Raw genomic sequence first — 57,671 nt, forward strand, 5'->3', positions numbered from 1 at the left:
CCCGGGCAGGTACTTGCCCGTCAGGATGCCCTGCGCGAGCGGCGACCACACGATCTGCGAGATGCCGAGCTCCGCGCTCGTCGGTACGACCCTGCCCTCGATGACACGCCAGAGCGCGGAGTACTGCGGCTGGTTCGAGATGAGCTGGATGCCGAGCTGCGAGGCGAGGGCGTGCCCCTCGCGGAGCTGCTCGGCCGTCCACTCGCTGACGCCGATGTACAGGGCCTTGCCCTGCCGGACGATGTCGGCGAACGCCTGGAACGTCTCCTCGAGCGGGGTCTCGTGGTCGAATCGGTGCGCCTGGTACAGGTCGACGTGGTCGACGTCGAGTCGGCGCAGCGAGCCGTTGATGCTGTCCAGGATGTGCTTGCGCGACAGACCGGTGTCGTTCGTTCCCTTGGGGCCCGTCGGGAAGTAGACCTTCGTGAAGATCTCGAGCGACTCGCGACGCTGCCCCTTGAGCGCCTCCGCGAGCACCTCCTCGGCCGCCGTGTTGGCGTAGGTGTCGGCCGTGTCGAACGTCGTGATGCCGAGGTCGAGCGCCTTGTGCACCGTGGCGATCGCCGCATCGTTTGCCACCTGCGAGGCGTGGGTCAGCCAGTTGCCGTAGGTGATCTCCGAGATCTTGAAGCCGCTGTTGCCGAGATAGCGATAGTTGACCATTGCTTGAGGCTAGGCCCTCGGCATGGCCGGCCGTCGCCGTGTGAGCGCATGTGACGGCGCGGCCCCTCGATCGTGCTCAGGGCTTCCGGGTCCCGACGTCCGTCGGCACGACTCCGGCGTCCGGCACGGGCCTGCTCGGCGTCGCGAACCGCGCCCGGGCGAGCACGATCACGGCGGCGACCACGAGCGCGACGCCGAGCCAGTACGGTGCCGCGTGGGCGACGCCCGCGTAGAGCAGACCGGCGAGGACCGGCGCGATCATGCCGGTCCCGGAGCTGATCGACTGGCCGACGCCCGCGATCCACCCCTGCTCGTCGTCCGCGACCGAGTTGGACATGACGCCGTCCATCGAGGCCTGCGTCGCGCCCTGGCCGGCGGCGATGACAAGGGCCCCGACGACGAAGAGCCACGGCTGGGCGAGGAGCGATGCGACGATCGCGAGCGCCGCGAGCCCGGCGGCCTGCGCGATCGCACCGGCGATGACGACGCCGCGCTCCCCCAGGCGCCGGAGCAGCAGCGGCAGCAGGGCGCCCTGGATGACGATGTCGACGATGCCGACGGCCGCGACGACGAATCCCACGCGCGTCGCGTCCCACTGGACGGCATCGAGCGCGAGCACGCTGAAGTTGTTGACGAACATGCCGAACGGGAGCAGCAGGAGCGCGAAGCCGATCAGCAGGGGCCGAAGTTCCGCGCGGGCGAACGCCGTCCGGAAGACCGCGAACGGGTGCAGCGTGCGGAGCCGGACGGTCGTGACGCGTCGCTCGGGCGGGAGGCTCTCGGGCAGCACGAAGATCGCCAGGATCGCCGACACGAGGGCGATGCCCGCGGTGGCGAAGACGGGCAGATCGACGTCGATCGCGGCGAGCAGCCCACCGAGCGCGGGGGCGACCATCGTCGCGACGCCCGTGATCGCGCCGAGCAGGCCGAAACGCTTGGCGCGCTGTTCGGGCGGCGTGATGTCCGCGAGGTAGGCGAACAGGGCGGGCAGATCACCGGCCGTGAGGCCCTGGATGACGCGGCCGAGGAGGAGCACCCAGAGGGCGCCACCGAGGCCGAAGAGCGCGTAGCCGATGACGGCTCCGAAGGCGGCGACGATGATGACGGGGCGTCGGCCGTAGCGATCGGAGAGGCGCCCCAGGATCGGCGCGACGATGAAGGCGCACAGTGCGTTGACGGCCTCGAGGAGGCCGACCCAGAGCGCGAGGTCCGACTGGTTGGTGTAGCGGAGCACGACGAAGGGCAGGACGGGGAGGACGACGGTCATCCCGGAGGCGGCGAGCGCGGTCAGGACGACGAGCATGATCCAGGCGCGGCGAGCGGCACGCGCATCCATCTGGATCGGAACAGAAGGTGAATCCATACCAACACTGTAACCGTACCAGTTTTGGTGTCAATACAGTTTCTGGCCGTTCGTGCGTACGATGGAGCCATGACCGAGCCCGCACCGATCGGCCGCCGCGAGCGGAAGAAGGCGGCGACCCGCAAGCACATCTCGGACATCGCGACGATGATGTTCCTCGAGCGCGGCTTCGATCAGGTGAGCATCCGCGAGATCGCGGACGCCGCCGACGTCTCGCCGACGACGGTGTTCGCCCACTTCCCGCAGAAGGAGGCCCTCGTGTTCGACGAGGGCGATGCGCAGCGCGAACTCCTCGTCGCCGCGGTCCGTGACCGGCCGGCCGGAACCGACATCACGACGGCGCTCGAAGCCTGCTTCCGCAAGGAGTACGACGACATGATCGCCTTCGCCGGGAAGTTCCCCCACGAGGCGATCGCCCAGTTCGGCACCCTCGTGCGCGAGACGCCGGCGCTCGCAGAGTTCGAGGCGAAGATGTGGGTGCAGCACGAGGACGCGCTGGCCGCGACCATCGCGGCAGAACTCGGCGAGACCGAGCCGGACGATCAGACGCGCGCGTTCTGCCGCTTCGTCCTGCAGGTCTGGCAGCTCATGAACGCCTCACCCGACCCGGACGGCATGCTCCGCGCATCGTTCAGCATCCTCGAATCCGGTTGGGCTCCGGGCTCGGCACGATCCACCGCCGAGGACTGAGACGGTCACCGACCCTCGCCTCGTCGGGCGGACCGGCGGCCAGGGATCACGAGAACGACGAAGGCCCCTCTTTTGGAGGGGCCTTCGTCGACTGTCTCAACACAGAGCGCGCCCGGAGGGATTCGAACCCCCAACCTTCTGATCCGTAGTCAGATGCTCTATCCGTTGAGCTACGGGCGCACACCCACCGCGCTCTCGCGAAGCGGACTACGTAACCCTACACGCGAGCCGCTCGCCTCGGCAAATCCGGCGCGTCGCGGCGTCGGCCGGGCGCGTCGCACGGGCGGGACGTCACGGCGCGGTCGTCGAGTGACCGCCCGACGATCCGCCCTGCTCGCCCGTCCCCGATCCGGGCGCCTCGTTGTTGTTCCCCGTCCCGCTGGTTCCCGAGCCGTCCGTGCCGGTCGTGCTGCCCGTCCCGCCGCCGGTGCCCGTTCCGCCCGTGTTGACCGGCCCGGTTCCGGTGTTCGTCGGGTTCTGGTCCGTGCCGTCCTCGGTGCCCGTCGTCGGCTGCGTCGTCTCCTGCGGCACGCTCGTCTCGGTCGGCTGGGTCGCGGGCGCCGTCGGCTCCGGCGTGCCCGTCGCCGGGGTCTCCGTCTGCTCCACGGACGTCGACGCCGCCGGCTGCGCGCCGTACGCCGCTTCCGCCGCCGCCCGGTCGTCGAGCGCCGTGCCGAGCACCGAGCCCATCAACGCCACAGCGGCCGCGGCGGCCACCAGCCACCGCATGCCTGCCGAATCGGGGGTGGAAAGACGATCGTTTGACAAGCGCGCTCCGTTCATGCCGAAAGCCCCCGAGACACTGCGACCGGATTCGTCGCCGCGGGGGCCGATGTGCATCCATGATCGCCCACGCGGCTCAACGAACGGTCAACGCGCTCGACATCACCCCGCCCCGTTCACGAGCGGCGAACGCCGCGATACCCGAGAACGACGCGCGGCGCGTGGCCCCGAGGGCCGCGCGCCGCACATCACGAACGAACGAACCGCTACTCGACGGCCGTGTTGAGCCGCTGCTCCGACTCGACGTCGAACAGGTGCACGTGCTCGGGCGTCGGCACGATCGTGACCGACTCCCCCCGCCTCCGGGTGACGGCGACCGTCCACGCGCACGACGAGCGCGACGCGATCTTCCTCCGTGTCGCCCGAGTGGCCGTAGAGGTACGCGTCCGCGCCGAGTTCCTCGACGAGGTCGACGACGAGCGTGATGCCCGGCTGTCCCTCGACGACCTCGAGGTCCTCCGGCCGCACACCGAACACGACGGACGTCCGGTCGCCGAGCACGTCGCGCTCGACGGGAACACCGCCGAGCCGAACGCGACGCCGCCGTCGACGACGGGCAACTTCACGAGGTTCATCGCGGGCGATCCGACGAAACCGGCGACGAAGCGGTTCGCGGGCCGCGAGTACAGCTCGCCGGGCGTCCCGACCTGCTGCAGCACGCCGTCCTTGAGGACCGCGATGCGGTCAACCATCGTGAGCGCCTCGGTCTGGTCGTGCGTCACGTACACCGTCGTCGTCCCGAGCCGGCGCTGCATCGAGGCGATATGCGAGCGCGTCTGCACGCGAAGCTTGGCATCGAGGTTCGAGAGCGGCTCGTCCATGAGGAACACCTGCGGCTGCCGCACGATCGCGCGCCCCATCGCGACGCGCTGCCGCTGCCCGCCCGAGAGCGCCTTCGGCTTGCGGTCGAGGTACGGCTCGAGGTCGAGCATCTTCGCGGCCTCCGCGATGCGCTCGTCCTGCTCCGCCTTCGGGGTCTTCGCGTTGCTGAGCGCGAAACGCATGTTCTCCGACACGGTCATGTGCGGGTAGAGCGCGTAGCTCTGGAACACCATCGCGATGTCGCGATCCTTCGGCTTCACGTCGGTGACGTCCTTGTCGCCGATGCGGATCGCGCCCTGGTCGACGGGCTCGAGCCCCGCGAGCATGCGGAGCGTGGTCGACTTGCCGCACCCGGACGGGCCGACGAGCACGAGGAACTCGCCGTCGGCGATCTCCAGGTCGAACTCGTCGACGGCGGCACGCTCGGCGCCCGCGTAGATGCGGCTCGCTCGGTCGAACGTGACTGTGGCCATGAGTGGTGGTCTCCTTCGGCCCGCGCGTCGTCGCGCGAGTGGTTCGTGGGTTGCTGGGTGATGGGAGCGGCGGTCGGTGACGCGCGAGCGCAGCGCCACCGGAGGTGATGCCGGTCAGGGGGACGCGGGATCGGCGAGCGGCGGGTAGCGCACACCGTCGGCCCACACGTCGCGTACGCCGAGCGCGGCGTCGAGCAGCACGAGATCGGCGACGCGGCCCGGTGCGATGCGCCCGAACCGGTCGTCGACGCCGATCGCCCGTGCAGGGACCGCCGTGGCGGCGTCGACCGCCTCGACGAGCGGGACGCCGGCGCGCTCGACGGCCGTGCGCACCGCGCGGCCCATCGTGAGCGTCGAGCCCGCGATCGACCCCGTGTCGACGGTGCGGGGCACGCCGTCGCGCACCTCCACGTCGAGGGAGCCGAGCAGGTACCGGCCGTCGGCCATCCCGGTCGCGACCATCGCGTCGGTGATGAGCGCGACGCGCCCCGGGGCCTCGTCGAACACGAGCTTCACCATGCGCGGGTGCACGTGCACGCCGTCCGAGATGATCTCGAGCGTCACGCCCGAGCGGTCGAACGCCGCGGGGAGTGGCCCCGGCGCGCGGTGCTCGAGGCCGAACATGCCGTTGAACGCGTGCGTCACGATCGACGCGCCTCGATCGAACGTGTCCGCCGCCCCCTCGAGGACGGCGTCGGTGTGCCCCACCGCGACGCGCACGCCCGCCGCGAGCAGTAGCTCGATCGCCTCGTCGGCGCCGGGCCGTTCCGGGGCGAGAGTGATCTGCACGAGCCGTCCGTCCGCGGCGGCGATGAGTCGCCGCACGTCGTCCGGGCGCGCGTCGCGCAACAGGCCGGGATCGTGCGCCCCGCGGTGCGCGTGCGCGAGGAACGGGCCCTCGATGTGGATGCCGAGCAGCAGCGGATCGGCCGCGCATGCGGCGGCCGCCGCCGCGGTTCGCGCTTCGAGGTCGTCGATCGAGGCGGTCACGAGCGACACGAGCGACCGGGTCGTCCCGTGCGCGAGGTGACCGCGCCGGGCGGACGCGATGGCCGCCTCGCCGTCGTCGAACGCGAAGCCGAAGCCGCCGTGGCAGTGCAGGTCGATGTAGCCGGGCACGAGCACGCCGTCGGGTGCCTCCGCGAGCACCTCGACCTCGGGGCGAGGCCCGTCGCCGAGCTCGACGACGACGCCGTCCTCGAGGAGCACCCACGCGTCGCGCAGCTCGATGCCGTCCGAGACGAGACGTCCGGCCGCGACGAGCCCCGAGTCCACTCGCCCGTTCACGCGATCACAACCTCGTAGCCGAGTTCGCGGATCGCGTCGACCTGCTCGGCCGTCACGCCCTCGTCCGTCACGATGCCGTGGAAGATGCGCGGCGAACCGACCGTCGCGAACGAGCGCACACCGATCTTCGACGAGTCCGCGACGATCCACGCACGCGTCGCGCGCGTCGCCATGTGGGCATTCACGCGCGCTTCGCGCTCGTCGGTCACGGTCGGCCCCGCCGCGAGGTCGAAGCCGTTCACGCCGATCAGCGCGACGTCGAGCGTCACGCGCTCGAGGATGAGGTCGCTGAACGGCCCAGACGCCTCGTACGAGCCGCGATGCAGCGCGCCGCCCGTGACGACGACACGGATGTGCGGCCGGATCACGAGGTCCTGCGCGATGTTGATCGCGTTCGTGACGAGCGTCAGACCACGCTCCACGAACGATTCACGGCGCCCGAGTTCGACCGCGACCGCCGTCGCGGTCGACCCGCCCGAGAGGCCCACCGACTGCCCCGGCTGCACGAGGCGCTCGGCGACCACGGCGGCGATCCTGCCCTTCTGCACGGCCATCGCGTCGCGCCGGTAGCGGGCGGGCAACTCGAAGTCGACGGACAGGGCGCTCGCGCCACCGTGCGTGCGCGACACGAGCCGGCGTTCGGCGAGCACGTCGAGGTCGCGCCGCGCGGTCGCGATCGAGACGTCGAAGGTCTCGGCGATGTCGTTCACGGCGATCGAACCGTGCGCGGAGAGTTTCTCGAGAATGCCGGCGAGGCGTTCGTCACGTCGCATCAGGACTCCCCAGGGGTCGGGCGAACAGGCGGATGAGCCGGTCCGCCTCCGCGGTGAGCAACTCGCGTCCCTCGTGCAGGTACTTCCGCGAGTCGACGAGCGCCGCATCGCGCTCGAGCCGCGCGCGAACGCCGCTCGTGAAGGCCTTGTTGAGCTGGGTCGAGACGTTGATCTTGCGCAACCCGGCGGCGATCCCGAGCCTGATACCAGTATCGGGCACGCCGCTCGATCCGTGCAGGACGAGTGGCACCGGTACCGCGACGCGCAGGCGCTCGACGAGATCGAGGTCGAGCTGCGCCGTGCGGTCCACCATCTGGTGCGAGCTGCCGACGGCCACGGCGAGTGCATCGACGCCCGTCGCCTCGACGAACGCCCGCGCCTCATCCGGGTCGGTGCGCGTCGCGTGGTCGAGGTGCACGGCGAGCGGCACGTCGGTCGCTCCCGCGACGGTCTTCGTCGCCTCGGCGATCGGGGCGAGCGACCCGTGGTAGTCGACGCAGTTCTCGGAAATCTGCAGCACGATGCCGTGCCCGGCGCGCGTCGCGGCCTCGGCGAGCGCCTCGACGGTCTCGATGTGGAGCACGTTGAACGCGGCGAGGCCGCGTTCCTCGGCATCGGCGTGGCGCAACAGGTCGAGGGTGCGGGCGCGTGTCATGGATTCTCCGTCGTCGTCTGCAGCCGAAGTCGTTCGGCGAGGTCGGTCGTGTCGGCGAGCGCGCCAGCCACGGGGGCGAGCACGGCCGCGGCGGCCCAGGTGGCGGCGGTCCGCAGGGTGGTCTCGATCCGTTCGGCGTCGAACGGCAGGAACGGGTCGGAGCTCGGCGCGGCATCGATCACGGCGGCGATCGCGGCGACGACGGCGTCCCCCGCACCGGTCGTGTTGCCCGCGACGGGCGCACCGGGGGCGACCGCGACGATCGGACCGTCGGCCCGGACGGCCGCGAGGCCGCGCGCCCCGAGGGAAGCGAGCACGATGCCACCGCTGCGGCGGGCGAGCGCACGAGCCCCCGCGAGCGGGTCAGGGAGTCCCGTGACGGCCTCGATCTCGTGCTCGTTGGGTTTCACGAGGTCGGCGCCCGCATCGACCGCGGCATCGAGGTACGCCTTCGAGGTGTCGACGATCACGACGGCACCGACGCGACGACCGGCGTCGACGAGGTGCCCGACGAGTGAGGTCGGCGTCCCGGGCGGGAACGATCCCGCGACGACCAGGACGATCGGCTGGTCCGGCCCGGCGGCACGCGCGGCGACGAGTCGCGCGTCGACGGCCGCCACGAGCGCGGCGGTCTCGAACGGTGCGAGCGGGCCGCCCGTCTCGTTGAGGTTCGTCGTCTCGGCGGGCGTCACGATCGAGAGCGTCCGGCGCAGGGGCGTCGCCACGGGCACCGCGGTGAACGGCACACCGGCGGCGGCGAGGTCGTCGCGGAAGACGTCACCCGATGCGCCACCGAGCGGGGCGACCGCCTCGGCGCCGACGCCCGCTGAGGCGAGCACACGTGCGACGTTGATCCCCTTGCCGCCCGCCTGCTCGGCGACGTCAGCGACGCGCTGGCTCGCACCGAGCCGGACCTCGGGCACGGTGTACGTGACGTCGAGGGCGGGATTCGGCGTGACGGTGACGATCATGCGCCAGCTCCCGGGCCGTGGTCCGCGTCGAGATCGCGCGCGAGGAGCGCGGCGCCGACGAGGCCCGCGCGCGGGCCGAGCGCGGCGATCCGCAGCGACGGTCGACGCTGGATCGTGATGCGACGGTCGAGTGCGCGTTCGATCGGTTCGAGCAGTTCGTTCCCGGCGGACGCGAGCCCACCTCCGAGCACGACGACCTCGGGGCCCGTGATCGTCGACAGGTGGCGCAGGGTCGTCGCGATGCCCTCGACCGCGTCCTGCCACACGGCCGCCGCGTCCGCATCGCCCGCACGCATGGCCTCCAACACGTCGCGCGATCCCGCGGCGGCCCGCCCGGTGCGCGTCTCGTAGCGGAGCGCGATCGCGGCTGCACTCGCGACGGCCTCGAGGCAGCCGCGTCCACCGCACACGCACGCGGGCCCGTCGGCCACGACCAGGTGACCGATCTCACCGGCATAGCCACCCGCCCGCAGCGGCGCGCCGTCGACGACGAGCGCCGCGGCGACGCCCGTCCCGATCACCACGACGGCGACGTCGCGTTCACCGGCGGCCGCGCCGAGGCGCGTCTCGGCGACGCCGGCCGCGCGCACGTCGTGTCCGAGCGCGACCGGCAGTTCGAGGCGCGACCGCAGGAGTTCTCGGAGCGGGAAGTCCCGCCAACCGAGATTGTGGCTCGCGACGGCGACACCGGCCGGTTCGTCGACGATGCCGGGCACGACGACACCGAGCGCGTCGACGCGCCCGACGAGGGCCTCTGCCTCCGCGCGCCAGGCGGGCGCCTGCTCGACGACCCACTCCGCCGCCCCCAGGCGCGGTGTCGGAAGCGTCTCGAGCGGCACGAACGTACCGTCCGCGCCGACGGCGGCGCGCTTGGTGTCGGTGCCTCCCACGTCGATCGCGACGACGGCGACACCGGCCCCGAGCGAGAGGCCCGGAGGGTTCGAGGGGCCGGGGGTCATCAGTTCAGGATGACCGCACGCGAGAGGCCACGGGGCACGTCGGGGTCGAGGTCGCGCGCACGTGCACGAGCGAGCGCGATGCGGTGCGCGTAGACGAGCTGTGCGAGGGGATCCGTGTCGGGGTGCTCAACGAACGTCGCGCCGAGACCGCGCACCTCGTCACCGAGCCCCACCGGCGGGGCACCGAAGACCCACGTGGCACGTCCCGGGCGGGCGATCGAGATGGGGCCGTGGCGGTAGTCCATCGCGAGGTACGACTCGGTCCACGACTGCGACGCCTCGCGGTTCTTGAGCGCCGCCTCGTGCGCGAGGCCGAGGGTCCAGCCCGTCCCCAGGAACGCGATCTGCTCGGCCTGGACGAGGTCGGCGTCGATTTCGACGGCGAGCATGCGCTCCGCGTCGGCGATCGCGCCGTCGAGCGACTCGCCGAGGTGCGCGCGCAGGAGGGCGAGGACGCTCGTCGCGAATCGGGTCTGGACGACGGAGCGCTCGTCGGCGAACGAGAGGGGCACGAGGTGGTCGACGGCGGTCGCGAACGGTGACGACCCGTCACCGACGATGCCGTACACGGGCACGCGTCCGGCGTTCTCGTCGATGACGCGGAGCACCTCGCTCGTCGTGCCGGAGCGGGTGATCGCGACGACGGCGTCGTACCCCCGGCCGAGTTCGACCTCGGTCGCCTGGTAGGCGTCGGTGAGGCCGAGCCCCGCGGTGTTGCGGAGGCTCGCGTAGGCCTGCGCCGTGAACCACGAGGTGCCGCAGCCGATGACGGCGACGCGAGCGCCGTGCTCGGGGAGCGCCGCCGTCGTGGCGATGTCCGCGGCCGTGGCCCAGTTCTGTGGCTGGGTCGAGAGCTCGGCGGCCATGTGGGCCCCGAGGGACGAGGCGGCCTCGTCGTGTGCATCGTTCGGCATGCGCAACATGATTGAACATGTCCGGCTCGCTTGTCTAGTGATCAAAAACAATCATCTCATGTTCACGAACACGCACGAACGCTTCCATGCACGTGAATTGCCTGATCAACGTTCAAATATTCACCTCGTCACCGCGCGCTTCATCACGGAGCGAGATGGAACGGTGACCTGGCCGAGCTTGACGTGCGGCCCGAGCCCGGGAATGCCGTCGCCAACGCTTGATTGATCTTGGGACTTACTCCCGACTTTCAAGCACCATGCGTCAACGAAGACACGCAGGGATGACGCGACCATCAGCGGTCGGGACCACCCGACCACGAGAACAAGGAAGTACCAACATGCAGCGTTCACGACGGGTCGGGTCGGCGATCGCCGTCGCCACCGCGGGACTCCTCGCGCTCAGCGCGTGCGGTGGCGGGGGTGCCGGCGGCGGAGGTGGTGACTCGGTCACGCTCAACATGCTCGTTCCGGGCTACTCCGACAACACCAAGGGACTCTGGGAAGGCGTCATCAGCGACTTCCAGGCGGCCAACGCCGGCATCACGATCAACCTCGAAGTGGTCTCGTGGGACGACCTCGACTCGGTCGTGACGACGAAGATCCAGGGCGGCCAGGCGCCCGACATCTACAACGGCGGCGACTACTCGAGCTTCGTCGCCGACGAACTCCTCTACCCGATCGACCAGGTCGTCGGCCCCGACACCCTCGCCGACTTCCAGCCATCGTTCGTCCCGAACGCCTCGATCGACGGCGTCCAGTACGGTGCCCCGCTCATCGCGTCGGCCCGCGCACTCTTCGTCAACACCGAGCTGCTCCAGCAGGCGGGCATCTCGGCCGCACCCACGACGTGGGACGAGCTCAAGACCGCGGCAACCGCGATCTCGGGCCTCGGCGGCGGCGTCGCGGGCTACGGGCTCCCCCTCGGTTCGGAGGAGGCACAGGCCGAGGCGGCCGTCTGGTTCTACGGCGGTGGCGGCGGCTACGGCGACGAGACGACGCTCACGATCGACTCGCCCGAGAACATCGCGGCGGCACAGTTCGTGAAGGGTCTCATCGACGCCGGCGCGACCCAGGCCGACCCGGGTGCGACCGACCGCAGCCCCCTCATGGACGTCTTCGTCCAGGGCAAGATCGGCATGCAGATCGGCCTCCCGCCGACCGTCGGCCAGATCGCCGACAACAACCCCGAGCTGAAGTACGAGATCGTCCCGATCCCGACGAAGGACGGCTCGCCCGTGACGCTCGGTGTCGCCGACCACCTCGTCGCGTTCGACAACGGCGACGACGCCAAGCAGGCCGCCATCACGACCTTCTTCGACTACTTCTTCTCGGCCGACGTCTACACCAACTGGGTCACGACCGAGGGGTTCCTCCCCACGACCGTCTCCGGTGGTGAGGCGCTCGCCTCCGACGAGGCGCTCGCGCCGTTCCTCGAGCTCCTGCCCGACGCCAAGTTCTACCCCTCGGCGAACCCCAACTGGCAGGCCGCCGCGAACGCGATGAAGACGAACTTCGGCCTCATCGCGACCCAGGACCCGGCGACGGTGCTCCAGAAGATCCAGACCGAGGCCGAGGCCGGCTAAGGAGACCGAACGTGTCGACCGACACCGCACTGCTGACCGCCGTCCGCCCGAACTCGCGTCGGGCGGACGGCGGGTGGCGGGAGTTCCGGCGGGCCCTCCCGTGGATCGCCCCAGCCACCCTGCTCATCACCCTCGTGGTCTTCTTCCCCGCGGGCCTCATGATCTACAACTCGACGCGCGAGATCTCCCGCAGCGGCGTCGACCGCGGTTCCGCGGGCATCGAGAACTACACCGAGCTCTTCTCGCAGGCCGTCCTGCCCGGGATCCTGCTGCGCACCCTCGTGTGGGTCGTCGTCGTGCTCGCCGCGACCGTCATCATCTCGCTCGCGATCGCGCAACTGCTCGACAAGGCGTTCCCGGGCCGCCGCATCGTCCGCATGATCGTCATCATCCCGTGGGCGTCGTCGGTCGTCATGACGACGATGGTCGTGTTCTACGGGCTCGAGCCGTTCATCGGCATCTTCAACCAGTTCTTCGTCGACGTCGGCCTGCTCGATCAGCCGTACGGCTTCACGAAAAACCCCGTGAGCGCGTTCGTCTGGTCGATGGTCGTCGCCGTGTTCGTGTCGCTGCCCTTCACGACCTACACGATCCTCTCGGGCCTCCAGACCGTGCCGAGCGATGTGCTCGAAGCGGCCGCCATGGACGGCGCGGGGCCCGTCAAGACGTACTTCCGCATCGTGCTCCCGCAGCTGCGCAGCGCGATCGCGGTGTCCGTGCTCATCAACATCATCAACGTGTTCAACTCGCTGCCGATCCTCCGCGTCATGACCGGCGCGATGCCCGGCAACGACGCGGACACGATCATGACCTACATCTACAAGTTCCTCGACGCGGGCAAGTACGACGTCGCGAGCGCCCTGAGCGTCGTCGGCTTCGTCATCGTGCTCGCGATCGTCGCGATCTACCTCAAGGTCGTCAAGCCCCTGGGAGACCAGTCATGACCACCACGACGAGTGCCCCGCCCGAGACCGCGGGCGCCCGCGCGACGCCCGCACCCCGCAAGCGTCGCTTCACGGAGGACCAGGTGCCGATCGGCAGCGTCCTGCTGCGGATCGGCGGCGGCGTGCTGCTGGCCGTCGTCTTCCTGATCCCGTACGCCGTCATGTTCTTCGGCGCGTTCAAGTCGAAGGCCGAGATCCGCTCGGTCGACCCGACGTACTTCCCGGTCGAGTGGCACCCCGAGAACTTCGTCACGATGTGGTCGACACCCGAGACGCCGCTCGCGCAGAACCTGCTGTCGACGGTCGTGATCTCGCTCGGTGCGACGGTCCTCGTGTTGCTCGTCGCACTGCCCGCCGCGTACTACACGGCGCGCGTCACGTTCCCGATGCGGCTCGCGTTCCTCTTCCTCGTGATCACGACGCAGATGCTGCAGCCGGCGGTCCTGACGGCGGGCATCTTCCGCGAGTTCACGCTCGTGGGTCTCAACGACACGTGGCTGTCGATGATCCTCGTGAACGCCGCGTTCAACCTGTCGTTCGCGACGTGGATCATGCACTCCTTCTTCTCGTCCATCCCGAAGGAGATCGACGAGGCCGCGCAGCTCGACGGCTCGGGCATGTGGAAGACGCTGTTCCGCATCAACCTGCCGCTCGTCTGGCCGGGCATCGTCACCGCGACGATCTTCACGTTCGTCGCGTGCTGGAACGAGTTCGCGGCGTCACTCGTGCTGCTGACCTCGGCCGGCAACCAGCCGCTCTCGGTCGCGCTCACGAAGTTCGTCGGCCAGTACGAGACGAGCTGGCAGTACGTGTTCTCGGTCTCGGTCGTCTCGATCGTGCCCGTCGTCATCCTCTTCATGCTCATCGAGAAGCGCCTCATCGGGGGGCTCACCGCGGGAGCCGTGAAGTAACGAACGTTCCCGACGAGGACAGACGTCGGGAACCATCGGCGGGGCGGGGATCGCGCGGAGCGGTCCCCGCCCCGTTCGTGCGCGCGCCGCTCGGACGAACGCCGCCGGGCGCACGCCGCGCCGTCGTGGACACGCCCCGTCGGAGTGCCCGGACGTGCCGCCGGTTCGAGGACGACACGACGGTCGGAGTAGCGTGGACGGGTGCCAGCCGTCCCAGCCGCCCCGAACGACGCGTCGGGCGGCGACTCCTGGAAGGGCCACGAACGCGGCTCGCGGGAGTTCGGCCGGGTGCGACTCGCGCTCTTCTTCGCGGGCGTCGTGACGTTCGCACAGCTCTACGCGCCACAGGCCGTCCTGCCCGAGATCGCGACGGAGTTCGGGATCGACGCGAGCCGGGCGTCGCTCATGGTCTCGACGGGCACGTTCGGCGTCGCCGCCTCGGTGCTGCCGTGGTCGCTCGTCGCGGATCGCGTCGGGCGCGTGCGCGTCATGTCGATCTCGGTGATCTCCGCGACCGTCCTCGGACTCGTCACGGCCGCGATGCCGCTCTTCGAGCTCGCCGTCGCGCTCCGACTGCTCGAGGGCATCGCGCTCGGCGGCATCCCGGCCGTCGCGCTCGCCTACCTCAACGAGGAGGTCACGCGCCGGGCCGCCCCGCTCGTCGCGGGTATGTTCGTCGCGGGCAACACGATGGGTGGCCTCATCGGCCGGATCGTCTCGGCGCCGATCGGGGAGCTGCTCGGCTGGCGGCTCGGCCTGCTCGCCGTCTCGGTCGTCGCGATCGTCGCGACGCTCGGCTACCTGTGGGCGGTGCCCGAGCCGCGCGGCTTCACACCACCGCCGCGCGGCACGAACACGCTGCGCGACGACGCGATCGAGACGCTGCGGCACGTCGGCCTCCACCTGCGCACACCGGCGCTCATCGGCACCTACGCGCAGGCGCTCCTGCTCATGGGCGGCTTCGTCGCGATCTACAACTTCCTCGGGTTCCGGCTCGTGGGCGCCCCCTACGACCTGCCGACGTGGCTCGCGAGCCTCACGTTCCTCGCCTACCTCACGGGATCGATCGCCTCGCCGATCGCGGGCAATCTCGCGACCCGCTTCCCGCGCAAGGGCGTCCTGCTGGGGTGCATCGCCGTCACCGCGTTCGGGCTCGTGCTCACGGTGTTCGAGCCGCTGTGGCTCGTGATCGGCGGGCTCGTGATCTTCACGGGAGCATTCTTCGCGGCGCACTCGGTCGCGGCGGGCACCGCGGGGAGCATCCCGACGCACGGCCGGGCGCAGTCCTCCGCGCTCTACAACCTCTGCTACTACCTCGGCTCGAGCGTGTTCGGCTACCTCGGTGGCCTCCTCTACGAGTCGTTCGGCTGGACGGGCACGGCCGGCATGGTGCTCGGGCTCGTCCTCGTCTCGGCGGCCGCGGCGATCGCCCTCATCCCCTGGCGGCCACCAACCGGGCTCATCGCGACGGGCGCGATCCCGACCACGGGGCCCCGCGGCTGACCCGCTCGCGACGGCACGCCCTGGCGAGCCGCGGGCCCCGCTCCCTAGGATGCGGGGAGGGAGCGGGGGTTCCCTGGACCGGGGGGCCACGCATGGACGACACGACGACGCGCGTCCTTTCGACGAAGGAGGCGGCCGCGTTCCTCGGCGTCTCGCGCACCGAGGTGCAGCGCGCGATCGCGCGCGGCATCCTGCCGTTCGTCGACCGGGCACCGGCGCAGCCCCGGCTCGGGGTGACGCTCGACGCACTCGTCGCGTTCGCCGATCGCCCCGTCGAGCTGGCCGCCTCACCCACCGTGCCCGCTCGCGACACCGCCTCGCCACTGCACGCCGGCTGATCCACGGGGGATCCGCGGGGAGCCACTGCGGCGACCGCGTGGCACCGCCCCACGTCGACCGTGCTCGCTACGTTGAGCGCATGGCCACCGATCCCACCGTGCCGGGCGACGCCGACGAGCGCACCCCGCACGACGCAGCACACGTCCACGACGACGCGGCCCACCCGGCCGCGAACGCCCCCGTCCCCCAGCCCGCCGACGACACCACGCGCCACCAGGACGACGACGCGACCCGGACCGCCGCGTCCGGCGTGGTCGCGTCCGTGTCGGCATCGGACGCCCCGAACGGCGAGGCGATCACGGAGCCCCACCCCACCGCGACGGGACGCCGCCCCGTCGGCGTGCGGATCGAGCGCCCCTTCGTGCTCGGATTCCTCCTCACGCTCGGCGGCCTCACCGCCTGGCTCCTCGGCACGACGCTCACGGACATCTCGACGATCCTCGTCTACATCGCGTTCGCCCTGTTCATCGCGCTCGGCCTCGACCCCGTCGTGCGCTGGATCATGCACCGCGGCCTGTCGCGCGCGTGGGCCGTCGTCATCACGATCGTCCTGTTCCTCGTCGTGTTCGTGGGTGTGTTCTGGCTCGTGATCCCGACCGCGGTCGACCAGATCACGCTCTTCGTGCAGTCCGTCCCGTCGCTCGTCACGGAGTTCATGCGCTCGGACTTCTTCCACTGGCTCGAGGGCTTCTTCGGCACCGGCCTGCAGACGCTCGTCACCGACGCGCAGTCCTTCATCGCCGACCCGGCGAACATCGCGGCGATCGGCGGCGGCGCGCTCCAGGTCAGCGCGACGGTCTTCAACGGCATCTCCGGCACGATCATCGTCCTCGTCCTGACGCTCTACTTCATCACGTCCCTGCCCGGCATCAAGACGTCCCTGTACCGCCTCGCCCCGGCGCGGAGCCGCGCGAGCATCTCCGAGCTGAGCGATCAGATCACCGACTCGATCGGCGGCTACCTCGGCGGCATGGTCGTCCTCGCCGCGATGAACGCGATCGTCTCCGGCGTCCTGTACGCCGTCCTCGGCTTGCCGTTCCCGCTGCTCATGGCGGTCATCGCGTTCTGCATCACGCTCATCCCGCTCGTCGGAACCGTCCTGTTCTGGAGCATCGGGTCGGTCCTCGCGGTCTTCTCCGACCCGCTCTCGGCGCTCGTCTTCGCGGCCGTGTACCTCGTCTACATGCAGATCGAGGCGTACCTGCTCACGCCGCGAGTCATGAGCCGGACGATCTCAGTGCCGGGCGCGCTCGTCGTGATCGGCGCCCTCGTGGGCGGCACGCTGCTCGGCCTGCTCGGCGCGCTCGTCGCCATCCCCGTCACGGCCTCGATCCTGCTCATCATCAAGAAGGTCTGGATCCCGCGCCAGGACGCGAAGCGCTGACGCCACGCCGGGCGTCGACCCGCGGCGGGCTCGAGCGCGTGTGCCCGCGCGGATCCGGGCCACCCGTGACCTGCCGGATCGGTCGGCCCGACGCCGGCGGACGGCACGACGTGGCTCACATGCTCGTCTCGGCGCGTTCGTCGGGCCCAGGGCGCCCCGCGCGCTCGTCCGCGACGTGGGTGTGCATGCGCTCGCCCACGTCGTTGAAGATGCTCAGCACGGTCGCCGCCCGTCCACCCGCCGCGCTCATCGCGTGCGGGATGCTCGTGTCGAACTCGGCGGCCTCGCCGCGCGTGAGCACGAGGTCCTGTTCGCCGAGGCGCAGTCGCAGACGACCCGAGAGCACGTAGAGCCACTCGTAACCGTCGTGCACGCGCAGCGCCGGGAGTTCGCGCACGGGCGGGTACACGATGCGGTACGTGCTCACGGGCGAGTGCTCGGGGGCGAGCGGTGTGATGACGAGCCCCTCGCGATGCACGACGGCCCGGCGCACCCGCGGGTCGGGCGCCTCGCGCACGAGGAGGTCGTCGATCCGGATGCCGAGACGTCGCGTGAGCGGCACGAGCAGCTCGAGGCTCGCCTGCCGCTTGCCGGACTCGAGGCGTGAGAGCGAGCTCGCCGACATCCCCGCGTCGGCGGCGAGCTCGTCGAGCGTGAGCCCGCGCGCGCGTCGCGCGGCCCGCAGTCGCGGGCCGAGCTGATCGAGTCCGTCCGTCATGGCTCCCTCCGTCCGTCGACGTCCCTCGCAGGCCACCACGACCCGATGTGCGAGCCGGCCGCATCCGTCCAGGACTTGCTGTTTCTGCAAGATCACTTGCCATCTTGTCACGCCGGGTCGAACCTGTCGACATGACGCAGAACGACGCTCCCACGCTCCACGACACGATCGTCATCGGCGGCGGTGCCGCGGGTCTCTCGGCCGCCCTCATGCTCGGGCGCGCCCGGCGGGACACGCTCGTGATCGACGTGGGCAGCCCGCGCAATCGCTTCGCGGACCACATGCACGGCGTGCTCGGCAACGAGGGCACACCACCCGACGAGCTCCTCCGCCGCGGCCGGGAGGAGGCCGCCGGCTACGGCGTCCGCACGATCCCCGGCACGGTCGCGACCGTCACCGACGTCCGGGCGGCGTCGAGGTGGGCCTCACCGACGGCCACCTCCTCCGCTCGCGTGCGCTCGTCGTCGCGACGGGCCTGACCGACGAGCTGCCGCCGGTCCCCGGCCTCGCCGAACGCTGGGGCCGGACCGTACTGCACTGCCCCTACTGCCACGGGTGGGAGGTGCGCGACGAACGCATCGGCGTCCTCGCGACCTCACCGATGGCGCTCCACCAGGCCCGGCTCGTGCGACAGTGGAGTGAGTCGAAGTGACGTCGGGGCGTCCGGGGCCGTTCGGCGGGCCCCGGTCGCGGTACCCGTCGGCGGGTCCCGCTCGCTCCGATGTCGTGTCACGACCGTGCCGGAGCGCGTTCCGGGCCGTCCAATACGGGCGCCCGATGGGTTCCCATCGGGTCACGCGATGGATCGTCGGAGCCTCGCGGGACGGCCACGGATCGGCGCCGGTCCGCGGATCTCGGCCGCGCAGCACCCCTCGCGGGTGTCCCGGGAACACGTCGGCGCCGAGGACTCGCGCCGTCACGGGACGACACGGGCACTCGGCGCCGGGTGGGGCGTCGGGCTCAGGCGGGGTCGCCCGGGGCGTCCCCGATCGCGACGGGCAGTTCGTCCCTGTTCGACCACTGGCTCCACGAGCCGGGATAGAGCGCGGGGTCGAAGCCCGCGAGCTCGAGCGCGAGCACGGTGTGTGCGGCCGTCACGCCCGAACCGCAGTACGCGACGATCGGTCGATCCGGCTCGACCCCGAGTGATTCGAAGCGTTCGCGGAGCTCCGCCGCGCTGCGGAACCGGCCGCGCTCGTCCAGGTTCTCGCCGGTCGGTGCGCTCCGGGCACCGGGTACATGGCCCGCGCGCGGATCGATCGGCTCGACCTCGCCGCGATAGCGTTCGGCGGCCCGCACGTCGAGCAGTACGCCGCTGCGCGGGACGCCCGCGACCTCGTCGAGGGACACGCGCGCGAGCGCGCCCGGTCGCACGCGCGCCGTCCCCCCGCCCGGCGGGTCGACCTCGCCTGCCTCGACGGGGAGCCCGGCCGCCTGCCACGCCGGGAAGCCGCCGTCGAGGACGCGCACCCGTTCGAGCCCGGCGTCCCGCAGCACCCACCACGCGCGCGCGGCCGCGGTCGCGCCCACCGCGTCGAGGACGACGATCTCCGTCCCGTCGTCGATCCCCCAGCGCGTCACCGCCGCCTGCAGCCGTTCGGCCGAGGGCAGTGGGTGCCGACCGAGCCGCGGGGTCGGCGGGTCGGACAGCTCGGTCTCGAGATCGACGAACAGCGCGCCGGGCACGTGCCCCGCGAGGTAGTCGTCGTGCGTGTGCGGATTCCCGAGCTGCCAGCGGACGTCGAGGACGCGGACGTCCTCTCCGGCCTCCAGCAGGCGCGCGAGTTCCTCGGCTTCGATGAGTTGGTTCGGTCGGTTCGACACGGTGGTCCCTTCGTTCGTCGGTCGTCTCGCGTCCCGCGCTCGCGGGCGGTCGGCACGCCGAGCTCGTCGCTCAGGGCGCGAGCGCGACGGCGCGCACCGCGCCCGCCGCCACCAGTGTGCCCACCTCGTCGTGCATCGCGCCGAGAACGCGCTCGTCGATCCCGGGCCGCCCCGCGACGTACACGCCGATCGTGCCGAGCGACGGGAGCCCCGCGACGGGCCGCAGGCCACGCGGGACGCCCGAGAAGGGGAGGGCGCCGACGCCGAGGCCCGCCCGCGCCGCCGCGACCACCCCCTCGTGGTTCGCCGCCTCGGCGGCGAGCCGCACGTGCGTCCCGCGCGCGTGCAGCAGCTCCGTCGCCCGGCGGCGGATGCCGCACGGTTCGCTGCAGGCGACGAGCGGCACCTCGTCGTCGAGGTCGCCGTCCGGATCGCCCGCGCTGAACCAGTCGAGCGCGAGGCGACCGGCGGGTCGCCCGGGTACGTCGCCGCCGAACCCGACGAGGACGGCCACGTCGACGGTTCCGCGCGCGAGCTCCGTGGCGATCGCGGCGGAGCGGCCGATCCGGAAGCGGAGGCCGCGGCCGGGCAGGGCCTCGGCCAGGGCCGGTCGGAGGCCGTGCGAGAGTTCGTCGACGAGGGCCCCGCTCGCCCCGACCACGACGGGGGCGGCGTCCTCGAGGGTCCCGAGTCTGCGCAGCGCGTCGTCGTGCTGTTGCAGGATCGCGCGCGCCTCCGCGAGCAGCCGGTCGCCCGCGTCCGTGAACACCGCGCGGCGCCCCTCGCGCCGGACGAGCGCCCGCCCGATCACGCCCTCGAGCTGTCGCACGTGCTGGCTGACGGTGGGTTGGCTGATGAACAGGGCGTCCGCGGCGCGGCCGAAGCCGCCGCGATCGGCGATCGCGACGAAGCTCCGCAATTGCGTCACTCCGAGCACCTGGTTCATGCGTGCAGGCTACGAAGCGTCCCGGGTCGCCTCAACGCGGCCGGTCGCCGGGCGTCGCACCGGGTTACGGGCCGTAACCGGACGTTCCCGCGACGACGACGGCAGCGGTGCGCAGGCGCGTCCCCACGACGACGACGACGGAGCGCAGATGCGCTCCGCCGCCGTCCGCCGCGCGCACCGGTGGGTCGTTCGCCCGCCGGTGCGCGCGCCGTGGATCAGTGCTCGTCGTAGTGGTCCTCGTGCACCGCGTGACGGTGGCCGTCGTGCACGTAGTCGACGTGGTCCTCGTGCTGCACGGCCTCGTGGCCGCAGTTCTCACCGTGGGTGTGCTCCGTGACGGTGTGCTCGGCGACGGACTCGTGCTCGTCGTAGTGGTCGCCGTGGAGCGCGTGGTGGTGCGTGCCGTGCACGTAGTCGACGTGGTCGCCGTGCTGCACGGTCTCGTGGCCGCAGTCCGGTCCGTGGGTGTGCTCCGCCGTGGTGTGCTCGGCGTGGATGTCGGTGCTGGTCATGCTGGTTCCTTCCGTTCGATGCGTGGCACGTCCTCCACGGCGGCCCCCTCGGTCGCATGGGGTTCCCGGACGTGCGTGAGCGCGTCCTGGATGACGTGTGTGACGTGGTGATCGGCGACCTCGTAGATTGCCTCCTTGCCGTGTCGGACCGCGGTGACGAGCCCCGCCTGCCGGAGCGTGCGCAGATGCTGTGAGACCAGCGGCTGCGACAGCCCGGTTGCGGAGCTCAGCGCGCTCACGGTGCGGGGTTCCTGCCCGATGAGGTGCAGGAGACCGAGCCGCGATGCGCTCCCGAGGACCTTGAACAGTTGCGCCGCCTGGGCGACGCCCGGTTCCACGTCCATGTCTTCATCCCATCACTCGCATAAACGGATTGCAATATGACTATACTAATTGAGAACGCTGCTCAGCGTTCGGAGGGGAGGCCGGGATGGCCGCGACGACCGACGGCAACCGTGACGCCGCACAGAAGCACCCGCCCGTGCAGAAGCGCAACACCGCGCAGAAAGCGGCCGTCCGGACGGCGCTCGAGCAGTCGCCGGGCTTCATCTCCGCGGCGAAGCTGCACCATCAGCTCATCGAGGAGGGCGGCACGATCGGGCTCGCGACCGTGTACCGGCAGCTCAACGCGCTCGCCGAGGCGGGCGAGGCCGACACGATCACGGTGCAGAGCGGGCAGCTGTTCCGCGTGTGCGAGCCGGACGGACACCACCACCACCTCGTGTGCGAGGTGTGCGGCAAGGCGGTCGACATCGAGCCGCCGAGCGAGGCGTGGATCCGGAAGGTGGCCGACGAGCACGGTTTCACGGTGACGGGCCACGTGCTCGAGGTCTTCGGCCGCTGCCCGGACTGCGCGGCGAAGCCCACCCCCGAAAACCCCTGACCCCGGCCCCTACCTGCCTGATCCCCTGCTCCCCTGATCCCCTGACCACCTGATCCCCTGACCACCTGACCACCACGGGCCAGACGCCACGCATCCAGCCGGGTTGTTGCTACCGGGCCGCGGGCCCGGTAGCAACAACCCGGCTTTCTGTGCCGCACAGGATGCGCGGAACGAGCAGCGCGGCCAGGAGCGAGGGGATCGCGAGCACGAGCCACGGCGCGGCGGCGGCCGCACCGGTCCCGAGCACTGGCCACGGGGCGGCGGCCGTCACCTCGGCCCCGAGCGCGAACAGCCGACCCACGAAGACGTTGCCGATGAGCACGGCCACGCCGCCCGCCGTCGCGAGCAGGCCGAAGAACGAGCCGGTCGGCCCGGCGACAGCGAAGCGATGCACACGCCCGAGCGCCGTCGGGTTCGCGGCGAGATGGCCGAGGATGATCCCCGTCGCGGTGCCGAACGCCGCGATGATCGCCGCCGTCCGCGACACGGGCACGATCGCCGATGCGGCGGCGAGCCCGAACCCGGCCGCGGTCACGAGGTACCCGAGGCGGAGCGCGCGTTCGTCGCCCAGTCGTGCGCACACTCGCGCGATCGGGAGTTGCGCACCGAGCGTGAGCACCGACACCCACACGAAGAGGAGCGCGACGACATCGGCGCCCGCGCCGACCACGGCCAGCGCGAGCGGCAGCGCCAGATAGAGCTGGTTGTACGCGAGAAGATCCGACGCGTGCAGTGCCGCGAACGCGACGAAGCGCCGATCCCGGAGCGCCGCCCAGCCGCGCGCGGGCGGGTGCTCCGCGGGGTCCTCGCCCTCATCCGGCTCGCCGTCGATCCGGGCACCGCCGTGCCCGTGGGATCCGAGCCCGTGGGATCCGCGCGCGTCCGCACGCGGGTCGCCGCGACCGCGGCGAGACCGGCCCCGGCCTCGTCCGCGCGTCGCGTCGGGGCGCGGCAGGAGCCAGGCGAGCAGGACGCCGATGACCACGAACATCCCCGCACCCGCGGCGGCGACCGTCGCGAAGCCGAGGCCGAGCAGGAGCGCCCCGACGACGGGGCCGATGACCGCGCCGACCTCCCCCGTCACCCCGAGCCACGCGAACAGCGTCGCCCGGCGCCGCGCACCCGCCGGGCCTCGACGCGACTCGGCGTCCGCGATGAGCACGTTCAGGCCCGGCGAGAACAGCGCCCCGCCGAGGCCCGTGAGCACGGTCCCCACGACGAAGAGCCACAGCGCGGGCTCGGGCGACCACAGCGAGGCGGCGAGCGTGAGGAATCCGAGGACGCGCACGCCACAGCCGACGAGGATGAGCGTTCGTGCGCCGAAGCGATCGGCGAGCACGCCACCGACGAGGAACATGCCCTGCTGCGCGAACGTGCGCACCCCGAGCACGAGGCCGACGGCGGTGCCCGCGAGCGCGAAGTCGTCGGCGAGCACGATCGCGATGAACGGCACGACGGCATAGAAGCCGATATTGAACGCCATTTGCGCCCCGAGCAGCGTCGGCACCTCGGTGCGGGGAGCGCGGACCGTCGACGCCACACGAGCGGACGCCACGCCGCCGGTCACTCCGGCATACGGTGCGCGCTCCTCGAATGCGTCGTCCGAGCTCATCCGCGTCCCGTTCCTCTCCATCGCTCCTCCTGCGGGCTGTGCACGCGCCACAACACACGCCGCCCCGAGCGCGGCCCGCGACGGATCATGCGTGACGGCCGGGCACGGCGTTCGGCCGCGATCCGGATGCGCCCGGCGGTCGGGTGCCGGCCGTTCGCCCACGACACGATCGCCCCGTCACCCGCGCGCCGGTGCGCACGGGGCGGCGCGTCCGGCGTGGCGGACGGAGGCGCACGGCGCTCCGGCCACGCCTCCCGACGCCGTCCTGCACGTCACGATCACGCGTTTCGCTCATCACGACACGCGAACGCGCACGGAGTTGCACGACGATCGCCCATAATCAATACTGATTATCAATTATGGGAGCCACGATGACCACATCCGCACGGGTGCACGACGAGCATGCCACGTCCACGCCGTCCGCGCCGTCCGCGCCGTCCGCGGACGCCGCGAGTCCCGCGAGCGACACGGCCCTCGTCACGCTGCACGACCTCACGGTCCGCGATCGAGCCGGCCGCATCCTGCTCGACGTCCCCGCGCTCACGATCACACCGGGCGAGCGGATCGTGCTCACGGGCCGCTCGGGGAGCGGCAAGTCGCTCCTTCTCGGCGTCCTCACGGGCCGGACCGCCCCGTCGCTGCGCGTGACGGGCACCCGCATCGCCAGGCTCCCCCGCATCGGGCTCGTGCCACAGCGCGGACTCGATGCGCTGCATCCCCTCGTCCCGCTCGCCCGACAGCTCCGCGCCGTGACGGGCTCGAGCCCGGAACGCGTCGCCGAGGTGCTCGACGCCGTCGGCCTGTCCGACCCCGCGCTCCGTCGCCGACGACCCGCCGAGCTCTCGGGCGGTCAGACCCAGCGCGCGGCCGTCGCGCTCGCGGCACTCACGCGCGCACCGCTCATCGTCGCGGACGAACCGACGAGCGCGCTCGACCCCGACTCCCGCGACCGCACGCTCCGTCTGCTCGAATCCGTCGTCGACGACCGACAGACGCTCGTGGTCGCGACCCACGACACGACCGTCGCGACACTGCTCGGCGACCGTCACCTGCGCATGTCCGCAGGCCGACCGACCGACGTGTCCCGCGCACAGTCGCCCGCACCTGCGGCACACGACGACGCGACGACCACCGTCGACGGCGCGCAGGCCGTACCGCGCGCGGCGGAGCGGAACGCGGGGACGGCCGCGTGAGCGCCGCCGCCTCCCCCGTCCTCGACATCGTCGACGTCACGGCCACCCACGGCCGAGGCTCGGGTGCGCGCCGCACGCTCGCCCCCACCTCGCTCCGCGTCGATCGCGGCGAGTCGGTGGCCGTCGTCGGCGCGTCGGGCGCCGGCAAATCGACGCTCGCCGACATCGTCCTCGGCCTGCGCCCGCCCGCCGACGGGCACGTGTCGGTCCGCGGCGAGACCTGGTGCACCGACCGCACGGCCCCCTCCCGTCGTGAGCGGCACATCGTGCAGGGGGTGCCGCAGGATCCGTCCGCGGCGTTCGTCCCACGATGGACGCTCCGGACGTCGATCGTGCACGCCGTCCGGGCACTCACCGACCACACCGACGTCGACGAGCGGATCGACGCCGCGGCGACGCTCGCCGAACTCGACCCGGCACTGCTCGACCGCAGGCTCTCCGAGGTGTCCGGCGGGCAGGCGCAGCGCGCCGCGATCGCGCGTGCCCTCGCGGTCGGCCCGGCCGTCGTCGTCGCGGACGAGCCCACGAGCGCCCTCGACCCGGAGACGGCCGTCCAGGTCTCGACCGCGCTCCTCGGGCTCGCGCGCACGACCGGCATCGCACTCCTGCTCGTGACCCACGACCCGGCGCTCGCCGCTCGCTGCGACCGCACGGTCACGATCACCGCCCCGCACGCCGCCTGACGGCTCCGCGGGATCCGCACCGATCGCGCCCACCGCTTCACCACCGCTCCACCCCGACGACGGGCCCCGTGCCCCGTCGCGCCCGCACGGTCTCGCCCACCGGCACGCCGGTCGGCGTCGAACGCTCCACAACAGGATCCCGAAAGGAACCCCACCATGTCCGCACCTCCGCGCCGACGCGCCCTGCGTGCCCTCGCGCTCCTCGCCCTGCCCGCCGTGCTCCTCAGCGGCTGCTTCGCCCAATCGGGCTCCGGAGCCGACGACGGGGAACGCATCTCCATCGCCATGCTGCAGCCGCCGCGCTCGGGGCTCAGCCCGCTGAGCGACGACGCGTTCAAGCTCTCGCGCTGGTCGACGGCCGAGACGCTCATCGTGCTCGACGCGAACGGCCAGGCGCAGCCCGGCCTCGCGACGGCGTGGGAGCGCGTCGACGACACGACGTGGCGCTTCGACGTCCGCCAGGGGGTGTCGTTCCACAACGGCGACCAGCTCACGGTCGAGTCCGTCGTGAATGCGCTGCAGCACGCGATCGACGCATCACCGGTGCCCCGCATCCTCGACGGCGTCGACATGCAGGTCGTGGCCGACGGCGACTCGGTCGTCGTCACCACGGACCAGGCCGACCCGCTCCTCCCGAACCGCCTGTCGAGCCCGCAGCTCGCGATCCTCGACGACGACGCCTACACCGACACCGGCGTGAACCCGGTGGGCACCGGCACGGGCCCGTTCGAGCTCGTCGCGGTCGACGGCATCGTCGGTGCGACGCTCGACCGCTTCGACGGCTACTGGGGCGAGCCCGCCACCGCGAGCGGCATCGACGTGTCGTTCATCCCGGACGGCACCGCGCGAGCCGCGGCACTCCGCACGGGCGAGGCCGATGTCGTCGAGGCGATCCCCGCCGGCCAGGCCGCGTCGATCGACGCGAACCTCATCACCGAGGTGCCGATGCCCCGCACCAACACGCTCTACCTCAACACCGAGCGCGGCCCGTTCGCCGATCCCGCCGTGCGTGCCGCGGCACGCGAGGCGATCGACCGGGCCGCGATCGTCGCCTCCGTCTACGAGGGCCGCGCCGACGTCGCCGAGGGACTGCTCGGACCGGCACTCCCCTGGGCGGCCGAACATCGCTCGGACGCCGCGTACGAGGAGGTCGTCGCGTCCCGCCCGCAGGCGGCGAAGGTCGACGGCGTGACGATCACGCTCGGCACGTTCACCGACCGCGCCGAGCTCCCCGAGGTCGCCGTCATGCTCGAACAGCAGCTCGAAGCGGTCGGGTTCGACGTCCAGCAGGACGTGCGCGAGTACCAGTTCATCGAGGCGGACGCGATCGACGGCGCGTTCGACGCGTTCATCCTGTCGCGGGCCACGGTGCTCGACTCGGGCGACCCGGTCGCGTACTTCGCGTCCGACTTCTCGTGCAGTGGCGGCTTCGGGATCTCGCAGCTGTGCTCGTCCGAGGTCGACACGGCGATCAACGCGGCCTCGGTGACCGAGGCGGGAGCGGATCGACAGAAGGCGACGATGCTCGCCGAAGCGAGCATCCTCGCGACCGACGCCGCGATCCCGCTGCTCCACGAGCGCGTCATCCAGGGCGAGGCGTCGAATGTCGTCGACGCTGCGCGTGACCCCGCGGAGCGCACGCTCATCACGGCGCGGACCCACCTCGATGCCGCGCCGTAGGACGTCCCGCCCCGGCGCACGACCGCCCGCGCTCTCCCTCCACGGTGACGTGGTCGGGACGATCTCGCGGGTGCTCAGCGGGATCGCGCTGCTGCTCGTGGCCGGGGCACTGCCCTGGCTGTCGCAGCGCGATCCCGCCGCGTCGGTGCTCCGGGCCCGCTACGCCGAACTCGAGCCGACCCCCGAGGCGCTCGCCGCGATCCGCACCGAGCTCGGCCTCGACGGCGGGCCGATCGTCATCAGCCTGCGCTGGTGGGGCGGCATCCTGCGAGGCGACTTCGGGACGTCGTGGGTGAGCGGCGCACCGATCGGATCGGGAATCTGGCACACCCTCGGCGTCTCGGCGACGCTCGCACTGTTCGCGATCGTCGTCGCGCTCGTCGTCGCGGCGGCGCTCGTCGTCCCCGCGGTGCTGCGCGTGTTGCGCGACCGGCCGCAGCGTGGCTCCGGGCCCGTCGGCGTCGCGCTGACGGCGCTGCCCGAGTTCCTCCTCGCGAGTGCCCTGCTCGTCGTCGTCGCCGTGCAATTGCGCTGGCTGCCGCCGTACGGCTGGACCGGCCTCGACACCGCGATCCTTCCCGCCCTCGCGCTCGGCATCCCCGCGGGCGGACTGCTCGGGCGGCTCCTCGCCGATGCGATCTCCGGTGTCGCGGGTGAGCGCTGGGTGACGGTGTGGCGCCTCGCCGGTGCGCCCGGCCACGTCGTGCTCGGCGGCGTGCTGCGCCGTGCCGCGGCCGCCGTGATCGACCAGCTCGGCCTCGTGCTCATCGGACTGCTCGGCGGTGCCGTCGCGGTCGAACAGGTCTTCGCGATCCCCGGCCTCGGGCGCTATCTGCTCGGCGCCGCGAACGCGCAGGACCTCCCCGCCCTGCAGGCGGGCGTGCTGCTCATGGCCCTCGTCGCCGTGCTCGTCGGCGTGCTCACCGGCCTCGCGCGGCGTGCGCTGCGCGGCGGGCCGCTGCCGCCCGGCGCGCTTCCGCAACCGCCGGAGGCGCGTGACGACGGCCGCTCGGCGACGTGGACCGCCGGGATCGCGCTCGGGCTGCTGCTCGTCATCGTCCTCGTCGGGTTCCCGCGCGATCCGTACGCGATCGTCCACCCGCGTCTCGCCGAGCCGTCGTTCGAACTGCCGTTCGGCGCGGACGCGAGCGGGCGGGATCTCCTCGCCCGCGTCGCGCACGGAACGATCGGGACCCTCGGGCCGGCACTCGGCATCGTGCTGCTCGCGATCCTCGTCGCCATCGCCCTCGCCGTGCTCGGCGAGATCGCGCGCGGCCCGGCCGAGATCGCGAACGCGACGCCGCCGATCCTCGCCGGCGTGATCATCGCCGCGCTCCTGGGCCCATCGGTCGGGGGTGCGGCGCTCGCGGTGTTGTGGGTGACGTGGCCGCCCCTCACGGCGCACGCCGCCGCGCTGATCGACGAGGCGAAGGCGATGCCGCACATCCGATGGCTGCCGCTCGCGGGCGCGTCCCGGTTCGAGATCTGGGTGCGGCACATCGTCCCCGCGACGCTGCCGCCGCTCCTGCGGCACGGCATGCTGCGGCTGCCGGGGGTCGCGCTCGGGCTGGCGGCCCTCGGGTTCCTCGGGCTGGGCGCGCAGCCGCCGCTGCCGGAGTGGGGCCTGCTCCTGTCCGAGGGCATCGACTACGTCGAGCGCGCACCGTGGACGACGGTCGGCCCGGCGCTCGCGCTCGTGCTGACGTCGGTGCTCGCGGTCGCTCTCGCGGGTCTCCGTCCGCCGGTGCGCCGCCCGGGCCGGTGGCGCCATCGCCCGTCGGCTCCGACGACCGACGAGAACGAAACGAAGCCGGAGGCGGCGACCCCGGTCACCACGCCGTAGCGGCACGGCGACGCCCACCACTGCCGCCGCGGAGACCCCGGGACAAAGGTCCCGGAGTCTCCGCGCTCCGCAACCCGCGGTCCCGGAGTCCCACGGCTCCACAGCACCACGGCTCACTGGCCCGAGCCCCTCCCCAGGCCCCCGGCGTTTCCGGCACCCCGCCCCGCGACAGCGAACCCCGCGGACGCAAGCCCCGCGACAGCGAACCCCGCAGGGCAAAGGCCAGCTGTAGCGGAAAGAAAAGCCGGGTTGTTGCTACCGGGCCCCGGGCCCGGTAGCAACAACCCGGCTTTTTGCGGCGCGCGCGGCTTGGCAGCGGTGCGCTTCAATCGCTCCGCGGGAGCGGGTCGTCGGGTGCGGACGCCGCGTTTCCCGCCACCTCGCTCGCTGGGCGGTCCGGCAGGCGGCGGAATCGCGGGTGCACGAGCACGAACACCGCGACGATCGCCATGATGACTGCGCTCACGATGATCGGCAGCGGTTGCCACAGCCCGTACAGCGCCGTGCCGGCCGTCGGGGCGATGATGAACGTCAGGCCCGTCGTCGCGCCGATCACCCCGGCGAGTCCGCCCTGCTCGTCCCGGTTCACGAGCATGGTCGGACCGGCCGTGTAGCCGGGCATCGCGATGCCGAGCCCGAGTCCGATCACGAGCACGGAGCCGACGAGGAGCACGGGGCCCGCGTCGACGACGAGGAGGACGAAGCCGACGAACGCGACCGCCGTGCCGACGCGCAACAGCACGGCGGGCGACCAGCCGCTGCGCGGCACGACGATCGCCTGGGCGACGATCATGCCGATGCCTGCCGCGAAGAGCGTCGCGCCCGTCACGATGCCGGTCGTGCCGGCGTCGAGGCCGAGCCGGTCCTGCACGATGAATCCCGTGATGACCTGGATGAAGCCAAGTGCCGTGAACATGCCGAACCCAGCGAGCAGGAACGGCCGCACGCGTGTGTCGAACGGGCTCACGCGCGCGGGTTCGGCGATGAGCTCGGTCCGCGGCTCGCGGCGCAGCCGGAACGCGACCAGTGCGAGCCCGAACACCAGGAGCACCGGCACGGCCACGAGCGGCGCGACGAGCCCGAACGCGGACAGCGCGTCGCCGACGACCGCGCCGCCGATCATCGCGATGCCCTGCACGGCCCCGACACCGGACATGCCCTTCACGCGCGTCGCCTCGTCGGTCGTGACGTCGGCGATGTAGGCCTGCGCCGTCGGTGGCACGGCAGCGATCGCCGTGCCGAACGCGACGCCGCGCAGCAGCACGAACCCGACGAACAGTCCGACGCCCGTCACGAGCCCGACCATGCCGAACCACGCGAGCAGTCCGAAGAGCGACATGGCGACGACCGCGAGCGCGAACGCGGCGACGAGGACGGGCTTGCGTCCCCACGCCTGCGAACGGCGGCCCCAGAACTGACTCGTGAGGACGACCATGACCGCGGCTGCGCTGATGGTCGCCCCGATCTGCCATTCGGCGAGCCCGACCTCGCGTGAGAGCGGGGCGATGATCGGGTTCAGGGTCATCTGCCCGAGATACACGAGCAGGACCGCGCCGAGCAGGAGTGGGATCTGCGGCTTCGCCGTCCGTGACGTCGTCGACGTGTCGCTCGTCATCGTGCCTCCCTCGTACCCGTGCCCGCCGCCGTCGTTGCATTCGTCGCAGTCGCAGTCGCGTGCTCGGCCTCCGCGGTCGACGTCACCGAAGACGGCACCACGACGCGTGTGCCGTCACCTTCGCCCTCGCCATCGCTGTCGCTGTCGGCGATCTCGTCCCCGCCGCCGTCGTCGAGGGACTCACGATCGGTGCCGGTTCGAGGCACGCCCTCGCCCTCGGGTCCGCGCACACGACCGAGACCCGTTCCCGTCGCAGCGTCGCCCTCCGGTCCAGGCACACCACCGGTGTCCGTTCCCGTCACACCGTCGCCCTCGCTCCCGACACGGAGAACCGCACCGGCCAGCGGCTCGACACCGGAGACCACCGCCGCGGCGGTGACGCCCGGCCCGCCGTCGCGGCCGCCGAGCCGCTCGAGGGTGAGCACGCGATCGGCGGCGAGCGACAGCAGGTCGTCGTCGTGGCTGATGAGCACGACGATCGCGCCGTCCTCGGCGACCCTGCGGATCTGGTCCGAGATCGACTGCAGGTGTCGGCGGTCGACGCCGGAGCTCGGTTCGTCGAACACGACGACGCGTCGATCCGAGACCCGGACGGAGGCGACGACGAGTCGCTGCTGTTGTCCGCCCGAGAGGCTGAGCGGATGCCGCTCGGCGAGGGCACCGAGGTCGAGCGCATCGAGCACCGCCGAGGGATCGGGCCGCTCGTGGCCGTCGTCGTCGCGTCCGGTCCGTGTCCGAGCGCCCGATGCGGCGAGGGCGATCTCGGCGTCGACCGTGTCGGTGAAGAGCTGTCGCTGGACGTCCTGCATGACGATCGCGCTCCGCCGCTGCAACCGTCCCGGCGTCATCGTCCGCCCGTCGAGACGGATCGTTCCGGTCGCGCGCTGCAGTCCGGTGACGATGCGCGCGAGCGTGGACTTCCCCGCACCGTTCACGCCGCGCACGGCCGTGACCTCGCCGGCGGGGAACGCGAGTCGTTCGATGTCGAGCACGGTCCGTCCGCCGAGTCGGCATCGCACGTCGACGAGCTCGAGTGCCCCGCCGGCCGCGGCGGACGCGTCGACGCCCCCGGCGACACTCGCGCCGCTCGCGGGCAACGGTGCGATCCGTGGGGCCCGGATCGCGCCGCGGAGCCCCTCGCGCGCGAGCGTCTCGTCGCTCACCTCGCGGAACGCCTCGGCGCTCCACTCGCGGCCGATCCGACCGTCGCGCATGACGGCGACGCGGTCGAGGAGCCCGTCGAGGTATCGCAGCCGGTGCTCGGCCACGACGATCGTCACGCCGCGCGCCTTGAGCGCCGCGAGGTTCGCGGTGAGCCGGTCGACCGCATCGGCGGAGAGGTTCGAGCTCGGCTCGTCGAGCAGCACGATGCGTGGTTCGTGCAGTGTCGCCGCGGCGATCGCGACCTGCTGCTGTTGCCCGCCGGACAGGTGCTGCAGCGACTGTTCGACGGGCACGTTCGCGGCGAGCTCGGTGACGGCCGAGCCGACGCGCTCGCGGATGGTCGCCGAGGGGAAGCCGAAGTTCTCCATCGCGAACGCTGCCTCCTCGGCCACGGTGTCGGCGAAGAACTGCCGACGCGGGTGCTGGAGGACGGTGCCGGTGACGAGGCCGAGCTCGTCGAGCTCCGCGGTCGCGGTCGTGATGCCCTCGACCGTGACGGTGCCGGTGAGCACGCCTTCGTCGTGGAAGTGGGGCACGAGCCCGTCGACGAGCCGGAGCGCGGTGGACTTACCGGATCCGCTCGCGCCGCAGAGCACGACGCACTCCCCCGGCGCGATGCGCAGGTCGAGGCCGACGAGCGAGGGGCCGTCGGCGTGCGGGTACGTCCAGGTGACGTCGTCGAGTTCGATCATCCGAGTGGTGAGGGGAGCAGGAGGCTCGCCGCGGCGAGCGCGGCGACGGCCAGGACGAGCAGGAGGTCGGCGATCCCGAACCGTGGCGGGATCATCGCGGTCGGGACGCGGTGCGAGCCGAGCCCCCGGAGGATGGCGGATGCGGAGAGGTCCTCTCCGGCGCGGAGGCTCGCGGCGATCATGGGCACCGTGAACCGTTCGATGCTGCGCAGCGGGTGACGGAGGAACCCGCCGATGCCGGTGAGTCCGCGCAGCCGCATGGCGTCGAGCACGGCCCGGGCCTCGATCGCGACGACGGGGAAGAAGCGGAGCATGACCGCGAGTGTGACCGCGATCGCGCGAGGGACGTGCCACGCACGCAGTCCGGCGCTGAGCTGTGTCGGCGACGTGGTCGCGACGACGTGCATGCCGACGCCGATGGCCGTCACGAATCGGATCCCGTACACACCGAGGAGCGACAGCGTCGCCGTCACGATGTTCGGCCAGAGGAGCGGGAGCCCCCACCCGATGAGCCACATGGCGCCCACCATGACGAGCAGTGTTGCGAGTCGCCGCCATGCGCGGTCCCACACCGCGAGACCGACGGCCAGGAGGATGCCGGGGAGCACGAAGCGCAGGCCGCCGGGTGCCATGACGAGCCCGCTCACGAGCACGAGGAGCACGATCTTCGTGCGCGGGTCGAGCCCCCGCCGACGTGCGGTGAGCACGTCGACGGGAACTCGCACCGCGGTGGTCGTCGCTGCGGTCACGGGTCAGGCGAGCCCGGCGCGGACGAAGTGCTTGCGGAGGATCGCGGAGCCGAGCAGGCCGCCGAGGAACCCGAAGACGAGGGTCGAGACGTTGTAGATCCACACCACGGTCAACGAGAAGAGCTGGTCGAACGCGGCGACGTACTCCGGCCCCATGACGGACATGCCCTGCGAGGCGAGGTACTCCTGGCGGTTGATGACGAGTGGCAGGAGCGGGCCGATGAACCAGAGCGAGTAGACGGCGTAGGTCCAGATCGCCGCCCATCGGGAGCGGTAGCGGCCGAGCCACAGCACGACCTCGGCGACGAGCGAGACGACGATCGTGAGCAGGAAGCTGATGAGCGGCTGCCCCGAGACGAGGTACACGGCACCGACGACGAGGCCGAACAGGGTGACCATGCCCGCGTGCTTCACGCGCGTGAGGAAGAGCATGTAGGGGATGCCGGCCGCGACGATCGCGAGCGGCAGGGTGAGCAGCATCGCGAGCGGCCCGATGATCCCGAGCATGGCGATCGCGTAGACCACGACGAAGTAGATGACGCCGAAGATCGCGACGCTCAGGAGGTCGCGGGCGCTGAACTTCACGCTGAAAGGTGGGCGGGCGGCGTCCGTTCCGCGCGCGGACGGGCTCGCGGGTGCGGCCGTCGCGGCGGCCGGTGCCGCCGTCGCGGTCGTCGTGTCGGTGCCGGTGTCGGCGGCCGTTGCGGCGCCGGTGTCGTCGGCGGACGCCGTGGCGCCCGCGTCCCGGGTGGTGTCGTCGGTCAACGTGGTTCCTTTCGACCGGTGGTGGTTCTGTTCGCTGTGTGCGCCGCGGGCGGCAGCGCGTCAGTTCTCGGCGGTGAGTTGCCAACCCGCCGCGTCGACGCGCTCGCGCCAGTAGCGGGCGTAGGCACCGTCATGAGCGAGCAGTTCGGCGTGCGTCCCCGCTTCACGGATGCCGCCCTCGCCGTCGAGCATGATGATGTGGTCGGCGGTCATGATCGTCTGCAGACGGTGCGCGACGACGACGAGTGTGCGGTCGGCGCGCACCTGGTCGATCGCGTCGCCGATCGCGATCTCGTTGCCGATGTCGAGCGCGGCGGTCGCCTCGTCGAGCAGCACGATCGGGGCGTCCTTGAGGAGCGCGCGGGCGATCGAGACGCGCTGGCGCTCGCCGCCGGAGAGGTTCGAGCCGCCCTCGCCCACGCGCGCGTCCCAGCCACCCGGCAGCCGCTCGACGATCTCGTCGACGCGTGCCCGGGTGGCGGCGGCGACGACCTCGTCGCGGGAGAGGTCGGGGTTGCCGATCCAGATGTTGTTGATGATGGAGTCGTCGAAGAGGTACACGTCCTGGAAGACGGGCGCGACGGCACTCTCGACGGCATCGGTGCCGAGCTCGGGCACGGGGATGCCGCCGATCGAGACGGTGCCGCCCTCCGGGTCGTAGAACCTCGCGATGAGCTTCGTGATCGTGGTCTTACCGGACCCCGAGGGGCCGACGATCGCGGTCATGCGTCCGCCGGGTGCGGTGAACGTGAGGTGTTCGAGGACGGGCGGGCCACCGTAGCCGAACGTGACGTCGTCGAACGTGATCGTGTGCCCGTCCGGGGTCGCGGGCGTGGCGGGCTCGGGGAGCCGGTCGACGGCGGCCAGCCGGTCGAGCTGGTCGAGTGTCGTCTTCGCGACCGCGACGCCGCCACCGAGCGAGCCCGAGTTCGCGATGGGCTCCGTGAACCGCACGCCGAGCACGAGCAGCGCGATGAGGGTGGCCGGGTCGAGCGAGCCCCCGATCGCGAGGTAGGCGCCGAGCACGATGACGACGGTGAGCGAGAGCTGCACGACGCCGCCGAAGGTCGCGATCCCGGCACCGCCCGTGATGAGCAGTCCGCGGTAGGCGCGGTGCTGGTGCTGCAGCGATTCCTCGACGAGCCGGTCGGCGACCGAGCCCTCACCGGCCGTCCGCAGTGCGGGCTGGACACGAGCGAACTCGATGACGCGGGCCGACGCCTCGCCGACCGCCTCCTGGTGGGCGATGTCGTCGCGCTCCATGCCCGTGCGCAGCCAGCGGTAGACGAACCACATGACGGGCACCGTCGCGGTCATCGCGAGCGCCAGCCGCCAGTCGAAGGCGTACATGCCGACGAGGACGGTCGCGGGCGTGATGAAGCCCGTGAGCATGAGGCGCACGATCGAGTACGGCGTGGACGACACGAACATCGCGCCCTGTGTGGCGATGTGCGACATGCTGCCGGAGCGATCGGTCGCGAACCACGCGATGGGCAGTTCGACGAGCCGGTCGCCGAGCCGCGTGAGGAGGGAGTCGAGGAGTTCGGTGCTCGCCTTCATACCGATCTGGCTCGCGAACCAGAAGGCGCCGACGTAGAGGACGGCGACGACGCCGAGCGCGATGAGCCAGGTGCCGACGGTCGCGAGATCGCCGGCCATGAACGCCCGCAGGACGGGCACGAGCATGAGGAACGCGATGCCCTGCAGGATCGCGGTCGCGACGATGAAGACGAGCTCGGTGACGAGCAGCCGTCGGGCGCTCGGGGATGCGTACTGGAGGAGTCGGCGGATCATGACTCTGCCCCTTCCGGCAGCGTGCGGGCGTGATTGGACTGGTAGTCGGCCCACATGGCGGCGAAGCGGCCGCCCGCGGCGACGAGTTCGGCGTGCGTGCCGCGTTCGACGATGCGGCCCTCGTCGAGCACGAGGATCTGATCGGCACCGACGATCGCGTGGAGGCGATGGGCGATGACGAGGACCGTGCGCTTCACGGCGAGGGTACTCAGCGCCGCCTGGATCGCGGACTCGGAGTCGGGGTCGGCGAACGCCGTGGCCTCGTCGAGCACGAGCACGGGTGCGTCGGCGAGCAGGGCGCGGGCGATCGTGACGCGCTGCGCCTCGCCGCCCGAGAGGTTCGCGTCGTCGCCGACGACCGAGTCGTAACCGCGCTCGAAGCGGAGGATGCGGTCGTGGATCTGCGCGGCGGTCGCCGCACGCTCGACCTCCTCGTCGCTCGCGTCGGGGCGCGTGAGTCGGATGTTGTCGCGCAGGCTCGCGCGCAGGAGTTGCACGTCCTGGAACACGAAGCCGACCTGTCGGTAGAGCTCGGCGGTCGGCACCTCGCGCACGTCGGCGGCACCGATCGCGACGTGACCGGTGTCGACGTCGTAGAACCGGGGCACGAGCTTCGCGAGGGTCGACTTGCCGGATCCCGAGGCGCCGACGAGCGCGGTGACCGTGCCGGGCGGGCAAGTCGCCCCGATCTCGTCGAGCACGCGGTGCTCGCCGTCGTAGCTGAAGCCGACGTCGACGAGTTCGACCGAACCCGAGGCGGGCGTGGTCGGTGTCGTCGGCCGGGGCACGGTGGGGAGTGCGAGGAATCCTGTCAGCGATTGCTGCGCCTTGACGGCGTTGCGCAGGAACTGGGCGGAGTTGCCGAGCTTCATGAGCGGTCCGGTGAGGCCGAGGCCGAGCAGCGCGCCGGGGAGCACGTCGATGGGGTCGGCCGCGCCTGCGCCGACGAGCCAGAGCCCGGCGGCGAGCAGCCAGAGGAGGACGACGACGGGTGAGGTGACGATCTCGATGATCGTGAAGATGACGGCCGTGTCCCGCGTCCACGTGCCGACGAACTCGACGTAGCCGTCCTGTTGCTCGCGGTAGCGGCGGTGACTGCGGCCGACCTGCCCGAAGCGCTTGACGACGGCGATGCCCTGCACGAACTCGACGGTCGCATTGGCGAGGCGCTCCGAGGCCTGCTCGTACTGCGCGTACTTCTCTTCCCCGCCCCGCATCATGAGCGGGTACAGCAGGACGGTCACGACGAGCGGCACGAGGGCCGCGAGGGCGAGCTGCCACTGCACCGCGAACAGGGAGACGAGGCTGATGAGCGGCACGGCGACCGCGGTGATGACGTCCTGGATCGCGTGCGCGACGAGCTGGTGGAGGGCGACGACGTCGTTCTCGACGAGCTTGCGCACGGTTCCGGAGGCGCGCCGGTCGAACCATCCGAGCGGCAGCCGCTCGAGGTGACGGATGATGCTCCGCCGGAGCGAGAGCTGCAGTTCGGCGTCCGCCAGGTGGCTCACCATCCCGGAGGCGAACGCGGCGACGAAGCTGACGAGGAGTGCCCCCACGGCGACCGCGACGACGATCCACACCCGGCCGGCATCGATCGGCGCGCCCGAGAGCGCGGGCAGCACGGCGCGCGCGAGCTCGACGATCGCGATGAACGGGACGATGCTCGCCACCGCGCCGATGAGACTTAGCAGGATGATGCCGGCGAGGCTACCGCGCACGGGGTCGAAGAACCCTCCCTCACCGTCGGCCGGTGCCGTGCGACCCTTCCCTCGCGCGGGACCGCTCCCGACCTCCGCCGCCGGGGCGTCCGCCCCGGGCGACACCTGCGTCTCGGCATCCGCATCCGACACGTGTCACACTCCTGTCCATCCACAGTTCTTGAGAACGATTATCGACTATACGCCGAACACTGTTCTAATCGAACACGAGTCGCGTGCCTTAGGCAAGCCTTACCTCGACCGGGTTCACATGTCGCATCACGCACACTGGTACGCGTCGAGAGGAGCTGCGCCATGGCCGGTACGTCCGCGAGCCCGTTCCACGTCGGCCTCACCCCCGCCCGCGTGATCGATTGCGCGCTCGAGCTCACGGGCGAATCGCACCTGTTCGGGTGGTCGATCCGCGATCTCGCAGGGCGTCTCGGGGTCGCACCGTCGGTCGTGTACCACCACGTCGGCGGGCGGGACCTGCTCGCGCGGCACGTCGTCGACCGGGTCGTCTCGCGCATGGTCGCGCCGAGCGCCGCGCTCCCCTGGCAGGACTGGTTCCGCGCACTCCTGCACGACGCCTACGACGTCGTGACGCCGTACCCGGGGGTCGCGAAGTGGCTGCTGATGCACGGCCCGACCTTCGATTCGGTCGTGTCGATCGTCGATCTCGGCACGTCCAAGCTCGCGGAGGCCGGCTTCGGCGAGCGCACCGCCCAGGCGTACTCCGCCCTGCTGAACAATGCGATGCTCACGGTCGGCATGGGTGACGACCGCCTCGTGCACGAGGAGGACGGCCCGCGCGACCACGCGACGATGATGACGGAGTTCCGAGTGATGTCGACGACGAGCCCGGGGTTCACGGCGCTCGCCGAGCAGATGATGCCGGCGTTCGTCGTCGGTGGTGACGAGGCGGCGCGAGGTCGGCGCGCGTACTACGACTTCGTCGTCGAGACGACCGTCGCCGGGCTCGCCGTCCTGCTCGCGGCATCCGACCCTGCTCACGACGCGACGGGATCAACCGAGTTCGATACCGCGCACTGATGCCGTTCGGTCCGACGCTCCCCAGCCTGTCGCCGGCCTCCCCAACCCGTCGCCGGCACCGCCGCCCGGCCGCCCTGTGGACAACTCTCCGACCACGGAGCACCCCACCGTAGGGTGCGAGCACACTCCGACCAGCCAGGGAGGCCGGCATGACCGAGTCCGCTTTCGGTGACACGTTCCCACCCTTCGACGGCACCGCCGACACCCTCGTGCGCAGCATCGTCACCTACCTCGTCGAGAGCACCGACACCCCGGACGACACACCGGAACGACTCGAACGCACGCTCGGCATCGCGCTTCGGGAACTGGAGGGAAGCGCTGTCGCCTCCGTCCACCTGAACCCGCACCCATGGCGGGCATCGGTTGTGTTCGATCCGATCGGCATCACCGGCCCGAGTGTCACACTTCAGATCGACACCACCGAGAACGACGCCGTGCTCCCGTTCCCGACCGTGGGCTCGCTCGACAGCGAGGGGATCGCCGATGTCATGCGGGAGCACGGGTTCCATCTCGTGGACCGAGGCAGCGCGCACGGACGTTTCGACGGCCGCTCCTTCGCTCGTGGGAACGTGAAGGGGTTCCTGGCCGTCCGGGGCCGGTCCCTCGAGGAACCGAACCGCAAGGTGGTCAACCACATCTCGGCTCGATGGACGAACGGCGATGACTGACCAGGGCGACCCGAGTACGCTCCTCGCGTCCGACCGGCAAACGTCACGACCCCGCCGGGTCATCGAGCAGCTGGCCCGTGCTTCTCGCTACGTGAGACATCAACTGGAAAGCGCCACTTCCGAGGACAGGCTCCGAACACTGCGCGTATCCACCGACCCCGGAGCCGCAAACATGGCCGCCTACTTCAATCCCAACGACCGCAGCATCGTCATCGATCGCTCGGTCACCGACACCGAAGAACTGAATGGCCTCGCATTCATCGTCGGCCACGAATTACGACACGCCCTCAACGGCCCCGACATGGAGCGAGAACTGCACGCCTTTTCACAAAGAACCCGATTCGCAGCAGCGAGGGGGCTCGACTACACCGCGGCCATGTCGGGGATATTGCAAGCCACACGCATCGATGAGGCAACCGCGAACATCGCCGGCTGGAACGCGTACGTCGACACCACAGCGACACTCGTGGGCCATGCACCGACCGCCCTGCAATTGTCGGGTCACTGGCAAGCCGATGTCGTGCTCGAACGTGCCGACAGCGGCGGGGCGAAGTTCAGAGCCGGCTACACCAGCACGGAGGACATGTTCTTGGCAGAAACGGCCACATCGGTCGAGACCATGGCACGTCGGTTCTACGATCGCCCGGGCGCGCTCACGGGTCTCGGCCCTTTGGGCGATTCCGACTACCTGCACTATTACGCCGCGTGGGCGATCGGGCACATCGGTGAGGTACACGTCGCCTACCAGCCGTACCGGGACGAGATGCGTCGCCGGCAGGGCCACAACCCGCGAGCTGCGGGCCCCTTGGGTCTCGATCCGCTTGCGCTCCCGTTCGAGAATCTCGGTATCGAGACCGGGCAGCTCCATCGCACCGGCATCGATTTCGGGGGCACACAGCACATTCCGTTCCTCGACATCGGAACGTCGAGGACGGGGTTCCTCACCGCAACCGATCCGAAACGACTTCCACCCCTACCGCTCCCCCGCCCGGTCCTCGACATGCGGGAGCGGATCACTGCGCCCTCTCTCGACGAACGAGCGACCCCACGGAGCGCGACACGAGCTCCCGGCAGCCGGAACGCGCAAGCGATCTCCGGCGAATCCGCCGTCGTGCGTGCCCGACGCACCACGACACCACGGACCGTCGCGCGCACCGGCACGACGACGCGCACGCCACGAGGACACGACCGCTGAACGAACCCGACAGCACCGGGGCACGTTCGTGAGTCCACCTCGAACGTGTCGACGCAGGGAGCACCCCGCCGAATCGCCGCCCGAAAAAAGCGGCTCTTCGGACATTCGGTGGGGGTGAGGCTCGCCGGGTGATGGTCGGCGGGTAGGGGTCGAGGTCCCCGAGGATCAGTAGCGCCAACTGCTGCTCCAACCGAGGACCTCGACGTGTCTCACGATAGTTCGGGGTGCGCTGACGCGTGCTCCGCCGCCTGCCCGTGTTCCCGCTGCGACTTGCTGCTCGGCCTCGATGGGGTCCATGTCGAGGACGTTGACCGCCGTGACGGGCTGCTGATCGTGACCGTCTCGAGCCCGGCGGCACCGACCGGCTGCCCGTCGTGCGGGGTCGTCGCGACCGGCCGCGGACGTCGCCGACGGGTGCTTCATGATGTGCCCGGCGTGACGCGGGTGCGGATCGTGTGGCGGCAGCGGGTCTGGCGGTGCGACGAGGTGGGATGCGTGCGACGGACGTTCGTGGAGCAGCTCCCGGGTCTGGTGGCCCGGCGCGGGTCGATCACCACGCGCGCCGTCGGCTGGGCGATCGGGCAGCTGCGCCGCGAGCACGCCACCGTGCACGGTATCGCCCGTCAGCTCGGAACGTCGTGGAAGACGGTGTGGCGGGCCGTCGAGCCCGAGCTGGTCAAACTGGCTGAGGACGAGTCCCGGTTCGAGAACGTCACCACCCTCGGCGTCGATGAGCACATCTGGCATCACGTCGACCCCCGAAAGCGCGGCCCGAAGGAACTGACCGGGATGGTCGATCTCAGCCGCGACAGCACCGGAAAGACGCGGGCCAGGCTGCTCGACCTCGTGCCCGGCCGCTCCGGGAAGGCCTACGCGTCCTGGCTCGCCGAACGCGGCGAAGCGTTCCGGCAGAACGTGAAGGTCGCAGCTCTTGACCCGTTCGCCGGCTACAAGACCGCGATCGACGACAAGCTCGAAGACGCCACGGCCGTGCTGGACGCGTTCCACGTCGTCAAGCTCGGCACCGCCGCTGTGGACGAGGTCCGCCGCCGCGTCCAGCAAGACACCCTCGGGCATCGCGGACGGACCGGCGACCCGCTCTACGGGATCCAGACCATCCTCCGCGCCGGCGCCGAGAACCTCACCGAGAAGCAGCGGACCAGGCTCGCGGCAGCGATCGAGGCCGACCCCGCGCACGACGAGGTGTTCGTCGCATGGCAGTGCGCCCAGCAACTGCGTTCCGCCTACCACCAGAAGGACCTCGTCGAGGGGCGGCGGATCGCCGAGAAGGTCGTCGACACATTCCACACCTGCCCGATCCCCGAGATCGCCCGCCTCGGCCGCACCCTCCGCCGCTGGCAGGCAGCGTTCCTGGCCTACTTCACGACCGGACGATCATCGAACGGCGGCACCGAGGCCGTCAACGGGATCATCGAGCTCCACCGCCGCCTCGCCAGAGGGTTCCGCAACCGTCACAACTACCGACTCCGCATGCTCCTCGCCGCCGGCGGACTCACCCCATGACCCCCACCAGATGTCCGAAGAGCCAAAAAAGCCGGGTTGTTGCTACCGGGCCGCGGGCCGGGTAGCAACAACCCGGCTCGATGAGCACGCGACACGAGACGATCTTCCCCGGAACTTCCCGAGCGCGGGTCGTCGCCGACGCCGTCTCGCCGCGGCCTCGCGAGTTCGCCTCGATCGCGGCGCTCGACCACCCCGCCTGTGGACAACTCGTGGCTCGCGGAGCACCCCACCGTAGGGTGCGAGCACACTCCGACCAGACAGGGAGGCCGGCATGACCGAGTCCGCTTTCGGTGACACGTTCCCACCCTTCGACGGCACCGCCGACACCCTCGTGCGCAGCATCGTCACCTACCTCGTCGAGAGCACCGACACCCCAGACGACACACCGGAACGACTCGAACGCACGCTCGGCATGGCCCTTCACGCTTCGGCCGCGCCGGGCAGACCACCCAGGTACTCGGGCAGCGTGCGACTGCAGCCGCAGTGGCGCGGGGTGGTGACCTTCACGCCGTCGAACTCGCCGGACCCGGCACTCACCCTTCAATTCGACGATGCGGCGGAAGACGAGTCGGTTGCCGAGTCGCCCGCTTTCCAACTCGTCGACCTCGAGTCGGTCACCGCAGCGTTCGAGAACGACGGGTTCTCGTGCACCCCTCGATACGGACTGCACGGCACCTTCGGTGGAGCGTTCGCACATCGCGGGGCACTTGTCGTCGCCCTGACCGCACGCCCGTCAGCTGACACGGCCCCGCTCCGTCGTTTCGTCACACATGTTTCAGCGACCTGGGGGCTCGAGCATGACTGACCGTGTGGCCAACCTTCTCGCGCCCGACGACGATTCGAATGGTCTCCGACGGGCGAACGCGAGGCGATTAGTGTGCGAGCTCACTCCGACCAGCCAGGGAGGCCTGCATGACCGACGTCGCATTCGGTGACACGTTCCCACCCTTCGACGGCACCGTCGACACCCTCGTGCGCAGCATCGTCACCTACCTCGTCGAGAGCACCGACACCCCGGACGACACACCGCAACGACTCGAACGCACACTCGGCATCGCGCTTCGACCCAGCCACGGCGCGAACGAGGAACCGTTGTTCTCGGGTGCAGCGAAGCTCGTGCCACCGTGGATGGCGTTCGTCTCGTTCGCGCCACCACACACACCTGATCCCGCATTCACTGTCTGGATTCGCGAGCGAGACGAAGGCGATGCCGACTCGCACTCCACCGTCGTGAGCAATGTCGAGTTCGAGGAAATCGCTTCGACACTCCGCGAACGCGGATTCCAGCAGTTACCACGTTTCGGGCTGCACGGTGGATTCGAAGGCGGCACCTTCCTCCTCGGAGGCCTTCGAGTCACCTTCGACGTCGAAGCGAAGTCGGCCACACAACCGACTCGGCTCGTCATCACTCACGTGTCTGCCGACTGGGCCCGAGACGATGACCGATCCGCGTCATAATCTTCTCCCCCTCGATGGCCCCGAGGGGACTGCGCGGACCGCGGCCGAGATCCGCATCATCGGTATCATCAGGTCGTCGCGTTCGATTGCGGGGCAGCTCGCTCGAACCGTTGCAGACGACGACCTGCGCGCCCTGCACGTCTCAGACCACGCCGGAGCACTCGGCATGGCCGCGTTCTACTCCCCCGAGGACCGGACCATCGAACTGGATTCGGGGTTGATCAACTCACAGGACGACCCGACGATCGCGTCGGTTCTGGGACATGAGCTTCGCCACGCGGAGAACCGATCGATGATGTCCGAGGCGAATCGAACATTCGCTCGCACCGTCAGGGAGAACGCCAAGGAAGGTGGCGACTACACGCGCGCGTTGATCGATGTCCTACACGCGACCCGGCGCAATGAAGCCGAAGCCAATATCGCGGGATGGAACGCGTTCGTCGAAGGCATCCACAGCCGAACTCCGGGCGCCTCACTCACACGATTGGCTCAGTACAGCACCAGCAGGGATGTACTCGAGTTCGGAGCAGACGGCCATGTACGATTCGCCTCCGGGTACAGCGCCAACGAGAACTTCACACTCGATGAATGCGACGAGAATGTCGAAACGATGGCCAGGAGGTTTTACGACCTGCCCGGCAGCAAGACGAGACTGGGGCCGCTCAGAGATTCCGACTACACACACTATTACGCTGCGGCATTCATCGGGCACATCGGCGAGGTACACGTCGCCTACCAGCCGTACCGGGACGAGATGCGTCGCCGACAGGGCCACAACCCGCGAGCTGCGGGCCCCTTGGGTCTCGATCCGCTTGCGCTCCCGTTCGAGGACCTCGGGATCGAGACCGGACAGCTCCACCGCACCGGCATCGACTTCGGGGGCACACAGCACATCCCGTTCCTCGACATCGGAACGGCAAGAACAGGATTCCTCACCGCAACCGATCCGAAACGACTTCCGCCCGTGCCACTCCCCCGCCCGGTCCTCGACATGCGGGAGCGGATCACCGCTCCCTCTCTCGACGAACGAACGACCGCACGAAGCACGACACGAGCCCCCGGCCGCCGGGACGCGCAAGCGATCGTCACCGAATCCGCAGCCGTCCGTGCCCGACGCACCACGACACCACGGACCGTCGCGCGCACCGGCACGACGACGCGCACGCTCCGCGGCCACGACCGCTGAACGATTCCGACATCACCGCAGTGCGCTCGCGAGCCCACCTCGAACGTCTCGACGCAGGGAGCACCCCGCCGAATCGCCGCCCGAAAAAGCCGGGTTGTTGCTACCCGTCCCGCGGCCCGGTAGCAACAACTCGGCTCGATCCGCTTCGGGTCAGGCGGGTCGGCGACCCTCGGTCCACCGCTTCGTGAGGCCGGTCACGATCATCCCGACGATCGCGAGGATCGGGATGCCGGGCAGCGACATCATCACGGCCGGGCCGCCGAGCACCATGAACGCGAGGATCGCGTATCCGGAGAATCCGCCCATCGCGACCGACGCGAGGACGCTGACCAGCACGCTCGTCAAGAGCGCCCACCCCATGGACGCGAACCAGTCGAAGTCGAGCACCCGCTTACCGCCCCTCGCGGCGATCAACGCGATGAGCGCCGCCACGACCACGACCGCCACGTTGGCGAAAAGGACCGCCGACAAGCCATCGAGCAGGAATCGATTCGGCGATGCACCGGGCGACTCGCTGTACAGGTCGGCGTGCGCCGGGAAGAGCGCGACGACGCAGCACACCCCACCCATGACGATGCCGGCATCCCACCGGCGCGGCCGCTCAGCCGACCGCGCTCGCGCCCGTCGGTGTGCGGCCTCGTCCCGCTCGGCGTCTGCGGCCCGCCTGTCATCAGCAGCCAGCCCGTCCGCAACAGGCAGCACACCCGCGGCCGCCCGCCTCTCGGCCGAGGCCCGCTCGACCGCCGCGACTCCGTCCGCGCCCGCCGCGCTCGACGTCGGCTCGCTCCCCGCCACCGACGACGCTCCCGCCACCGCATCCTGGGCCACCGCATCCTGGGCCACCGCATCGCCCCTCGTGGCCTCGGCGTCCGCAACGGACGTCGGCTCGGGATCGGACAAGGGGCTCTGCGCATTCTAGGTGGGGGTGAGGGGGTCAAGTCCGCCGGCGATCAGGAGCATGCGGAGCCGGTAGTTGTCGTAGTTGGTGAAGCCGCGGGCGATCCGGCGGGCGAGTTCGATGAGCCCATTCACGGCCTCGGTGCCGCCGTTGGATGAGCGTCCTGTCGCCCAGTAGGCCAGGAACGCGGCTCGCCACTGGGTGAGGGTGCGGCCGAGGCGGGCGATTTCGGGGATCGGGCAGGACGGGAACGATTCGAGAACCTTCTCGGCGATCTTGTGCCCTTCGACCAGGTTGGGGTGCCGGTAGGCGTCGCGGAGCTGCTGGGCGGCGTGCCAGGCGACTTCAACTTCAACGTGCTCCTCCCTCGTCGCGAACGCCGCGTCGAGCCGGGACCGCTGCCTGTCGGTGAGGCGCTCCCGTCCGGCGCGGAGGATGTTGCGGATCCCGTAGAGCGGATCTCCCTTGCAGCCGCGATGGCCGAGGGTGTCTTGCTGGACGCGGCGACGGACGTCATCAACCGCGGCGGTGCCGAGCTTGACGACGTGGAACGCGTCCAGCACCGCGGTCGCGTCGTCGAGTTCGTCGTCGAGGGCCTTCTTGTAGCCGGCGAACGGGTCAAGAGCTGCGATCTTCACCCCGGCACGGAACTGTTCGTCCCGCTCCTTGATCCAGTCTGCGTACGCCTTCGAGGATCGACCTGGCACCAGGTCCAGCAGTCGCGCCCGCACGCGTCCCGTGGCGTCTCGGGTCAGGTCGACCATCCCGGTCAGCTCCTTCGGACCGCGCCCGCCGTCGGCGACGGGCTTCGTGGACACGTGATGCCACAGGTGCTCGTCCACGCCGAGCACTTCTACGCCATCGAACCGGCCAGGGTCCTGCTCGCGGCGCTGCAACTCGGCCTCCACGTGCGTCCAGACCGTGCGCCACGCGACGCGCAGCTGCCGAGCGACACCGCGCACTGACGCGTTCTCGCGGCGCATCTGCGCCACCGCCCACGCCACCGCGCGAGCCGTCAGCGCTTTGTTGGCCGCCGCGACGGTCGGGTTCTGCTCCGTGAATGAGCGCACCCCGCACCCGTCCTGGCGACACCGCCAGCGGCGCTTGCGCCACCGGACCCGAACCGGAGTCCCGCCCATCGGGGCGTCCGTCAGAACGAGCACCTTCCGTCCCGCCGACTCCGCGACCACTCCGCACTCAGGGCAGCCGACCGGACCCGGCGGCGACTCGGCATCGATCACGAGCACGCCATCGCCGCGACGCTCGACCCCGGCCACCCGGAGCCCGTCGAGTCCGACGAGCAGGTCGCAGCGATCACAGTAGACAGCAGAACATGGGCGCGCGGCGGCGCAGCGCGTAGCATCAGGCACGGGTCGAGGTCTCCGGACGAACAGGTTGCTTGGTCGCTACCGATCCTCCGGGCCTCGACCCACCTCACCCCGTCACGCCACGCCCGAGCGCCTCACCCCACCCAGAATGCGCAGAGCCACGATCCGGGGTCAAGGCCCCTCTCTCCTCGCTCGCCCAGTCATGCCATGCCATGCCAGCGTGCGTGCGTGCGTGCGTGCGTGCGTGCGTGCCATAAGACCGCGTGACACGCCGTCAAATGGGGGTGAATCCTGTGAATAACTCGACCGCCCCGGGAACGACGAAACCCCCGAGATCCGCGTCATTCCGGGCGAGACGACGGTTCGAGGGCTTCGAGTGGCGGAGACGGAGGGATTTGAACCCTCGGTCCCCACAAAGGGGACTCCACCTTAGCAGGGTGGTGCACTAGGCCTGACTATGCGACGTCTCCAGACTCGCACCATCGTAGCGGGCAAACGCCGCGAGCACGAACCCGGATGCGCGGCGTGTGCGCGTCGTGTCGCCGGGTCGTGCTCGCGGGCGTCAGCGCCTGCGCTCCGGTGCCTCGTGCACCGTCACGATGTCGTTCGCCGCGGCCCACGCGGTGATGTCACGCCGCTCGATCGCCGCCGCCATGAGGTCGGGGAAGAGATCCGGCGTGCACGCGAACGCCGGCACACCGATCTCCACGAGCGCCGCCGCGTGCGCCGCGTCGTACGACGGACGCCCGGAGTCGGAGAGCGCGAGCAGCGCGATGAGCGTCGCCCCCGAATCGACGACCGCCTTCGCGCGGCGCAGCATCTCCTCCGCGATGCCACCCTCGTAGAGGTCGCTGATGAGCACCATGACCGTGTCGCTCGGCTGCTGGATCTGCCCCTGGCAGTACGCGAGCGCCCCGTTGATGTCCGTCCCGCCGCCGAGCTGCACACCGAACAGCACGTCGACCGGATCGTCCATCTCGTCCGTCAGGTCCACGACGTTCGTGTCGAACACGACGAGCCTCGTCCGCACCGAGCTGAGCGACGCGAGCACCGCCCCGAACACGCTCGAGTACACGACCGACTCCGCCATCGAGCCCGACTGGTCGATGCACAGGATGATGTCCCGCTCCACCTGAGACTGCCGCCGCGCGTTGCCCACGAGCCGCTCGGGCACGACCGTGCGGTACTCCGGCTGATAGTTGCGCAGGTTCGCGGCGATCGTGCGGTTCCAGTCGATGTCGCGCATCTTCGGCCGACGCGTGCGCGTCGAACGATCGAGCGCCCCCGTCACGGCCTGCACCGTGCGTGCCCGCAACCGCTCCTCGAGCTCGTTCGTGACGACCCGCACGACCTGCCGTGCCGTCTCCTTCGAGTGCTCCGGGATCACCCCGCCGAGCCCGATGAGCGTCGACACGAGGTTCACATCGGGCTGCACCGAACGCATCATCTCCGGCTCGAGCAGCAACTGGCGCAGCCCGAGCCGGTCCATCGCATCGGCCTGCATGACCTGCACGACCGACGACGGGAAGTACGTGCGGATGTCGCCGAGCCAGCGGGCTACCTTCGGGCTCGACCCGCCGAGGCCACCCCGCCGGGGTGCGTCGTACAACTGCGTCAGCACCCGGTCCCGGTCCGCGTCGTCCGCGGTGAGCGCGATCGGCTGCCCGCCGGACGTCACGCCGTCGGCCTCGCCGCCGCCGAGCAGCAGCCGCCAACGCGTCAACCGCTCCTCGTCCGACACGAGCACCTCGGCCTCGGGTTCCTCCGCGGATGTCGCCCCGTCGACGTCGAGACCGACATCCGTACCGCCCGCCCCGACGCCGTCCGCACCGGACTCCTCGTCGATCGCGCCGGAACCGCTCTCATCCGGTCCAACCACGTCCGCGCCGTCCCGACCGTCCACCGCGGCGTCGTCGACGCCACGCTCGTCGTCGCTCATGCGACCACCTCCCAGCCCGTCAATCGTGCGACCGCGGAGATACCCGGCGCGGCCTGCGCGAGGTCGACGACGACCACCGCCTCGCTCGCTTCCCCGGAGGGCATCGCGGGCGCCCTCGTGCCGATGTGCGACACCTGGCGGCCGATCAAGGCACGCTCCGGCTTCTCGAACGCCGCGAACGTGCGGCGCAGGAGCGGCAGCAGGTCGTCGAAGGTCTCCTCGCGCGCACCCGCGAGCCACGCGTCGACGATCGCGAGGAGCTGCGGATCGTGCACGAGCACGAGCGCATCGCCAGCGAGGAACCCGTCGAGCCAGCCCGCCGCATCGCACGGATCGGCAGCGATCGATAGTCGCCTGCTCATGCGCGTCGCGACGACGCCGCGGTCGAGCTCGCCCGCGTCGAGGAGCATGCGCACGGCGCGCCCGACGACGAGACCGGGAATCGTGTCGCGGTCCGCGACGATGCCGAGCGCCTGCCACCACCCGGCGGACAACTCGGCCTCGTCGATGAGCGAGAGACCGCGGTGGGCGGACTCCATCGTGCGCCGCAGCCGCAGCGCCGCGTCGTCGTCGATCCCCGTCGCGGCGCCCGGCAGCCCGACAAACGCGCGCACGGCGGTCGCGTCGAGGATCGCACGCACCTCGTCGGACGCCGCGCCGCGGACAGTGCCGTACCGTTGCACGCGCGCGAGCGGCTCGATCGCGGCGAGCAACTCCGACACGTCGCTCTGCACGGCCGCGCGACGCGCGAGCTCCTGCACGGTGTCGTGCACGGGGATCTCGGCGAGAAGGCACCGTTCGAGCAGTTCGGACAGCGCCTGGAGCGACCCCGCCTCGCGAGCGCGTTCGGCCGCTCGCGCCTCGGCCGCGCCGAGGACGGTCGTCCCGTGGACGCTCGCCTCGACGAGCGCAACGGCGAGCTCCGGCTCCCAACTGAGCTCCCACGCCTCCTTGAACGTGCCGCCCGTCCGCCCCGCGTCCACCACGACACCCCAGCCGATGCCGAGCAGCCGCAACCGGTGCAGGAGCACGGACCGCCGGAGGCCGGCGTCCGTGCGGAGGTCGAGCACGATCTTCTGCGTGCTCGCGCTCGGCTTGAGCCGCGTCGACTTCTGCTGCGCCGCGAGATCGGCGGCGAGCGGCACGAGGGGTGCCGACTCGGGTACCGTGCCGAGCTCGCGCCCCACGACGAGCTCCTCGTGCACGAGCGAGAGCGGCAGCGGGTCGCCGTTCACGAGCACCGAGAGCGCCGCGTCGTCGAGCTCGCTGAGGCCCGCGCTCGGTCGGCCCCGCAGCGCCGCGAGCGCCGTCGCGAGGCGAGCGGCCTCGACGACGGACGCCGTCGACGCGTCGACCCCCTGCTCGCGCAGTTCCCGCGCGACGCGAACGAGCCACGTCGTCTCGACATCGCGATCCGTGCCCGATGCCCAGTGCTCGAACAGGTGCCGGTACCAGCCGGGCGAGGCGACGCCCGCCCCGTAGCCGGAGCGGTAGCTGAGTCGCGACGAGGTCCACGGCGTCCAGGCCGCCGCGACCTTCGTCTTCGGCAGGCCGCGCAGCACGCGGTTGTCGCGCGCCGCGGGAGGGAAGCTCGCCGGGTCGAGCGCCGGGGCGTGCCACGCGCCGCACACGACGACCACGCGCTCGTGTCCCTCCTTGATGACCTCGCGCAGCCGCTTGCGCATGGACGCCTCGCGGAGCTCCGTCATGAGTTCACCGAGCGGGTTCTCGAGCGCGTCGAGATCGAGCGTCCCGTCGGGCGTGAGGGCCGACTCGGGGCGTTCCCGATCACGCCGCAGCTCGGCGACGCCCTCGGCGATCGCCTCGAAGCGATCGAGGACCGAATCGGTGCGGTGCTCGACCGCGTCCTCCCACCACCGCTCCGGATCGTCGTAGCCCGCGGCCGCCGCGAGCGCCGTGATCGGGTCCTCCGCGACGTACCGCGCGGCCTCCTGGGCGTCGAGTTCGTCGTCGGCCGGGTCCGCTGCGGGCTCGGGCTCGGGCGTCGCGCCGTCGACACGAACCCCGTCCGAGGTCGCCGGATCGGGTGCCGCGCCGGACTCGTCGTCGGGGCGGGTGCCGTTCGCCGTCCCGTCGCCCTCGGTGTCGGTGTCGGCCTCGCCGCTCGTCGCCACGTCCCGCTGTTCGTCGCCCGGTTCGTCGTCGCCGGATGCCCCGCCAGTCGCGACCTCGCGTTCGGCGGCCTCGACGAGCGCCGCCTCCCGCTCCTCGGCCCGCGCGCGCAACGCCTTCGCGATCGCGGTGCGGTGCACGGCGGGCAAGTCGATCGACAGTGCGGTCGCACCGTTGCGCAGCGCCCACCGCAGCGCGACCCACTCGGGCGAGAACGACGCGAGCGGGTAGAAGCTCGCCTGCCGCGGCTCGTCGACCGCGTACACGAGGCCCGCGATGGGCGGCTCCGTCTCCGCATCGGCGAGGATCTCGACGATGTCGTCGAACTCCGGCGGCCCCTCGACGAGCACGACCTGCGGGCGCAGCTCGTCGAGCGCCTCCGACACGGAGCGCGCCGAACCCGGCCCGTGGTGGCGGATCCCGAGGACGTGGATGTCGGTCATCGAGCGGGCTGGTCGGTGTCCAGCTCGCGGCACGCGCGGTACAGGTCGTCCCATTCGGGACGGTTGCGCACGACCGTCTCGAGGTACTCCTGCCACACGACCGCGTCCTGCACGGGGTCCTTCACGACGGCACCGAGGAGACCCGCCGCGACGTCCGAGGCACCGACCCGACCGTCCCCGAAGTGAGTGGCGAGGCTGAGTCCGCTCGTCACGACCGAGATGGCCTCGGCCGTCGAGAGCGTCGACGACGGCGACTTGATGGTCGTGCGACCGTCGGCCGTGACGCCCGAGCGCAGCTCGCGCATGACCGTCACGACGCGACGGATCTCGGACAGCGCCGCGAGATCGGCCGGCAGTTCGAGCGATGCGCCGAGACTCTGCACGCGGCTCTGCACGATCTCGACCTCGGCGTCGAGCGAGTCGGGCAGCGGCAGCACGACGGTCGTGAATCGGCGGCGCAGGGCCGCCGAAAGGTCGTTGACGCCCTTGTCGCGATTGTTCGCGGTCGCGATGAGGTTGAAGCCGCGCCTCGCCTGCACCTCGGTGTCGAGTTCCGGGACGGGGAGCGTCTTCTCGGACAGGATCGTGATGAGTGAGTCCTGCACGTCGGACGGCACGCGCGTGAGCTCCTCGAATCGTACGAGGCCGCCCGTGCGCATCGCGCGCATGACCGGGCCGGGCACGAGAGCGCTCTCGCTCGGCCCCTCGGCGAGGAGCTTCGCGTAGTTCCAGCCGTAGCGGATCGCCTCTTCCGGCGTGCCCGCGGTGCCCTGCACGACGAGCGTCGAGTCCCCGCTGATCGCGGCCGCGAGGTGCTCACTCACCCACGACTTCGCCGTACCCGGCACGCCGAGCAGGAGGAGCGAGCGATCCGTCGCGAGCGACGCGACCGCGATCTCGACGAGCCGTCTGCTGCCGATGTACTTCGGGGTGATGACCGTGCCGTCGGGCAGGGTGCCACCGAGGAGGTACGTCGACACGGCCCACGGCGACAGCTTCCAGCGCGGCGGGCGGGGGCGGTCGTCGGCCTGCGCGAGCGCGGTGAGCTCGTGCGCGTAGGCCTGCTCGGCGTGCGCGCGCAGCACCTGGTCGGTCGTCGGTTCGGTGGTGCTCACGAGAAGGTCTCCTCTGTGTCCGGTGAGAACGATGGGTCCGGTGCGAACGATGGGTCCGATGGGGACGTGCGCCGAGGTGGTCGGGAATCGTGCCGGATCGCCGACCGGAGCGCGCGAGTGCTCATGCGAAGGCCTCGCTCACGGCGGCCGCGAGGTCGCGCCTGCGCAGTTCGGCGACGAGCACCCGGCGGAACGCGTCGTAGGCGGTGTCGACCCTGGTCGACATGATGAGCTCGCGCATGCGCGGCTCGACCGTCGCGGGCAATCGCCGTCCCAGGAGCGGCCTCGAGACGAGCCATCGTCTCGAGGGCTGCTGCACGCGCCGGCCGTCCGCCTGCTCCGGCTGGGGTGGCGCGGGAATCGCGGCGGCGAGCGCGAGCTCACCGAGCTCCGTCGACCAGGGCCCGGGCGTCTCCACGAGCTCGTACCCGGGGACGTCGGTCGTGGCGGTCTTGCGTCGAAGTCGCTCGACAGCGAACCGCTCGCGTTCCGCGGGCGGGACGAGTGACAGCAGTTCGGGTGAGCCACCGGAGGCGAGCAGCGCTCGTGCCCAGTCGGTCGCGTGCTGTCCCCTGACGGCGGCGATCACCTCCATCCCCCGCCCACGGGGCAATTGCTCGACCAGGAGCGGGGCGATGCGTTCGAGCCGTCCCGGGACCACGTCGGTCCAGACCGAGAGCGGCGCGGCGCGCAGGATGCGGTCCAGCCAGGCCTCGAGATCGTGGCCCCGTCCGCCCGACTGCTCGGGCATTCCGTCACGCTCCGCCTCGTCGTCGATCACGTCGGGCAGGCGGACGGACACCCTGGTCTGCCGGAGGAGCCCGCCCTCGACCACGATGAGCGGTCGCAACCGGGCCGCCATCCGAGCGGCGAAGCGGCTGTCGGGAAGCTTCGTGAGAACGTGTCGTGCCTGGGCGCGGACGCCGGCCGCACGATCGTCGAGACACGCCTCGAGGAATTCCTCCGCGAGCGGATCGACCGCGCCGCGCCCCTCCTCGGAGTCGGCGGCGGCAACGGGCAGGCGGGGGAGGATCCGCGTGCGCGTATCGGCGGAGAGCGTCGACCAGACCGTGCGGATCGCGCCCACGACCGCCGCGGGCTCGGCATCGCTCAGCCGGAGCATCGCGTCCCCCGCCCCCGTCGGCGTGAGGTCCTTCAATCCCCGCACGAGCTCGTCGACGGAGGCGTCACCGAGCCCGTCGAGGAGGACCTCGTCATCGGATCTGGGACGGAGCCAGCGACCGCGCTCGCCCCACGCGAGTTGCGGCCCGAGCGGTCGCGACACCCCCTGGAAGCGGATCAGCCCCGGAAGGAGGCGAAACGGCACGACGACCCCGCGCGCGTCGGCGAGCTCGAGCCATGCCTCGACGAGGTCCGCGACCGAATCGCGCGGGATCCGCTCGCTCTTCCCCTCGCCCAGCAGCTCCTGGAGCACTCGAACGGCCTGTGGCGACGCATCGGGGCGCGTCTCGGGTGCCGCGGGTTCGAGCGGCTCCGCCGCGCCGACCCGCTGATCCGCGCGCCGGACGACGTCGTCGAACGCCGCGAGGTCGAGCAGCAATGCCTCGCGGCCACGCCCCTCGGGCGGCGCGACGCCGAGCGCGGCGGGCGGCGGGGGCACCTGCCGGCGCCCGGTTCCCACGAGCGCGGCGCTGCCGAGCTCCTCGCGCCATGCCGAGAACGCGGTCGTCGCCTGTGCGTCCGTCACGGAGTCGGTGCTCACGGCACGACCACCCCCTCGTCGGTGAATGCGCTCAGGGCACGCAACCGCCCCTCCTCGAGTTCGAAGACCATGTCGCACGCCTGTCCGCCCGTGTGCGCGAGCACCGTCGTCATGTCGCTGCCCCTGACGAGCGGCAGTGCGTCACCGTCGTCGTCGATCGCTCGGGGGTCGGTGATCCGATCGAAGCGGATTCCCGCGAGTGCGACGGGGAACCGGGTGCGCCACGGCGCCGTCGCGAGCGCTGCGGCCTGCTCCGCGACGGCGCCCCTGATGCTCGTCGTCGACCCGAGCCGCGGCGGCGCGTCGACCACCGTCGGGGGTTCCGCGAAGAGGATGCGGCGTGGCGTGGCGCCCGGATAGTGGTGCACGGCACCGTCGAGCACCGTTCCGGGCAGGTGGAGCACACCGAAGGTCTGGCCGGGGCCCTGCGTCTCGAGCAGGACGACGAACTCGCCGTCGCTGCCACGCAGCCACGTGCGACGGAAGGTCAGCGGTCCGCGCTCCTCGTGGGCGGTGCCGAGGACGGTCCACCGACCGCGCACGGGCTCGCCCTCACGGACGGTCGCGGTCTGGACGGGGTAGCCGACGGCGATGTGCAGTTCGGCGAGTTCCTCGGCCTCGAGCGTCTCCCGGCGTCGCCATGCGGAGGCGAGCGACCAGAGGCGCCCGAGCCGTCGCAGCAACCACCGCTCACGGCCGGACGAGGCGCCCGCGGCGACGTCGCGCAGGTGTTCCGCGAGCCCCGGCAACTGGGCGTCGACGAGTCGCGCGGCGGCGGCGTTCCACCAGGCGGACGGCTGGGCGAGTGCAGCGGCCGTGCCCGCGCGGACGAGATCCTCGAGCCAGAGCACGAGCTCGTCGACACCGGCGTCCATCTTCGCGACGCGCTCGTCGCGCCGCTTCGACTGCGCCTTCGCGTCGACCGGTTCGCTGCGTTCGCTCCGTTCGGCCTTCGCGGCGGCTCGCGTGGTGCGGGCCTCGACCCACTCGCGCGCGAACTCGGCCGCCGCGCCGGCCTCGGCGACCTGGCCCGACGACCACAGCAGCAGGAGCGCGATCGCGTGCTTGCAGGGGAACTTCCGGCTCGGGCACGAGCAGCGGTAGGCGGGTTCGGTCAGGTCGATCGACACCTGGTACGGCTTCTTGCCGCTGCCCTGGCACGCGCCCCACAGCAGCGAGTCGGTGATGCCCGACTCGACCCACGGCGCGGGCTTCGCGAGCTTCCGACCGGCCGCCACCGACGACGCATCGGGCGCGGCAGCGACGACCTGTTCCTCGCTCCACGGCGTCACGCTCGGCCACCCCCGCGACGGTGCGGAGCGTGAGCGGATGCGAGCGGCACGACGTCGGATTCGGGTGGCACGCGATCATCCTGTCATCGCGTCCGCGGCGATGCACGAGGAATCCGACTCCCGCTCACCGGCATCATCCGCTCGGATGACCCGGCGGCGCTTCGGCGAGCCGGTCCCGCGCGAGCCGCGCCGCGCGTCGCCCCACCCAGCCGACGAATCGCTCGAGCGGGCCGCGCACACGCAGTTTCATGAGCACGAAGCCGATGAGCAGTGCGCCCGCGATGTGGCAGAGCCAGATCCATCCGCTCACGAACCACCACGGGTGGCCCTCGGCGAGCGAACGGGACCAGTCCGCGAGCACGAGCGACGCCGCGATCCCCGCGACGAACACGTGCGTCGTGTAGACCGTGAGCGGGGCGGCGCCCGCGGCGAGCACGGGCCCGAGGACGCGCACGCCCGTCGCGCCGAGCAACGTCCCGAGCGCGAGGAGCACGCCGATGATCGCGACCGCGAGCCCCGCGGTGATCGCCAGATCGGGGAACGAACCGGAGTGCGGCGCAGGCGACGCGAGATACCACCAGCTCGTCCCGCCCGGGATGCCGTGCGAACCGTCGAGCAGTTCCTCCTGCGCGAGGTCGAGCCGGCTCGTCCCCTCCTCGGCCGCGAACGCCGCGAGCCCACCGAGGGGCCACAGTGCGAGCAACGACACGAGGAACGCCGACGCGCTCACGATCGTGCCCGTCGCGGCGAGGCGCACCCCGAGGTTCTGCACCGCGCCGCGCGTCCCCGTCTCGCGCGCGGCGATCACGAGACGTCCCACGACCAGGCCGACGAGCACGTAGACGACCCACGTGAGCGCCGGATACGCCCCCGTGACGAAGAGCCCGCGCACGAACACGAGCGGGTCGGTGAGATCGAACCAGTTCGCCGAACCGACCTCGAGCGAGAGGTCGGCGTCCCCGCGCAGCAGCATCGACAGCACCGGCCACACGAGCGCCCAGCCGGTCGCGACGGCGAGCAGGACGCCGTTGCGCCAGCGGAGGGCGGGGATCGCGAGCCAGAACGTGATGCCGTAGTAGACGAGGATCACGAGGATGATGCCGGGCACGAGCCCGAGCGTCAGACCGATCGCGATGAGCGCGGCCCCGCGCCCGAAGACGGCGAGGCGCGCCGCGCGCGGGCGGCCGGCCGCGAGGTCGCCGCGTGTCGTCAACGCGATCCCGACGCCCGCGAGCACGGCGAACAGTGCCGCGGCCTTGCCGCTGATCACGTCGACGAACGCGGGGTCCTCCCCCACCCCGAAGCCGATCCACAGGTGCGTCGCCATCATGCCGACGAGCGCGAGGAACCTCGCGAGGTCGAGCCCTGCGACACGTCCGACCGGTGCGACCACCCGAATCGGCTGCGGCGCGGACGGGACCGGCGGCGGAATGGTCATGCGCCGAGGCTAATGGAGTGGATCGACGACGCGATACCGGCCGCCGTCACCCGTTCGCGCACCCCTGCACGTCCGCCGCCTGCCCCGGAACCGTGGGCGCCTGCGTCGTGGTGCCGGTGGCACCGTCGGGTGCGGGTTCGACGCCCGTTCCCGTCGTGCCACCGGTGTCCGTCGGATCCGTGACGGGGGCACCGTCGGACGGCGCGGTGGCCGTGCTGCCGCTCGTCTCCACGTCGACGGGCGAATCCGCTCGAATCCGCTCCCACATCGCCGTCGCGTCCGGCTCGAGCGGCTCGACCTTCCCGGCCACCTCATCCGAATCGACGACCGGGAGCTGGGCGAACCTGATCCGTTCGAGCGGCACCTTCGAGAGCACGCCCGCGAACGCCACGAGCGTGTCGGGATTCGCGAGTCCGCTCGTGAGCGTCATGTTCTGCGTGACGGCGCTCGCGATGCCGTAGAGCTTCACCGGGTTCGCGAGGGTGTCGCCGCTCTTCACCTGCTGGACGAGGGCCGAGAGGAACAGCTGCTGGTTCGCGATCCGGGCGAGGTCGGACTCGCCGTCCAACCCGTGCCGCGTCCGCAGGAACTTGAGTGCGTCCTCACCCTTGAGGGTGTGTTCACCCGGCGCGAGGTGGAACGGGATGTACTCGTCGTCGATCTCGTTCGCGACGCACACCGTGACGCCGCCGATCGCGTTGGAGATCGCGATGACCCCACGGAACTGCACCATGCCGGCGTACTGGATCGGCAGGCCCGAGAGCTGCTCGGCGGCGGTGCGCACACAGCTCAGGCCACCCTCCTGCAGGATGCTGTTGAACGCCACGCCGAACTTCTCGGGCACGTCCACGCCCTCGTCGTTCGTGCATGACGGGGTGTCGACGATCG

General features: G+C 71.2%; 52 protein-coding genes, 2 tRNA genes and 1 pseudogene (2 of these 55 running past the window's edge). 22 read left to right on the plus strand and 33 right to left on the minus strand.

What is annotated here, in order from left to right:
- Both HNR16_RS14220 and HNR16_RS14225 read right to left on the minus strand, forming a co-directional pair.
- A protein-coding gene (locus HNR16_RS14220; RefSeq protein ID WP_158041381.1) for an aldo/keto reductase family protein crosses the window boundary here: on the minus strand, positions 1-663 show its 5' portion. 351 nt of this gene lie to the left of the window's left edge; 663 of the gene's 1,014 nt are visible here — the first part of the coding sequence; the start codon lies at positions 661-663; its stop codon lies beyond the left edge, outside the window.
- Between the two features lie 76 nt (positions 664-739).
- Entirely contained in the window at positions 740-2,026 is a 1,287-nt protein-coding gene (locus tag HNR16_RS14225; RefSeq protein WP_225737929.1) for an MFS transporter, read from the minus strand.
- A 69-nt stretch (positions 2,027-2,095) separates the two neighbouring features.
- Here HNR16_RS14225 and HNR16_RS14230 point away from each other — a divergent pair, with 69 nt between their 5' ends.
- Positions 2,096-2,716, plus strand: coding sequence for a TetR/AcrR family transcriptional regulator (locus HNR16_RS14230; RefSeq protein WP_158041380.1), 621 nt, complete (start codon positions 2,096-2,098; stop codon positions 2,714-2,716).
- 107 nt (positions 2,717-2,823) lie between these two features.
- Here the strand turns inward: HNR16_RS14230 and HNR16_RS14235 are convergent.
- The 9 genes and pseudogenes from HNR16_RS14235 to HNR16_RS14275 all read right to left on the minus strand — a co-directional run bounded on the left by HNR16_RS14235 (position 2,824) and on the right by HNR16_RS14275 (position 10,353).
- Positions 2,824-2,896 (minus strand) — tRNA-Arg (locus HNR16_RS14235).
- Between the two features lie 111 nt (positions 2,897-3,007).
- Entirely contained in the window at positions 3,008-3,484 is a 477-nt protein-coding gene (locus tag HNR16_RS14240; protein WP_158041379.1) for a hypothetical protein, read from the minus strand.
- Between the two features lie 221 nt (positions 3,485-3,705).
- A pseudogene (locus tag HNR16_RS14245) lies at positions 3,706-4,794 on the minus strand (ABC transporter ATP-binding protein).
- 114 nt (positions 4,795-4,908) lie between these two features.
- Entirely contained in the window at positions 4,909-6,081 is a 1,173-nt protein-coding gene (gene nagA, locus HNR16_RS14250; RefSeq protein ID WP_225737928.1) for an N-acetylglucosamine-6-phosphate deacetylase, read from the minus strand.
- Positions 6,078-6,854 (minus strand): DeoR/GlpR family DNA-binding transcription regulator, encoded by a 777-nt coding sequence (locus HNR16_RS14255; protein WP_158041378.1) that lies wholly within the window; start codon positions 6,852-6,854, stop codon positions 6,078-6,080. The genes nagA and HNR16_RS14255 overlap by 4 nt, the downstream gene beginning before the upstream one ends.
- A complete protein-coding gene (locus tag HNR16_RS14260) occupies positions 6,844-7,509 on the minus strand; it encodes a class II fructose-bisphosphate aldolase (protein ID WP_158041377.1) in 666 nt (221 codons plus the stop codon). The genes HNR16_RS14255 and HNR16_RS14260 overlap by 11 nt, the downstream gene beginning before the upstream one ends.
- The gene (locus HNR16_RS14265) at positions 7,506-8,480 is read right to left on the minus strand and encodes a 1-phosphofructokinase family hexose kinase (protein ID WP_158041376.1); all 975 of its coding nucleotides are present in this window, start codon (positions 8,478-8,480) and stop codon (positions 7,506-7,508) included. Before HNR16_RS14265 ends, HNR16_RS14260 begins: the two co-directional genes overlap by 4 nt.
- The gene (locus HNR16_RS14270) at positions 8,477-9,439 is read right to left on the minus strand and encodes an ROK family protein (RefSeq protein WP_158041375.1); all 963 of its coding nucleotides are present in this window, start codon (positions 9,437-9,439) and stop codon (positions 8,477-8,479) included. Before HNR16_RS14270 ends, HNR16_RS14265 begins: the two co-directional genes overlap by 4 nt.
- Positions 9,439-10,353 carry an SIS domain-containing protein gene (locus HNR16_RS14275; RefSeq protein WP_158041374.1) on the minus strand — a complete coding sequence of 305 codons (915 nt, stop codon included), beginning with the start codon at positions 10,351-10,353 and terminating at the stop codon, positions 9,439-9,441. The genes HNR16_RS14270 and HNR16_RS14275 overlap by 1 nt, the downstream gene beginning before the upstream one ends.
- Positions 10,354-10,411: 58 nt before the next feature.
- Here HNR16_RS14275 and HNR16_RS14280 point away from each other — a divergent pair, with 58 nt between their 5' ends.
- The 7 genes from HNR16_RS14280 to HNR16_RS14310 all read left to right on the plus strand — a co-directional run bounded on the left by HNR16_RS14280 (position 10,412) and on the right by HNR16_RS14310 (position 17,017).
- Positions 10,412-10,579, plus strand: coding sequence for a hypothetical protein (locus tag HNR16_RS14280; protein WP_179558272.1), 168 nt, complete (start codon positions 10,412-10,414; stop codon positions 10,577-10,579).
- Between the two features lie 112 nt (positions 10,580-10,691).
- Positions 10,692-11,936, plus strand: coding sequence for an extracellular solute-binding protein (locus HNR16_RS14285; protein ID WP_158041373.1), 1,245 nt, complete (start codon positions 10,692-10,694; stop codon positions 11,934-11,936).
- Between the two features lie 11 nt (positions 11,937-11,947).
- The gene (locus HNR16_RS14290; protein ID WP_225737927.1) at positions 11,948-12,880 is read left to right on the plus strand and encodes a carbohydrate ABC transporter permease; all 933 of its coding nucleotides are present in this window, start codon (positions 11,948-11,950) and stop codon (positions 12,878-12,880) included.
- The gene (locus tag HNR16_RS14295; RefSeq protein ID WP_179558273.1) at positions 12,877-13,791 is read left to right on the plus strand and encodes a carbohydrate ABC transporter permease; all 915 of its coding nucleotides are present in this window, start codon (positions 12,877-12,879) and stop codon (positions 13,789-13,791) included. Before HNR16_RS14290 ends, HNR16_RS14295 begins: the two co-directional genes overlap by 4 nt.
- A 201-nt stretch (positions 13,792-13,992) precedes the next feature.
- Positions 13,993-15,294: an MFS transporter gene (locus HNR16_RS14300; RefSeq protein ID WP_158041372.1), complete on the plus strand. Its 1,302-nt coding sequence runs from the start codon at positions 13,993-13,995 to the stop codon at positions 15,292-15,294.
- Positions 15,295-15,386: 92 nt separating this feature from the next.
- A complete protein-coding gene (locus HNR16_RS14305) occupies positions 15,387-15,632 on the plus strand; it encodes a helix-turn-helix transcriptional regulator (protein ID WP_158041371.1) in 246 nt (81 codons plus the stop codon).
- Positions 15,633-15,712: 80 nt separating this feature from the next.
- Positions 15,713-17,017 carry an AI-2E family transporter gene (locus HNR16_RS14310; RefSeq protein WP_158041370.1) on the plus strand — a complete coding sequence of 435 codons (1,305 nt, stop codon included), beginning with the start codon at positions 15,713-15,715 and terminating at the stop codon, positions 17,015-17,017.
- A gap of 115 nt (positions 17,018-17,132) precedes the next feature.
- On the opposite strand, the gene HNR16_RS14315 is transcribed toward HNR16_RS14310, so the two are convergent.
- A complete protein-coding gene (locus HNR16_RS14315; protein WP_158041369.1) occupies positions 17,133-17,735 on the minus strand; it encodes a helix-turn-helix domain-containing protein in 603 nt (200 codons plus the stop codon).
- A 131-nt stretch (positions 17,736-17,866) separates the two neighbouring features.
- Between HNR16_RS14315 and HNR16_RS14320 the strand changes: the two genes are divergently transcribed.
- Together HNR16_RS14320 and HNR16_RS18395 are read left to right on the plus strand one after the other, a co-directional pair.
- The gene (locus tag HNR16_RS14320) at positions 17,867-18,214 is read left to right on the plus strand and encodes an FAD-binding protein (RefSeq protein WP_225737926.1); all 348 of its coding nucleotides are present in this window, start codon (positions 17,867-17,869) and stop codon (positions 18,212-18,214) included.
- Positions 18,154-18,387: an NAD(P)/FAD-dependent oxidoreductase gene (locus HNR16_RS18395; RefSeq protein WP_225737925.1), complete on the plus strand. Its 234-nt coding sequence runs from the start codon at positions 18,154-18,156 to the stop codon at positions 18,385-18,387. The genes HNR16_RS14320 and HNR16_RS18395 overlap by 61 nt, the downstream gene beginning before the upstream one ends.
- A 308-nt stretch (positions 18,388-18,695) precedes the next feature.
- Here the strand turns inward: HNR16_RS18395 and HNR16_RS14325 are convergent, their stop codons facing one another.
- The 4 genes from HNR16_RS14325 to HNR16_RS14340 form a co-directional block, all read right to left on the minus strand.
- Positions 18,696-19,559 (minus strand): sulfurtransferase, encoded by an 864-nt coding sequence (locus HNR16_RS14325; protein ID WP_158041368.1) that lies wholly within the window; start codon positions 19,557-19,559, stop codon positions 18,696-18,698.
- 70 nt (positions 19,560-19,629) lie between these two features.
- Positions 19,630-20,505 carry a LysR family transcriptional regulator gene (locus HNR16_RS14330; protein ID WP_158041367.1) on the minus strand — a complete coding sequence of 292 codons (876 nt, stop codon included), beginning with the start codon at positions 20,503-20,505 and terminating at the stop codon, positions 19,630-19,632.
- Positions 20,506-20,720: 215 nt separating this feature from the next.
- Positions 20,721-21,017: a hypothetical protein gene (locus tag HNR16_RS14335; RefSeq protein ID WP_158041366.1), complete on the minus strand. Its 297-nt coding sequence runs from the start codon at positions 21,015-21,017 to the stop codon at positions 20,721-20,723.
- Complete coding sequence (locus HNR16_RS14340; protein ID WP_158041365.1) at positions 21,014-21,361, minus strand: ArsR/SmtB family transcription factor; 348 nt, start codon at positions 21,359-21,361, stop codon at positions 21,014-21,016. Before HNR16_RS14340 ends, HNR16_RS14335 begins: the two co-directional genes overlap by 4 nt.
- 86 nt (positions 21,362-21,447) lie before the next feature.
- Between HNR16_RS14340 and HNR16_RS14345 the strand changes: the two genes are divergently transcribed.
- Entirely contained in the window at positions 21,448-21,900 is a 453-nt protein-coding gene (locus HNR16_RS14345; protein WP_158041364.1) for a Fur family transcriptional regulator, read from the plus strand.
- 109 nt (positions 21,901-22,009) lie between these two features.
- Here the strand turns inward: HNR16_RS14345 and HNR16_RS14350 are convergent, their stop codons facing one another.
- Entirely contained in the window at positions 22,010-23,512 is a 1,503-nt protein-coding gene (locus tag HNR16_RS14350; RefSeq protein WP_179558274.1) for an MFS transporter, read from the minus strand.
- 371 nt (positions 23,513-23,883) lie between these two features.
- On the opposite strand from HNR16_RS14350, the gene HNR16_RS14355 reads away from it, so the two are divergent.
- The 4 genes from HNR16_RS14355 to HNR16_RS14370 all read left to right on the plus strand — a co-directional run bounded on the left by HNR16_RS14355 (position 23,884) and on the right by HNR16_RS14370 (position 28,911).
- Positions 23,884-24,705, plus strand: a complete 822-nt coding sequence (locus tag HNR16_RS14355) for an ATP-binding cassette domain-containing protein (protein WP_158041362.1) — start codon at positions 23,884-23,886, stop codon at positions 24,703-24,705.
- Positions 24,702-25,388, plus strand: coding sequence for an ATP-binding cassette domain-containing protein (locus tag HNR16_RS14360; RefSeq protein WP_158041361.1), 687 nt, complete (start codon positions 24,702-24,704; stop codon positions 25,386-25,388). The genes HNR16_RS14355 and HNR16_RS14360 overlap by 4 nt, the downstream gene beginning before the upstream one ends.
- A 156-nt stretch (positions 25,389-25,544) precedes the next feature.
- Positions 25,545-27,068: an ABC transporter substrate-binding protein gene (locus tag HNR16_RS14365; RefSeq protein ID WP_158041360.1), complete on the plus strand. Its 1,524-nt coding sequence runs from the start codon at positions 25,545-25,547 to the stop codon at positions 27,066-27,068.
- 70 nt (positions 27,069-27,138) lie between these two features.
- Positions 27,139-28,911, plus strand: a complete 1,773-nt coding sequence (locus HNR16_RS14370) for an ABC transporter permease subunit (RefSeq protein WP_225737924.1) — start codon at positions 27,139-27,141, stop codon at positions 28,909-28,911.
- A 325-nt stretch (positions 28,912-29,236) separates the two neighbouring features.
- Here HNR16_RS14370 and HNR16_RS14375 read toward each other — a convergent pair whose 3' ends face one another.
- The 6 genes from HNR16_RS14375 to HNR16_RS14400 are packed head-to-tail and all read right to left on the minus strand — an operon-like array spanning position 29,237 to position 37,543.
- Positions 29,237-30,526, minus strand: a complete 1,290-nt coding sequence (locus HNR16_RS14375) for an MFS transporter (protein ID WP_158041358.1) — start codon at positions 30,524-30,526, stop codon at positions 29,237-29,239.
- Positions 30,523-32,382 (minus strand): ATP-binding cassette domain-containing protein, encoded by a 1,860-nt coding sequence (locus HNR16_RS14380; RefSeq protein ID WP_218868452.1) that lies wholly within the window; start codon positions 32,380-32,382, stop codon positions 30,523-30,525. Before HNR16_RS14380 ends, HNR16_RS14375 begins: the two co-directional genes overlap by 4 nt.
- Positions 32,379-33,131, minus strand: a complete 753-nt coding sequence (locus HNR16_RS14385) for an energy-coupling factor transporter transmembrane component T (RefSeq protein WP_225737923.1) — start codon at positions 33,129-33,131, stop codon at positions 32,379-32,381. The genes HNR16_RS14380 and HNR16_RS14385 overlap by 4 nt, the downstream gene beginning before the upstream one ends.
- Positions 33,132-33,134: 3 nt before the next feature.
- Complete coding sequence (locus HNR16_RS14390; protein ID WP_225737922.1) at positions 33,135-33,896, minus strand: MptD family putative ECF transporter S component; 762 nt, start codon at positions 33,894-33,896, stop codon at positions 33,135-33,137.
- A 60-nt stretch (positions 33,897-33,956) separates the two neighbouring features.
- Positions 33,957-35,690 (minus strand): ABC transporter ATP-binding protein, encoded by a 1,734-nt coding sequence (locus HNR16_RS14395; protein ID WP_158041357.1) that lies wholly within the window; start codon positions 35,688-35,690, stop codon positions 33,957-33,959.
- Positions 35,687-37,543: an ABC transporter ATP-binding protein gene (locus HNR16_RS14400; protein WP_225737921.1), complete on the minus strand. Its 1,857-nt coding sequence runs from the start codon at positions 37,541-37,543 to the stop codon at positions 35,687-35,689. Before HNR16_RS14400 ends, HNR16_RS14395 begins: the two co-directional genes overlap by 4 nt.
- 162 nt (positions 37,544-37,705) lie before the next feature.
- On the opposite strand from HNR16_RS14400, the gene HNR16_RS14405 reads away from it, so the two are divergent.
- The 7 genes from HNR16_RS14405 to HNR16_RS14435 all read left to right on the plus strand — a co-directional run bounded on the left by HNR16_RS14405 (position 37,706) and on the right by HNR16_RS14435 (position 44,474).
- Positions 37,706-38,443: a TetR/AcrR family transcriptional regulator gene (locus HNR16_RS14405; protein ID WP_158041356.1), complete on the plus strand. Its 738-nt coding sequence runs from the start codon at positions 37,706-37,708 to the stop codon at positions 38,441-38,443.
- 149 nt (positions 38,444-38,592) lie between these two features.
- Positions 38,593-39,111: a hypothetical protein gene (locus HNR16_RS14410; protein WP_158041355.1), complete on the plus strand. Its 519-nt coding sequence runs from the start codon at positions 38,593-38,595 to the stop codon at positions 39,109-39,111.
- The gene (locus HNR16_RS14415; RefSeq protein ID WP_158041354.1) at positions 39,104-40,306 is read left to right on the plus strand and encodes a hypothetical protein; all 1,203 of its coding nucleotides are present in this window, start codon (positions 39,104-39,106) and stop codon (positions 40,304-40,306) included. The genes HNR16_RS14410 and HNR16_RS14415 overlap by 8 nt, the downstream gene beginning before the upstream one ends.
- Before the next feature lie 204 nt (positions 40,307-40,510).
- The gene (locus tag HNR16_RS14420; protein WP_420850442.1) at positions 40,511-41,830 is read left to right on the plus strand and encodes an ISL3 family transposase; all 1,320 of its coding nucleotides are present in this window, start codon (positions 40,511-40,513) and stop codon (positions 41,828-41,830) included.
- Between the two features lie 271 nt (positions 41,831-42,101).
- Complete coding sequence (locus HNR16_RS14425; protein WP_158042201.1) at positions 42,102-42,635, plus strand: hypothetical protein; 534 nt, start codon at positions 42,102-42,104, stop codon at positions 42,633-42,635.
- Positions 42,636-42,742: 107 nt separating this feature from the next.
- The gene (locus HNR16_RS14430) at positions 42,743-43,288 is read left to right on the plus strand and encodes a hypothetical protein (protein WP_158042202.1); all 546 of its coding nucleotides are present in this window, start codon (positions 42,743-42,745) and stop codon (positions 43,286-43,288) included.
- The gene (locus tag HNR16_RS14435; RefSeq protein ID WP_158042203.1) at positions 43,269-44,474 is read left to right on the plus strand and encodes a hypothetical protein; all 1,206 of its coding nucleotides are present in this window, start codon (positions 43,269-43,271) and stop codon (positions 44,472-44,474) included. Before HNR16_RS14430 ends, HNR16_RS14435 begins: the two co-directional genes overlap by 20 nt.
- 150 nt (positions 44,475-44,624) lie before the next feature.
- Here the strand turns inward: HNR16_RS14435 and HNR16_RS14440 are convergent, their stop codons facing one another.
- From HNR16_RS14440 to HNR16_RS14485, 10 genes are all read right to left on the minus strand, one after another.
- Positions 44,625-45,374 carry a hypothetical protein gene (locus HNR16_RS14440; RefSeq protein ID WP_158042204.1) on the minus strand — a complete coding sequence of 250 codons (750 nt, stop codon included), beginning with the start codon at positions 45,372-45,374 and terminating at the stop codon, positions 44,625-44,627.
- A gap of 15 nt (positions 45,375-45,389) precedes the next feature.
- Complete coding sequence (locus tag HNR16_RS14445) at positions 45,390-46,742, minus strand: ISL3 family transposase (protein WP_179558092.1); 1,353 nt, start codon at positions 46,740-46,742, stop codon at positions 45,390-45,392.
- A 335-nt stretch (positions 46,743-47,077) separates the two neighbouring features.
- Positions 47,078-47,170: transfer RNA gene (locus HNR16_RS14450), tRNA-Ser, on the minus strand.
- Between the two features lie 92 nt (positions 47,171-47,262).
- Positions 47,263-48,639 (minus strand): VWA domain-containing protein, encoded by a 1,377-nt coding sequence (locus HNR16_RS14455; RefSeq protein WP_158041699.1) that lies wholly within the window; start codon positions 48,637-48,639, stop codon positions 47,263-47,265.
- Positions 48,636-51,215 (minus strand): DUF5682 family protein, encoded by a 2,580-nt coding sequence (locus tag HNR16_RS14460; protein ID WP_158041698.1) that lies wholly within the window; start codon positions 51,213-51,215, stop codon positions 48,636-48,638. The genes HNR16_RS14455 and HNR16_RS14460 overlap by 4 nt, the downstream gene beginning before the upstream one ends.
- The gene (locus HNR16_RS14465; RefSeq protein WP_225737962.1) at positions 51,212-52,330 is read right to left on the minus strand and encodes an ATP-binding protein; all 1,119 of its coding nucleotides are present in this window, start codon (positions 52,328-52,330) and stop codon (positions 51,212-51,214) included. The genes HNR16_RS14460 and HNR16_RS14465 overlap by 4 nt, the downstream gene beginning before the upstream one ends.
- A gap of 121 nt (positions 52,331-52,451) precedes the next feature.
- A complete protein-coding gene (locus HNR16_RS14470) occupies positions 52,452-54,053 on the minus strand; it encodes a DUF5691 domain-containing protein (RefSeq protein WP_158041697.1) in 1,602 nt (533 codons plus the stop codon).
- Positions 54,050-55,345: an SWIM zinc finger family protein gene (locus HNR16_RS14475; protein WP_158041696.1), complete on the minus strand. Its 1,296-nt coding sequence runs from the start codon at positions 55,343-55,345 to the stop codon at positions 54,050-54,052. The genes HNR16_RS14470 and HNR16_RS14475 overlap by 4 nt, the downstream gene beginning before the upstream one ends.
- 133 nt (positions 55,346-55,478) lie before the next feature.
- Positions 55,479-56,783 carry a heparan-alpha-glucosaminide N-acetyltransferase domain-containing protein gene (locus HNR16_RS14480; RefSeq protein ID WP_158041695.1) on the minus strand — a complete coding sequence of 435 codons (1,305 nt, stop codon included), beginning with the start codon at positions 56,781-56,783 and terminating at the stop codon, positions 55,479-55,481.
- A 46-nt stretch (positions 56,784-56,829) separates the two neighbouring features.
- Positions 56,830-57,671: the 3' portion of an LCP family protein gene (locus tag HNR16_RS14485; protein WP_158041694.1), read on the minus strand. 445 nt of this gene lie beyond the right edge of the window; 842 of the gene's 1,287 nt are visible here — the last part of the coding sequence; the start codon falls outside the window, past its right edge — the gene reads right to left on this strand; its stop codon occupies positions 56,830-56,832.

This window comes from Pseudoclavibacter chungangensis, from assembly GCF_013410545.1.
Classification (GTDB): Bacteria; Actinomycetota; Actinomycetes; order Actinomycetales; family Microbacteriaceae; genus Pseudoclavibacter; species Pseudoclavibacter chungangensis.

Coding starts and splice junctions, on each gene's coding strand:
- HNR16_RS14345 (WP_158041364.1), top strand. CDS start 21,448: ATGGCCGCGACGACCGACGGCAACCGTGACGCCGCACAGAAGCACCCG.
- HNR16_RS14460 (WP_158041698.1), bottom strand. CDS start 51,215: ATGACCGACATCCACGTCCTCGGGATCCGCCACCACGGGCCGGGTTCG.
- HNR16_RS14285 (WP_158041373.1), top strand. CDS start 10,692: ATGCAGCGTTCACGACGGGTCGGGTCGGCGATCGCCGTCGCCACCGCG.
- HNR16_RS14310 (WP_158041370.1), top strand. CDS start 15,713: ATGGCCACCGATCCCACCGTGCCGGGCGACGCCGACGAGCGCACCCCG.
- HNR16_RS14415 (WP_158041354.1), top strand. CDS start 39,104: ATGACTGACCAGGGCGACCCGAGTACGCTCCTCGCGTCCGACCGGCAA.
- HNR16_RS14230 (WP_158041380.1), top strand. CDS start 2,096: ATGACCGAGCCCGCACCGATCGGCCGCCGCGAGCGGAAGAAGGCGGCG.
- HNR16_RS14265 (WP_158041376.1), bottom strand. CDS start 8,480: ATGATCGTCACCGTCACGCCGAATCCCGCCCTCGACGTCACGTACACC.
- HNR16_RS14295 (WP_179558273.1), top strand. CDS start 12,877: ATGACCACCACGACGAGTGCCCCGCCCGAGACCGCGGGCGCCCGCGCG.
- HNR16_RS14430 (WP_158042202.1), top strand. CDS start 42,743: ATGACCGACGTCGCATTCGGTGACACGTTCCCACCCTTCGACGGCACC.
- HNR16_RS14405 (WP_158041356.1), top strand. CDS start 37,706: ATGGCCGGTACGTCCGCGAGCCCGTTCCACGTCGGCCTCACCCCCGCC.
- HNR16_RS14255 (WP_158041378.1), bottom strand. CDS start 6,854: ATGCGACGTGACGAACGCCTCGCCGGCATTCTCGAGAAACTCTCCGCG.
- HNR16_RS14330 (WP_158041367.1), bottom strand. CDS start 20,505: ATGAACCAGGTGCTCGGAGTGACGCAATTGCGGAGCTTCGTCGCGATC.
- HNR16_RS14435 (WP_158042203.1), top strand. CDS start 43,269: ATGACCGATCCGCGTCATAATCTTCTCCCCCTCGATGGCCCCGAGGGG.
- HNR16_RS14375 (WP_158041358.1), bottom strand. CDS start 30,526: ATGACGAGCGACACGTCGACGACGTCACGGACGGCGAAGCCGCAGATC.
- HNR16_RS14410 (WP_158041355.1), top strand. CDS start 38,593: ATGACCGAGTCCGCTTTCGGTGACACGTTCCCACCCTTCGACGGCACC.
- HNR16_RS14270 (WP_158041375.1), bottom strand. CDS start 9,439: ATGACCCCCGGCCCCTCGAACCCTCCGGGCCTCTCGCTCGGGGCCGGT.
- HNR16_RS14425 (WP_158042201.1), top strand. CDS start 42,102: ATGACCGAGTCCGCTTTCGGTGACACGTTCCCACCCTTCGACGGCACC.
- HNR16_RS14455 (WP_158041699.1), bottom strand. CDS start 48,639: ATGAGCGACGACGAGCGTGGCGTCGACGACGCCGCGGTGGACGGTCGG.
- HNR16_RS14260 (WP_158041377.1), bottom strand. CDS start 7,509: ATGACACGCGCCCGCACCCTCGACCTGTTGCGCCACGCCGATGCCGAG.
- HNR16_RS14365 (WP_158041360.1), top strand. CDS start 25,545: ATGTCCGCACCTCCGCGCCGACGCGCCCTGCGTGCCCTCGCGCTCCTC.
- HNR16_RS14340 (WP_158041365.1), bottom strand. CDS start 21,361: ATGGACGTGGAACCGGGCGTCGCCCAGGCGGCGCAACTGTTCAAGGTC.
- HNR16_RS14350 (WP_179558274.1), bottom strand. CDS start 23,512: ATGAGCTCGGACGACGCATTCGAGGAGCGCGCACCGTATGCCGGAGTG.
- HNR16_RS14335 (WP_158041366.1), bottom strand. CDS start 21,017: ATGACCAGCACCGACATCCACGCCGAGCACACCACGGCGGAGCACACC.
- HNR16_RS14225 (WP_225737929.1), bottom strand. CDS start 2,026: ATGGATTCACCTTCTGTTCCGATCCAGATGGATGCGCGTGCCGCTCGC.
- HNR16_RS14380 (WP_218868452.1), bottom strand. CDS start 32,382: ATGATCGAACTCGACGACGTCACCTGGACGTACCCGCACGCCGACGGC.
- HNR16_RS14395 (WP_158041357.1), bottom strand. CDS start 35,690: ATGATCCGCCGACTCCTCCAGTACGCATCCCCGAGCGCCCGACGGCTG.
- HNR16_RS14355 (WP_158041362.1), top strand. CDS start 23,884: ATGACCACATCCGCACGGGTGCACGACGAGCATGCCACGTCCACGCCG.
- HNR16_RS14280 (WP_179558272.1), top strand. CDS start 10,412: ATGTTCACGAACACGCACGAACGCTTCCATGCACGTGAATTGCCTGAT.
- HNR16_RS14275 (WP_158041374.1), bottom strand. CDS start 10,353: ATGCCGAACGATGCACACGACGAGGCCGCCTCGTCCCTCGGGGCCCAC.
- HNR16_RS14315 (WP_158041369.1), bottom strand. CDS start 17,735: ATGACGGACGGACTCGATCAGCTCGGCCCGCGACTGCGGGCCGCGCGA.
- HNR16_RS14480 (WP_158041695.1), bottom strand. CDS start 56,783: ATGACCATTCCGCCGCCGGTCCCGTCCGCGCCGCAGCCGATTCGGGTG.
- HNR16_RS14305 (WP_158041371.1), top strand. CDS start 15,387: ATGGACGACACGACGACGCGCGTCCTTTCGACGAAGGAGGCGGCCGCG.
- HNR16_RS14320 (WP_225737926.1), top strand. CDS start 17,867: ATGACGCAGAACGACGCTCCCACGCTCCACGACACGATCGTCATCGGC.